Below are 57,671 nucleotides of genomic sequence, written 5' to 3'. Positions count from 1 at the left end.
GCGATCAGAAATTTCTCGATTTCGATGCCCTCTGCGAAGAAGTTTCCCTTGAGATGGAATTGCTCGAACATGAAGAAACCGTCATGCGAAAACTGAGCGACAAAATTGATGCACTTTATGTGGATATCCACCCTCCCGCAATTTAGAAACCATTCCAGGCATCGGCAAGACATTAGCTCCGGTCTTTGTTGCCAGCATCCTGAATCCCGAGCGTTTTGCCACCCTGGAGGCGTTTCGCGGATTTACCGGTATGATTCCAGGCAAGAGTGAGTCTGGCTTAACAGAGGGCAAGGGCGGCAAGATGACGAAAGCGGGGCCAACCAGTCTTAGGCGCGCTTTGTATATTGCCGCCGATGTTTCGCGGCAGTGGGATCCGCAGATGGCAAAGTTCTACTATGATCACATGGTTCACAAAGGCAATCAACACATCAAAGCGACTTGCGCCGTAGCCACTAAAATGGCTTCCCGCATTCTTCAAGTTCTCAAAGAAGATCGTCCTTACGAAATCCGCGACACAGACGGCACTGTAGTCTCCAAGCAAAAAGCCAGAGAAATCATTTTGGAAAAGTGGCGTGTCACCGATGACGTAAGAAAGCGCCTGCGGCGAAAAAAATAGAATCCTGATCGGTTCGCAAGAGGCAGCAACAGCTCCTCATCCTGATCGGGATTCTTTCCTATTTTAGCATGCAACCTTGATTTTTTAAATCTCCATTGCCACATTTGAAGGCATGGCTACTTATGTGAAAACAATCACCTAATCCCGTGTATAAATATTCATAAAAAAACACTTGCTTCGACTTAGGAAATCTCGAACCTCCACGGGGGGGTTAGCCCACACGGACCTGAATCTTGCTCGGAAAAGGGAACCAAGCGGAAATCATGTCCCTTTAGCGGAACCAAAAAACCGAAAAAAGCCTATGAAATCAAGGGATTTCGGCGTTTCATGCCGCCTTTCCCTAGTGCCGCAAGGCATCACGGGAATTCATCAAAAAGTGTCCGAAAATGCACGTTTGAGAGAACTCGGAGAGAACGACACTCAACTCAGCCCTGCTCCACTACCATCGACAAATTTTAGCGGGAGCCTAGAAAATGTATTTTTGAATCCCAATCGGTCATAAAACCATCGGAAGCACCCATAATAATACGGCTCTGTCCGAATATCCGGATCGTTCCTCATTTTTTCGTTACCACTTTACTTACTAAAAATGTTAAGTTTTACAATGTTCTGGTGGAGTGTCGATGGTTTTGTTTGTTGTACCTCCACGGGGTTGAACTACTAACCACTTATAGCTTGTAATAAATAATTGGTCAAATAAAGTTAAATGCCTTTGCAAAAGCATTAAGGTCATCAATGATAAACAAATCACTTCTATAATTACCTGGCCAAACAGCATACAACGTTGTGGTTTTATTCATAACCCTTTTATAGGCTTCCAGAACATTTGGTCTATCCGACTTATTCTTATGATAAACTTGTGATACGTCACCATTTTTATCCACTTCAAAATAACAAACTATACTTGAGCAATATGGAAAGTTATCAGCCTCTTTAGCGCTTCTCATTAATACCACTCCTTGTAGTTACTCTACCATAGAATCCTACATCACCATACGATTGATATAATCTGGAATAAAAAACATAAACCTCTTACATATTTCCCCGAACCGAGTGTGCCAACCAGCACCATTGCCCCAGAGCGGTTCAGTTCCTTGGACATCGGACGTTTCAAGTCGAGCAGCACCGGAATGCGGTGAAGCGTCCTGCCGATATAGTCGCCATCGGGGTCGCCAATTTCCCGCGATCCATGCAGGACGCTGGCGGCGAGAAACTTCGGGTCCATCGGAATCCGATTTTCCTTGTCCATCGACGAGCCGGGTAAAAATAGCTGAAATGCCTTGGCTTGATCGGCTGGTGAGCGGACAATACGGATTTGCTTGGTCGCATAGAGCTGATGAAGCTGTGCGGATCGCTCCTCCAACTCCTTCCGTGAGGAAGCCGATACGTTCAGCCAAGTCGTAGACCATACGAGCGGCATCCCTTTTTGCAGCTTGTTCTCAAGCACTCGTCCTCGTTTGCCCGCCCATTCAAGGGTAATGGGCGCTTCCTCCGATGCGTCCTTGTACTCCCGCTTCTGATCCTTCAGCACCTTGCGGTTTCGCTGCAAGCCGCCCGCCGCTTCATGCGGCGTCTGCACTTGAAAGTGAATGCTGACTTCAGCAGGAAACGGCAAGTCCTCCAGTGCATACAGCCATTCGTCCCCAACCGTATCGATTTCCTCGGGCACATCGACAACGGAGAAAAAAGCCTGATAGCTTTTCCGGCCATCTTCCTCCAAATCATCATGATGGACGATCCACGTTTTCATTTTTTCTTCCGAGGCCAGATCAGAGGCGAGCAGCACTTGAAGCGACTTTTTCGGACGAAGGAATACTTTCTCGCCTTTCACCCGTACTTCCCGCATCTTCTCCGGCTGGAGCATAAGCTCCGGCTCTAGCTCCAATCCTCGGAAAAAGCCACGCTTCATCAACCACTCGATTTCCCACGAGAAGCACCGCTCCCCATGCAGATGATGGTTGACTTGACTAAACTGCAAGCTCTCAGCGGACTTGGCAATTTGAACTCGCGTCATCTCCAGTTCCCCGCGCTGACGATACCAAAACTGCTCTTGTACACTGCGTCCTACAACGTTAGCCCACTCCTTGAGCGTTTCGCCCGTTTTGCGCCAACCGGATAAATCCACTTCGGGAAATTGCCTTTGCACTGCAGATAGCTGAAGCACCACATACAAGGATCGCTGCCACGGTCTGCGGTCGGTAAAGTGCTGCATGACGGCTTTGACGTACCGTTCGTATTCCGCACCTTGTCCCATTCGTTTTTTGCGCCATTGCTCGGCATCCATCATTCGTGTTACGGAGAGCAACTGACCATTCCCTTGATACCCGTGCAAAAACTGCTGCATCGTGGTAACGGTACCGCGCTTTTTCTCGATGGATTGATACGCATATGGCTTTAGCGGAATTCGGTATACCGCCCACGGACGCAGAAGCACGTCAAACAATACATTTCCTTCCCAATACAACACAGGAAACTTCATGATGGAACAGCCGGAACGTGCTTTTCGATACGGTAAATCTCGGTCGCATGGAGATGTGCGCCACGACCGACGAATGTAAATTCGTCATGTTCGGCAGATACCGTTTCGCTGGTGCCGCTGAAATGATGATCGTTGACTAGCCTGAAAACAACCGTGTCGCAGGCGCGAATATCCTTTAGCTCTGTAGGGTTGATCGACTCATGTAATGGCCTCAATAGGACTCACTCCTTTTCTCGAATTGACGATGATGCCGCCCTTGCACCTTCCATATCTCCGTTTTCGTTTCTTTGTCTCTATAAATGTTTGCTTGGACAGGCTGTGAGGAAATCCAATGGATTGTCCGCTTACCCTCCACAGAAGCTGGAGGGACGATAGCCTTCTTGTGGCTCCGCTTCGTCCTTTCGATACTCAACCGCTCCGAACAACGATGCCAGCGCACACGTACCGATGCGGGGATGAAGAGCGATTGTAAACCGACTACTTTCCCTCGCAGCATTCCTACGCTTCCGTGCCACTCTTCCTCGCCACTGGGTAGCGTCATGATATCGTAAGGTCTGACAGTTCCCGCAAAATGGAGCTTTCTTCTTCCTTCAGGCCCGCGAATCGCCTGCCAGCGAACAAACCACTTCGGCCGCACGAGAAAATGAATGATGTCCCGCAAATAACGCGGCACCGTTTTTCCAGCCGGATCGAGCTTCACCGTATAATAGGCAGCGGCAATCGGACCCACGATCATTGTCACTGTACGGTCGAGTGGAACGATCCAAGAAAGCACCGGAAACACATAACAGAGAATGAAGAACAAAAAAAGATATACGAACCAGAGTACGATCCCATCCTGACGAATCGGCACCCATAGGCGTATATCTCCAACATGATAAATAAGCGGCCGCACCCGATATAGCGCTCGGTACGACTCCGTTTTGTCTTGCTCCATCGGCTCAGCCTCCCGTCGTATCGCTTAGTCCATCGACGGAAATGCCGAGCTTTTTCAGCACGTACAGCGCTAAATATTTTGCGATCCCTGGGAAAAAAACAAATATACCGAGAATAATCGATAACACCACATGCGACCAAAGCCGGTTGTTTTCTCCGTTTGCGTACATCTTAACTCCTCGATAAATGGCAATCGTCAAAAAGATCGCTTGAAGCAACCGTTTAATGACAAGCAGCCCCGTGTCGACAAAATCGCCGTTCACGCTCCCACCTCCTCGTATAGTGAGTTTAATGATTTTTTGGGTCTAGCATTTCCTCTAATTTTTTCCTTGCCTCACGTAATGTCATCCGTGGATACCCTTCGTTTTTGCTTTGTTCATCTGTCCATACCCCATGTCGGTCCAGCTTTTGAAGCTGAGAAATAATGGCTTGTCTTTCTTCTTCTCTTTGCTGCTTTGACATCGCTTTACGGCCTCCTGCATGCTTGATTTACTGCATTGAAGCAACCGCGCTGACAAAAAACTTCTGATTTTCTTCCGTCACCTTCAGCTCCCAGCTCTGCAAAAAGCTCATACCCGTTGCAGCGTCTTGCACGGTAAACGTTGCCCTTGCCGTAAACGGCCCGATTCCAGTTGCCTCCAATTGATCGAGCGAGAGAAACCGAATACGTCCTGCTAACGGCTCAAGCTTTGAGCCTGTACTAATGTAATTCAGCAGGCTCTCGGTGTCTTTGCCTTCGCACATCGCTTTCAGAAAACTTTCAATGGCAGGCTGCATGCGTTGCTTCACTTCGCTCGAAACAACCGACTCAGATAGCTTTGGTTCTGCCAGCGCAGCCAGTTCTTGCAACGGGCGAATTACCGGCGAAGCCGTAACGGCAGCTTGCTTTCCACCCTGAACCGTTACCGGAACCTCTACCTCCCAAATTGTTCGTGCCGGATTCAGCACTACGACTCGAACGCGAACCGAATAGGCATGCACCCTTCGGATTGAAAGAGATTCAAATTCTACGGAGAACACGTTTTGACGACTCGTTTTTTGCTCAGCTTTCAATTGACCGATACGCCCCATCGCTGTGGGATTCACATACGGCTTCAGCCTGTTCAGCCGATCGCCCGGCAACTCCTCCCCGCTCCATGTCATCCATTCGCGTACAAAGCTCGTCACTGTACTTACCGCCATTTGTTGCTCAACCGTTGCTTGATGGATAATAGCCGATTGATCCGTTGCAGGTTTGATGAGGGATGAAGCTGTTCCTAAACAGGAAAGGATGAGCATCATCCATAAAAGCAGCTTTGGAATCCATTGCATCTACTCGCTCACCTCTTCTGCCTCGGGGATAGCTCCCTTTTCTGCTTGCCGAGAATCGGCAAATTAGGTTCTAGGGGGAGCGGTAAAAGCGACATATCTTTTAAACGTAATCGTTGTCCGTCTTCCCCCCACCAAAGCGACTCGATGCCGTTCTGATTCCATTCTCTCTCCGATATGGCCCATACCTTTGGAGCGGGCTTATCTGAAAGCGGACCGTCTCGCAGGTTGGATCATAGCTCCAGCAGCCGCTTCGGGCGAGCTTCGATTTGAGTTACAAAGCACACATGAACCGACTCCACGGCGTTCCAAACCGAAGGAAGCACCCGTCCGTACATCCACAATTTGTCCTGCAATTTCCACTGATTTTCACTGCCGGTATCGTACTCGACATGAAGCACAAGCTTGCCGCGATCCGGCAATAAATAAGAACCAATGCCGTCTGGCCTGAGAAGCATCGACTTTTGACCGGATTCTTTAAAGTGAGCATACTGCTCTGCCGCTTCACGAGTGGATTGCCACTCCAGCAAGCCTTCGCCAGAATGGGGGAGACTTTGCCGAATGAGCGAAATGAAAAAGGCATTTGTACCGTAATAATGCTCCAGTTGTACCGGCTCCTTCTCCCAATCCTTTGCCCGAAACACTTCTTCCTCTCCAGACAAGCTGGCGGCTGCTTTTGCACCGTAGCCGGTCAAAATATAACCGACGTGATTTTTCCGAAGAAAAGGGAGCGGAATGCTTCGAACTAGTCCTTGTTCCTTTAACTCACAAATGATTCCATAGATCGTTGGTACTTGATAATGCATCACAATGGCTAACTGACGTGCAGTCAGCATCGTGTATCGGTAAAGCAAAATCAGGATTTCTTTTTTTGCTGAGTAGTACATGTTGCTTCTTCTCCTTCCCTCTCGTTCCTTCGGGGCGCATATGAGTATTAGTCTGGATTTGGGCAGCGCCCGTTTTGCGCGCCGTGTCGCGGTTTTCTTCGCTTTTTTCGACTTCTATCCTTATGTCAGTCTTTGTGTCAGTTTCTATGCGAGTCTCTATGTCAGTCTTTATGCGGAACGTTATTGCTTGCCTCGCGAAAATCCATTCAAAGGGGAGCGTGGACTTTCGCCGGCATCCATCTCTTTTTCGATCACTTCAATCGGCCTTCCATCCTGCTCATCCGAATGCGCCCATGCTGCTTGAATCCACTCCTCGTTGCGAACGGGGACGATCTCGTTTTTGACCGTAAACAGCTCCAAACGCCCCTCGTGACCTTTCGTCCGCACGATGGCGTGCAGCTCGGATAAATTCATTAAATCAAGGTTCGTCACTTGCGGCTTTAGCCAGCGTGACAGCTTGTCCGCATCGGGTCCGCCGAGCTGGAGCAGCATGAGCGTGCCAACGTTGCCGAGGATCGCCTCAAGCACCTTGTCCGAAAGCTGCGATAAATACTGCGTCGCCAAAAACAGCGACAAACCAAACTTACGGTCCTCGGCCAGTATTTTCGTTAAAATGTCCGTTGCAAACAGATGAATTTCATCGGCAAAAAAGAAATGCGCCCGCGATTTATGCTGCGGACGCTTCCGACACGTAAAGTGATAATCGATGAAAAACAGGCTGGCCAATATTTTCAGCAAATCCGGCACACAGCCAGAGCCATCGATCAGAACGATATGCCCTTCGTCCATCATCTGGCGCGTATTCACACTGCTCTGAAGCTGGCCGAGCATGCGCCGCGAGGTCGGATAAGTCGTGAGCGCACCGAGCTTGTTCAGTATCGGGCCCAAATGCTCCCCGACATTTTTGATTTGCGAAAACTCATCGCTCCAAAAATGACGTAAATGCACAGCCAAATGCGGCAATATTTTTCTGCGGTACGATTCATTGAAAAAAATGTCCACGATGCCAAGCACGGTTTGCGGTGGGACGGACAAAAGGCTAAGCACTCCATTCCTCAAATAATGCTCTGCTCGTGGTCGTGAACCCGGAAAAAGCTGCTGCAGTGTGTTGACAAATTCGCCGGTTAATGCTTCGGCCACATCGGCATGCGCCGTCTGAAACAAATTAAAGCCTCGCGGCCGATCCGTGTACCCTAGCGGAATGATGTGCAGCTTCGGATACAAGCTTTTCGGGATGTAGCTGAGCAGCGTTTCAATCGCTCCGCCGTGCGGATCGAGAAACGTAAAGCCTGGCGCTTTGTCAGGCGATACGATCAGATCGTCAACCATTCGCGTCATGACAGACAGCAGCGTCGACGTTTTTCCCGATCCCGTAGTCCCCGCAAGAAACGTATGCTTCAGCATTTGATTGACCGGCATACGGATCTCTTTGTCTACACCGGGGACATTGCTCTTCCCGATAAAGATGCCTTCCTTCAAGCCTTCCGGCGCGTCGATGATCTTCGCATGCATCGTTTGCATGTGAGCAGCACCCTGCTGGCCGAATGTAGGAAATCGCAGCCAGTGACCAAGCTCTCCTGAAGTAAACAGTAGCTTTTTCATTGGTGTTCCCTCTAGCAAAAGCTTCCCGATTTTCTTGGTTCGAATCGGTTTTAAGATAAGTCCATTACCGTTACGCATCGTTAAGAGCGTGTCGTTCATCGTTTGCAGCCGCGCTTTCGAAGAATACGAACGAAGGAAAACTCGAAAGCTCGTCCACAACCCGATTTCTTCATCCCCATGCTTCATTTGCAACAAACGCATCATTTTTTGCTGATGATCGGTCAGTTCCCGATGCTTCGGACGTGCTTTGGCATCCGTCGTCATTTCCCGACAAATGCTTTTGAGCGAAACCGGCTCATTGGCCGGAGAGCGCAGCCATTTTTCCGCTTTGCGGATGCGACGCTGCAATTCCCTTTTGGATGCTGGCGCAAAGGAAAGCTCAAGCCACACTTCCTCGCCCGCCTCCAGCTCCCCCGCTCCCATCGCTACAATCATTTCACTAATCGGATCTTTTCCTTCCGGATGAAACGGAGCAATGGAAAGCGTACCTTTATAGAGCGGAAATCCTTCAGCAGCGATAACGTTAGCTTTTTGACCAACAGCAAAAACAGGCTCCGATACGGAAATCAAATAAACACCGGACACCTGTGTTTGGAACGCCGTATTAAAGCCCATGAGACGAATATCCGGGACAGAAAAGAAAAGCCGAACTTGTCCAGAAGGTCCACTGCACTGGATCAAGAATCGAAAAAACAACTGCCCGTAACGTATCCGCTCTTTCAACGGCAATCCCAAATGGCTGATATGCTTGGCTAAACGCGCTGCTTCAGATAATCCAATAGGCGAGGCATCCAAGGAAGGAGTGACCTCGAACCACTTCATCTGCGCGACCGGACCATAACCCGGCTTGCACCAGCGTGGAGGAAATAAAATCGGTAGCATACTGCTCCCTCCTTTTTCACTTGCTTGGTCTTAAAGGTATTCATCACTTCCTTTCGTGAAATGAAAAAGGAACAGCTTGCCCGATGCTTCGGGGGCTGTTCCCTTTTTCTTCTACAATACCATCTTAGCAGGAAAAACTACGGTTGTACTCCCAACTTTCTCGCATGTTTCTCCCTTGAAACTTGCAAGCAAGTTGGGTTTTCTTACATTTGTCTGTTCCCTAGCTTTCATCAAACTTCGATGCAACTCTCATCAAACTTTCATTGAACTTTCATCGCGCATGCGGAAAATGGCGTAATTACGGGCTTTTCTCGGAATTTAAGCAGCCGTTAACGCCTGTAACTTTAGGTCTAAATTTATACCTGAATTTATGCTCAGCTTTATTTTTTTGAAAAAATGCCCATAAAAAAAGGATGACCCGATATGCTGCCGGTCATCCTGTTACATTGCTATGCATCCTGCTTTTGCCATGTGAGCCATAGTACCGATTTCTCACCCCCCGCTTCTACATAAAGCTGCTGCAGAATGTCTTGTCTTTTCCGATAAAGCATGCTGGGTGACAAATGAAACCGATCCATCAGATCATCATTACTTAGCCGCTGTATGTACTTCAATTCGACAAAATGCTGATCTTCAGGAAGAAGCACCTTGATTGCACTTTCAATGACGTCTACACGAATGATCCAAAACGGCAATTCCTCTTCACGGAGCTGCAGTCGTTTTATAACCTCATTTAGCACGCTTTCATTTTTTTGACCTTGCCCGTGAATGGCAACCTCCTCTAGACGTGCTGTAAGCCCCGGTATATATGGGAAAGCTGCGACTTGATCGTTTCAATTCGCTGCTTCCATCTTGGATATTCCTCCAGCCATCTTTCTATCTCATTAAATGGTACTACATTCTGGATCACATATTCATGAGCTGCTTCTCTAACTACATGCCTCCTCTGCTTCGGTTGTATGTTTTCTCGGCCTCGCTGTTTTTTTATCTTTTTCGCTCCTTCATTCATTTCTTGATTTCCGGCTTCCGTCATCACTGCTCCCTCCTTAGTTAAAAAGTCCTCTGTTTTTTCGCTCCAATCTTCCAAAATACTACATTTCTAGGTCTGGAAGATTATTATATCAAACATACGTTCGTATTTAAAATCAAAACTATCTATTATCAAATGATGCTGTTAAAATAGTCAGCACGTTTATGTATGGATGCAAGTGCCCCCTCAGGAGACTACCATGACATGCTGTTACAAAACCAGGACACAAACAGCATATAATCACCACAAAACAAATGAGTTCTGACATAAATGAAAACTTTTTTGTCACTCCATAATTTACAAACGACATTCACTCTGATACAATAATGACAAATACAAGATCAATAAAGTCAAAAAAATAATAAAATATCTTAAATCAAAATGTCCGTGACAAAAACTGAGGAGCGTGTGTCAAAGTGATTATTTCCCTTAAGACGGATGATGGCTTGTTACTTGAGGTTCGTGGAAAAGAGCGTGGACGAGTTCGACTAAAGCTACGTGGAGATTACAATCGCGCAAAATTTATAGTTTACTGTCTAGAGTTCATTAGTGCAAATCCTGAGTACCAGCAATTTTATGTTGAGGGCGACAATTTTTCTCGTGATCAACTCATTAATGCACTTAAAACAGAATTTAAAACAAACGATAGTGCATTACTTGAAGATGTATTGCAGGTCGCCGAAAAGGTGCTTGTCCGACTTCAGGAACACGAAGAGATGGAAGAGCAGACCGATGTGGCCAGTTTAATTCCCATTTCAAGCGAAGCGCTGCGCACGGTATTGCTCGGAAGATTTGGTGTTGGTAAATCCACACTGATTAAAGCTTGTACTAACTTCTCTGAAAACATTGACTTTCCCGTAACAGATACAGCTAGAACAACGACTTATACAACTGAGTATGTGTTCAAAGATCCTTTCACAGTTTCAAAATTTGCATTTGCCGTAGCATTCAAGCCCGAGAGTGAATTGAAATTGAAATTGGAAGAAGCTAGTACCCGCGCCTTGCGTAAAGCAGTTCAGTTAGCACTGAAACCAAATGAAGTTATTGATTCAACAATCGAAGAAGAAGTACTAAAGGCGTTTGTTACCGATCCCGAGCGGTTATTTAAGAATGAATATATTTTCGGTAAATATTACGGGAAGAATCATCCAAAAAGGTACGATGACACAAAAAAAGAGCAGATAGTATGGTGGGAGCATCTATACAATCAAATCGATCAATTAATGAGGCTTATGTTTATCGAAGAGGGCATTTCCTTGGAAAGCGAAGAAAATTGGTCAAGGATTGAAGGGATAGAAGAAAAACTCTTAGAGCTATCTAAGCGCTCGGAAACCCAATCTGCGTCGAAGCTCCAGAACATTATTGATAATCTAATGAACACCATTCGACAGAGAGCCGAACTGTTGTGTTCCGAACTTGAAGCTGATGATTTAGGCAAAGCATTTAGAAATTCCACCGGCTCAATCACCGGCTTTTTCACTCGTGAATACGATGAGTCGAATGTAGAACGTGTCATTACTTTATTTACTTCGACACAGGCGAAACATTTCAGTCGGTTGTTAACCCCCATTGTCGACCACATCCGCATAGAGGTTCCTTATAATGAGCGTTTTCCAGAGGAGCTGCGCAAACAGCAAATTATTATAACCGATACAGTCGGCATTGAACATGCAAAAACGACCGATACAAGAAGCATTGAAGGAAGTACAAAGTATTTCTTTGAACAATACAACTGTATTACTGTTGTAGACGATGCTTCGAAATCAATGGATTCGACAACGACCAATATTCTGCGTAGTTTGTTCGGTTCCGCAGCAAAGGGGAAAATTTTTCTAACTTATACGTTCTACGATAAATTTGATAAAAAAGACTTTGAGGATGAGGCAGATAAGGACTTTGAGTTACTCGGCTTGCAGGATGCGGCTCTTCGGAAAATTGCAGATGAATTGTCATATGACAATACGAACTGGATGATTGAGGATTTAAAAGAAAGAACCATCTTTCTAAAAGACCTAGTCCCCGGAACTAGACAAATTGAATCTATAATCAAATACTTTCAGAAGATGGTTGCACACAAGGCAGAAATGAATGACTTCAAACAAATTCAGCCGCTTAACAAAAACAAACCTATCCTTGGCTACAACTATAAGAAACTGGCGTTAGTATTTGCCCAAACTCAACAAGAGTTTCTCGAACAGCAACGACAGATTTATTTCCAGGAATATCTCCATTGGAAGACAGCAGAAGCTCTAACTTGGCGCTTGTACTCTGGTTCAACTTACTTTATTGGCAGCTATAAAACGTTAAGACCAGTTGACGACTTCTGTGACTTGTTACTACACAAATTGCACCATTTTCTTTCTAATCCTGCAGAGGAAAACTTCGTCCACAAAAATGACCGTATTGAGAATCTATCGGAAAAGGTGAAAGATTGGCTCAAGGAGCTCGTTGGGGATAGTGTGAAAAAAATGTCCAACAAAGAATTCGTCGGTCGCTATCATGAATTTTGGAGAATCGCATATAACGAGCATGGATTTGGCTCAGACCTACGAAGAAGAAAAATTATTATGGAAGTGTTTAATAAAGTACTTCCCCCACTACAAATGGATGCCAGCAATAATGCTGATATTTGGATCGATGCCCTTGAGAATATGATTGAGGAGGCGATTGAGAAGATGGGAGGTGTGAAACAAACACTAGAACTGAAACGGAAGTATGATCAAAACCCATTATACCGAATTAAACGATCTATCGAACGAGAAATCTACGAATCTAATGATATTCTTTCCGCAGATAAACCATCAACGGACGAGTGGACAGTTAAAAATTGTAAAGGTGAGTGGAGTGAAATCCGATTTGGGACTCTCGCAGAACACCCACAATTCTTTGATTTTGTCGAAGAAGGTGCTGCTAAACTTGAGGCGAGCAGTGGATATAGCCGCGTCATAATGGTCTTTGCCAACCCACTAAAAGTTGAAAGAAAATATAACATTCAAAAATTAGGTAAGGTTACAGTAATAATTGTCAATGAAAATGAGATCGACAACTTCTCCATATTGAAGTATGTGCTATAAATCCCGGATTCCCGAGCTTACATAACGAGGATTGGGCGAAAACCCCATAGAATCAAGGGATTTCAGTCTTTCGAACTCCAAGATTTCATCGTTACGAGTAAAACCTCATACCGAGCCGACTTTCCTTTATTTATGCGGGTTTACGGCTCCTCGTTATGTGTTTTTCGGGAATCCAGGATAAATGTAAAAATACTTTTATTCAGCATCAACACCAATGTCCTTGTTGAGATAGTTGACTTTGCTTAATATGGAACTGGCTCACATTCATTTTTTCGATGCCGATATAACCCCTCCCCCCTTCAAATAAATAAGCTAGCCTCTTGGAATTAAGAATCCCGCATTGACTCTGGCCTTTCGGCCAGGGTCTTTTATTGTTTCACCCCCAAAACGGGAGAGCGAACAAATTTTCCTCTCGACTTTTTCAGAACACTTCCATAATCGCCGAGAAGGCATTTTTTACAGCCTATCACTTAGAAAATTGGGTGATTGTGAATATTTCGATGCCATAGAGCCATTGAGTTAATGAGTGAGAGCCACTCTGTTAATGAGTCATGTTATAATTCCTTTATTAGTTCCCAGAAGGCTTTGTCCCTTATTAATACAGGTTGATTGCCTTCAAGGTTAACAATGCTATAATGCTTTTCTAATTTTTTAATTTTATTTATAATGTTGTCTTCTTCAGCTTTTGATTTTGTATTAAAAATAAACTTAACATCTTTATTACCAATATCTGAGACATTATGAACTATCCATGTATAGATGTAATTAGCAAACTCGTTGTCGGCCGTAGAGAAATGACTAAGGAGCTGTGTGGATAAAATAGTTCCGACTCCGTATTCTCTTCCTTCTTTCATAATTTTTTTGATTGATTTAAAATCTTTACCCAGAAAATTGTCTGCTTCATCAACTAGTATCATTTTAGTAATTTCGCGAAGATTACCTTGAATCGAACTGTGACCTGCCATTTGCATTTGATTATAAAAAATATCTAGGGTTATCGCTACCACGAGGTTTTGAATTCCTTCATCATATCCTGAAAGATTAATAACTGTAACGCCAGTGAGCATCTCAAAAAGAGGTTTTGTTTTATTAGGATCTGGTTCGAAAATTTCAAAATCTACCAAGTTGGTTAAAGCTGCATATAAACTATCTTCCTTAATTGATTCTTTTTTAACATAAATGTTATAAACATCATTAAGAGTTGGTGCTAAAATACTCCAAGTACTTGAGTCAGTCCTACTAATTCCTTTATTTTCGTAAGCTTCTAATATAATATCTTTCAAAATTGCTTCTTGTTTAAAACCAAGATTAAATGCAGTTGAAATAGTTTCTTTTAGGTTATTTGCCGTATGCAACGGTAATAAAGGTTTATTCGAGTTTGTAATATACATTGACAATGGATTGTAAGGAAGATGGTACAGCTCAAGCACTTTGGCATTAGTCGCCGTAGTAAAATCTTCTTTGATATAATCTCCTTTATAATCAAAAACTAAGATACCTATTTCTGTTCCATTTACATTAGCTAATGAACTTTTAGACAATTGGGTAATAAGAGATTTAGTAAATTGTGTTTTACCAGTTCCCATCGTTCCTATAATACCTGTGTTCGTATGCATTAGCTTATCAGTTGAAGTTGGATACCAACGGATCGGTAACCCTGTCTCTACGTTATTACCAAAAACTATCTTCATAACGTTGTTCTCAGAATCCGGCATAATGTCTTCATGTCCAATCATTGATGACTCTTTTTCCTCAAATTCTTGAACACGAACTTGAGGTTGATTTTCTTGCTCAATGACGTGTGATTGAATATTCTCATGAAAACTTTCATTACATGCAGAATACTTATAGAACAATAAATCCGATTTTTGGAAATCACTTTGACCAGTGAGAAACTTATCTTTTATAATTTCTATTTCTTGGGTTATATAATTATATCCATCTTGTTCCGGAAATTCTAAAACTAATACCTCATTCTGAATGTATGAATTCTTGAAGTGAATATCTTTTTTAAAAGAAATGACAGCACCTTTTCCAACAAATTCATCTAGATCGTTACTGATTTCATAGTTATCACTTAATAGTTGTGTACGCAAGTCACTGTCTATAATCTGATCCCAATTTTGATTTGGCCAAACATCATAAAGCTTCATTTTTTCTGCACTAACGATTGCTAATTGAATTAAGAAATTTCTATACACTTTTTTTGTAAACACATTAGCATTTTTTTCTACTGAGCTATTATCTTCTTTTAAGTTCTCCTCGATTAACTTTCTTGTCTTGTAAGCCTGCTCCAAAGCTTTATTAATTGTTCCAGAATCGTTATTCCCTATTTTCACTTCAATTGGATAGTAATGTACTTTAATTACATGGTTACATTTTTCAATACCGATCAATAACAGATCATCACTATACGAACCTTGCTTTTCCCCGAGAATTTTCGATGAAAAAAGGCCTTCGCTTTTTTTGAGTCCCGCCCCACCAGATACCCTTAAAACTTCTTCTAAGGATATAGGAATCCAAATAATATCCTTATGATGGAAATACGATAGCGCAATTTTCAAAGCAGATAGTACGCTCAATTTCTCACGTGGAAATTGTCCATTATGTGCAATCAGTCTTAATAACCAATCTCCATTTACTGCATTAAAAAAATTGATAATTCTTGGTGAATATTCTTTTGCCCCGTGTACATTTTTTTCTCGGAGAAACTCTTCAATAATAACTTGATATTGTTTTGACCTTCTTGTGACAGTTATAGCATCATAGCCGCTGGATGATGTATATTGATCACTATAATGAATTATTAATAAGTCTCTAGCGTGTATATCATTTTTAAAGAAATTTAAATTCACTTTGGGTTCAATAAAAGTAATCCAATGAGAACTATCATATATTTTATCAAAAGATTTCTTATATTTCTCAGAAACAGCAGTGATAATACATTCTTCTGGCTTAAAATGATCTGAACTTCTCGCGGCTTTTGCTAACGCATTTATTTTTATAGCTAAATCTAACAGTACACTTCCATTTTCATTTAAATGCTTGCTACCAAACCCTGTCCTGTAAGAGTCCCCAATGTAAACAGATGGGACCCCTGACATTAACCCATCTAAAGAAACTCCTGTATTTAAACTTCTCATTTCACTAGAGGTTATTTCGAAAAGTGAATCCATTTGACATAAAGTTACATGACAATACTGATAACCATCTATACTGGCATCTTTCATATAAAACTGCACTTTTTCTCTAAAAACATTCAATATGTCTTCTTCGCTATAATGTTCAGAATCTAATCTGACATCAAAAGTGTTTTTAATTACTTGGGGATTTTCATAAAAAGATATTTCTTCAAATGCATTAGGTGCATCTTCTTCTCCATAAATACATAGCTCAATCGGACGTAATTCTTCTATTTTGGGATTTTTCCTAAGTTCTTTAACATAATACTCAAAAAGCCCCTGTAATACTTCTCTGCAGTCCCCCAAATTAATCAAATTAATTTTCATTGGTGCGCTCGATGCAGAAGAAAACAAATAAGAAAAGTGTTCAATAAATTCATCTATTTTCTCACTAACTAACTTAGAAACAAAATCACGAGAGCCATTGTATCTTTGAATTTTACTATTTAGATAATACGTCCATTCTGGGGAATGATTTTGTTCTATCGGTTTGTATATTTCTTTTTCATCATTATAAATGTAAGGTAGTAAATTTATTGGACTTAGTCGCTTTAATATCTCTTCATGAATGACCTCATCTTTAATTGCATTGTTCATTATTATTTGATATGCAATGTTTAATGGGTGTAGTGGTGTGAAAATAATTTCACGATCCCCATTCAGGTTTTCTATAGTTCCAAGTTTCATTAGATTTCTTTGTCTGGTAGATAATAGCGCACCATCATTTATTTCTTCAATACAATTAATAAATTGAAGAATGTACTTATTAGCTAGCTCTGCTATCTCATCGTTAAAATAAGACAAGCTTGGCAGAAGATTATTTACTTTACAATATGCTATTAGATTTTTATAGCATTGTTTTAAGTCAGGATCTATATCAAGATCTTCAATTTGTAACCCCTCTGAGGTTTCTGTAAAAAACAAACCACTCGCTTTAATAATTTCCTTTTCTCTTTCTATGTTTTCTCTAAATTCTTCACGCGCATAAAATTCCTTGGTGCCATGAATTAATTTATTATTACCCTTGTAAATGAAGTGTTCTTTATTCTCTCTTTTAAGTTTCCATAACGAAACTCCCGTTATCACTTTTGGTTTATCGATCTCTTCTTTGAGAGTAATTGGAATTATTGTATCCATATATTTTAACTCGAGTTTTATTAGCTCTGATTCATCATCAAAATTTTCCACACTATTAATAATCTCTAGCCTTTGATCTACATCGAAAATCTCTACTGTATTTTCAACTTTAATCAAAGTTTCTTTAACTTCATCAGTTCCATTTGGATTAATAATTAAATTTTGCTCGCCACAGTTTGCAACAATATATTTCCCTTTAGTGCTAATAAGTATAGAGTAATTCGTTTTTATTGCTTCTAGTACGTTCTCATCACATTCTACAACTGCAATTCTAAATTCAAACTTGGTGTTTTCAACAGCATATATAATTTTACTAAATCCCGTTTTACCGGCAATATTCCTAATTTTAAGTTTAATTTTTTTGCCGCCTGGTTCCGCGACGATTTCTGAGTTTTTATCAACTTTTAAAAACTCTTTTTTAATAAAATCATCAAAACTTAACTCAAGATTAATTTCCTCAAGCTTATCAATATTAAAAACAATAATATTTCTAATCCTTGACTTTATTTTGGTATCGCCTTCTGATTTTTCCCAATAAACAACATTCTCTTCGGAATATTTTTTATTACTTTCAATATATTCCAGAGTTTTATTTCTGTTTTTATTATATGCGGAGTTCCTTACATCTTTATACTCAACTTCATTCCAATCCTTATTAGTGAGTAACTCAATACCTTTTTCATCAAAGTACTTCTCCAGCTCTTGATCCGGATTGCCAAACTTATGTATTGAATCAACTTTTGAAAAATACTCAACGTTTTCTTTTATTCTTTCTTTGATATCTTTAGTAGATAATTCATGTAGATTTGAATCATAAAACATACCAAAGCTTCTGTACTGCTCTCTTGCCAATCCACTAGTGCTCATAACCTCAAGTAACTCCTCATATTCAAATAAGGAGGAATTATCGACAAAGACGTCTTTATTTTTCTTTTCTAAAGCATATTCAACAATAATTCTTTCAACCCTCGATAAGTTCGAGGATTTCAACATATTTTTAATATCCTTTACTATCGTTTTGATATGAAAAGGCATTCCTTCTTTTTGAAAACTTTCAGTGCCTTTAACAAGGCTATCAAGTGACGTATTATGAATAAACAATATTGCTGTATTACTAAATTGAATATCGTCAGTAGTAACAACTTTGTTTCGTAAAAAAGTTAAAAAATCCGGTTTTATTTGGTCAATTGTCGCAGATACAATCAACCGCACATGATTAAAAACGAAATAATATGTTTCGTAATATGTTTTTTCAGAAACATAAAGAAACGGCTGAACATTCATATGGTTTTTCAATACGTCATATAATGTTTGAACCTGTTCATCTTGTTCAAACATTATATGATACTTATCACCCGGTTGCGGTGGCTTCACTTCGAAAAAATTAATGATTTTTGAGGATATGTACTTATAAAATAAATTTGACATACTGCGCATCACCACTATCACTTTTTTTCTCTAACAAATTTAACTTTTGAAATAGTTGTACTATCTTTTCCTTTGAATCTCTATCAAAGAAAACTCCTCTTTGTTCCAGTTTGTAAAAAAGTGATTTCAACCGTATCTTTTTTTCATTATTTATACAAAGCTTTGTTAAAAAAATTAGATATTCTTGTGATAAATTTAAGGTAAGGCCTAAAGGCCCCCTCGGCTTTAAAAAATTAGATTTACAAAAGTCTGTAAACCGTTTACTATAATTCTCATTGGCTGATTTTCTTCCACTACTTTGTTCTGTAAACTGATAATTTATCACTTTTAACAATTTATGAATAGCATCATATAAACTTTGATTTTCGGCGACTTTTTTATAAGAAAAAGCACTCCAATCAACATCACCAATATGATCTTTATACTCGGATATTAATCTTTCTATGTCATAATAAAGTGACATCTTGTCGTTTTCGTTCATCATTTCAATTCTACTTTTAATGTCTACATAAGATAACGCTCTTGGGTTTTCATCATTTGAATGATTTAATAATTCCAAACAATTTGCGTGAGAAAATAAATTAGGAATACTACGACATAGCTTGGACCACCCTTCATCATAACTCATTCTTTTTCGTGAGGTAATTTCCCAATCAAGATTAAAATAGAGCGGCTCCGAAGACTCTAAATCCGCATTAAACACCCCATCTAATTTCATTGCTACTTGAGACACATAAAAGAAGTAATAATACTTTATTAACTTTTCAAAGTTTTCTACGAAAAACTCGCTTTTAGACAATATAAAATTGAGATCTTCAATAAACACTTCAGAAACAAAATGAATATATCTCATGTATTCTTCTTTTATTTCACTTGTCTCTTCTAACTTAGGTAAAGAATCAAATAATAATTTTAATAAAACATTCCTAGGCTCACTTTTATACATTTTTAATAGCTGATTTTTGATATCATTATTACATAGTACACTATGCAAAAAACTTGCTATTCTTTTATGTTCGCTAGTCCCTACTTGAATATAATTAAATAAAGCAGGATGAAATATTATAATTTCTTTATTCTCATCAATAAAAAGTTTCTGTAAGATGCTTTTAAGCTTAACCTTCTCATCTGTCCCGCTCATCTCGATATCTGCAAGTACATTCTCTATTATTGACTCAACCTCAAATTCTTCCTTTAACATGCTGTCCGTAATAATACGCGAATATTCTCCTAGAATATTTTTAAAGATCAAAATATTACTACTATATTTAGCAGTGTAGGGAAAAATCTTTATTTTATTTCCTGTATTATGTTTCAGTCTTACTTTCTTGCTAGGATCACTTACAAAACGATAACTTTTGAAAATGTCATTGAAGTTCAATCTATATGTCATATTCTGATCACCACGAATCTATATTGTTCGAACTCTTTGTCATATTCTAATTTATATCTTTGAATATTACCGCCATTCTTTTCCTCAAAAATCAATTCTTTATCTTGGTTTCCTAAAATCAAAATTTTATTGATAAAATCAACAAAATTAATGAAGTTATTTTTATCCTGCTTATTAGGTCTATACCCATTTTTAATTCGCATTAAAAGCTCATATAAAGAAAAATCAATTGAAATTTCAACAACTGCTTCTTCCCCTTTTGTCTTATACGCCATAATTAAGTATGGAGTAAATCTATCCAACTTAATCAGGCTTTGTTCTTTCAAGTCAATTACATGTGGAGCCAAATCTAATTTCTGACTTATTTTATATTCAAGTTGATTTTTACCAATGAATAAATTGATATATTCAGAAATACTCTTTCCATTCCATTTATAAATGGCATCACTAACATCTTTATATAATTTAATTAGTTGCTTTTTATTTTGTATATTCCAATAAAAGAGATTTTGCATATATTCATGATACAAAGAGTCATTTATATTTAACACTTCTTTTTTGGGACTAAATTTATAATATCTGAAAAACAACTTTACCAACTTATATCTTAGATTGATGTTTTCTTCAGTTAAAAGAGTCTTCAACATTAACTCATTGTTTAATATGTTGGTTATACATTCGTTATCAATCATATCAATGTATTCATAAAAAATAGATGAAATATTTTCTTTAGTATTTAGTGAAATTAGCAGATTATCCATTTCTTCCGACCTACTATGAACAGGATCCATTTTTGATAATACTTCAAAAATATTAGACCTATCCTTATGTTCAAACAGCAAATTGGGTAGAAACCACTCTATGTATTCAGAAAAGGAAGCCTTCATTATTGTTTCCTTGATTTCATCTCTAGGTAACTGATCAATAAAATTCGAAACGCAAATATCGTAAACAAAATTAAATAATGCACGTGTTGAAATGATTAATTTGTACTTAACAATTCCCTCAATAAGAATCTGAATTAGCTGTTCTTGAACCCTCGAACTCATTAAAAATTCATAGTTAAATTTTACTGGACACTTACTTGAACAAATGCAGTTCTCCAAGCAATTCTTCTGATAAGAGGTATAAAACGGATTTTTTTCATCCTCACTTGAAATCTTGAAGAGAATCTCATTAATGTACTCAGAACTTGCTCCTTTACTCGTTAAAGTAAACATATGATAATCACTGAAATTGATAAATTGAAAAGAATTCTCTGAATCAAAAAAACTATCAGAGACTCTAGCCTCCAATATTTTCTTTGTGATAACAAACTCTTTTAAATGTTGATAACGATCCTGATATTCTGAATCGACAAAGTTATTTAAAGCACCTAAATTAATTGCAAGAATCAGTTTTTTAGATCCATTTATATTTAATTTTCCATCTGAAAAATCATCCAAAACATCATTCAACGTATCTATAGATGTTTTTCTTGGTTCGAAGCTTTCTGTCGCATCGTTGTGCAACTGAAAATTTGTCAATAGGTCTTGATGTTTGTTCTTTAAGTAAGAAATTAAATGAGATTTCCCATCACCGACTCCACCACAAACTAAAATTAATTGAGATTTGTTCGATTCTTTTGCTCTCAACAATAAATCTAGCAATTCTGATTCTACACTTCTTTTTATGTGCATGTAATCTTTAAAATCGCTAAAAGAATCCAAATTATCTACGGCTTCTTTGGATGATTCTTTTAGTTTTCTGAGTTCATCAATTAGACAACTTCCGATTTCCCCCAACGCCTTCACCTTCTTTTTTTGTTGAAACTATCCTTCATAAGAAGACGATCTTTATCTATTGATAATTAAAACATATCTAATCTCACAATTCACTTGGATCTATTTCAGGAAATTCCTTCCTAGCAGGAATATTCGACAGTTACTTCAAAATACCTCTTAAGAACTATATGAATTTAAAATTTAAGTTTCTTGTTCTGACTGAAATAATTCAGGTGTTGATCAGAAGGCTTTCCAAGCGTGGCAACTGTCACCTAAAGCGTCAAGATTTAATTCTCTAATACTTGTGGATCCATGAGTGTTTGATAGAGGCAAATACCATCGCTATTATTGAAAAACTCAAGTGCAATTGTTTGACATTCTCTTGGGATAAAATCAACAGACATCTATTTAGAAGCGGCCACTTCTGGTAATACGAATATCTAAACGTCCGCTTTGTATCAACCAGCACAGGTTAGCTACGTTATACTCAAGGCGGTTTTTATAAAAATCATCATAAAGCAACATAAGGTGTTCTTGCAGCCACTTATGTTCTTCGTACCCTTCTCGAATTCTTTCAATATCTTGAGGAGTTAATTTTGCACTAGTAATGAGACGAATCTTTCCCTCACGTCGAATAAACGGTTTCAACCCTTCTTTAACTCAATGATAAATCATCGAGTTAAAGAAGACGGCTGCTCTATCGTATGTAAAGGAGCGAGTGAGACAAGGAATATAAAACTCTTCTAAAAGATCATTTTCGCCAGTAACATACTGTTCTTTTAATTGTAACTCCTGTAAACTCAACTGCCTCCTACTACTACTAACTCTTAATCACTCGAAATTTCTCATACACTTTTTCAATCGCTTTTACTGAATTTCTAATGTCATTCACTTCAGTATATTTACCGAAAGACACACGAATAGTGCTTCGAATTTCGTCTTTATTCAGCCCTATAGCTGAAAGTACATGGGATGGCTTTGTCGCCGAGCAAGCAGAGCCAGCAGATACTGCTACATCACTGGCTAATGCTTTGATAATTAGCTCGTTGCTTACTCCGTATAAAGTCAGGCTTACAATGCCAAACAAACGATCTGATCCAAAATTATTAACTTTGAAACTAATGCTCGATTTCTGTAACTCTTCTATCAGAAATCGATAAAGCTTCTCTATATGTTTTATCGTAACAGAAAGGTCTTTATCAGCTATTTCAGCTGCTTTACCCATGCCTACTATGTTTGCGACAGCGCTTGTACCACCGCGTAGTCCCATCTCTTGCTCTCCTCCATGAATTAACGGGGTGATCTTAGGTAAAATACCATCTTTATCCCTCTTAATAACTGCCCCCCCAACTCCTTTAGGGCCATAAAACTTGTGGGCTGAGAACGATAACGCATCAACATTGACCTTGGAAAAGTTGATCGGGACTTTCCCTACTGCTTGTGTGGCATCAGTATGAAAAAAAATTTGACTTGAAACATTTTTGATTAAATTTCCAATTGCTTGAATATCCACTAATGTACCAATTTCATTGTTGCCCCAACCGATTGATACCAACGTAGTCTCTTCAGTAAGTGCGTTGCGAAGATCATCCAATTCGATCTGACCATTATCGTCTACCGATAGATACGTTACTTTGCAGCCTCGCTTCTCTAAAAATTTGCAAGTTGCTAATATTGAACTATGTTCAATCTGTGTTGTAACGATATGTGGATTCGTTTGTTCTGAAGCATCGACGATACCTTTAATAATAAAGTTGTTCGCCTCCGACGCTCCCGAAGTGATAATTAACTCATCCATCTGACATTTCAAGAACTTAGCTACCCGTTCTCTTGCATTATCAACAGCATTTTTTGTTTCTATAGCCTGTGTGTAGTATTTACCGTTTGGGTTCCCATACTGTTGTAATAAATAAGACTTCATATCTTCGTATACTTGCGGATCTATTGGTGTCGTTGCAGCATAATCTAAATAAATCATCCTATCACCCCAACTGTGCAAGTTGTGTAATCAATTTTTCAACATTACCTGCATACCGATAATGCTCAGACAACATAGGTATTCCCCTCTCCAAATGAGCCTTAAAATAGCTAGGAAAGTACTCATCATCAGATAGAGGATGCCCTGTATGTTCAATAATCATTGCCTTAAACAAAGCATCGAACTCCCCTGTAATTGTTGAGCGGTTAAACTCCAGTCCCGAATTGTCTCTATAGTTTTCAACGAGGATTCGTTCATCCGACCTTAAAGAGAGTGCCACTGCTAAGCGAACCAAAATATATGGCTGCAAATTTAACAGTTGCTGTAACGATTTGATTTCATTTTCAATCTTTCTCGATGTCCTAAGTCTAAAATTCATTTACTATGCTCCTCTTTGCTTCACTTCCGTTTTTCCTGTTTCATCGAGAAAATAAATGTCATATACTTTGGATACAACTGGCTTTAATTGCTGAATATCTTCCTTGGAGAACTCCGAATCAGTTGCAAGAACAATGGTCTGAAAAGGAGTTTGTGCCAAGAATCTGGATATAATAGCATTTCGATGATTCAAGTCCAACCTTCCCATTAATGTATCCAGAACTAGCGGCATTTGTCTTCCTGAGGTTGTGATAAATGCCTGGATAATTGCAAGAAGAAGTAATTGACGCTCTCCTGCTGACATGTACTGAGGTGGAATTTCTATACCCTGACTGCCAAATAACTTCAATTCGAAATTAGTTGGATTAATATCGACTTTATGAACATATTCTTTCTTCTGGATAAGGTTAGTGAATCGCCTGGTTATTTCTTCAGACAATTTTTGCACTTGTAATCGAAGTGACTGGGATTCGAAGTCCTTCATCAAGATTCTAATTTTTTCAGCTAAATTAACTACACTTTCATCGCGTTGACTTTCATTTAATTTCGCAGATATCTTTTCAAGTTGAAGTTCCAATTCAGCAATTTTGTCAGCATGTACACTTGCTTCTTCTAGTAGCTTTCTGCATAAAAAACTTTTTTCTGCTATTAATTCATTTGTTTTCTCAATTTCATTCCACTTATCTCGTAAAGCTGATTCTGCAATGCTTTTCTCTAGCTTTTTTCGATAAGACTGAATTTGACTGGTGTGCTGCGATATTGTCTTAAAATATTTCCTATAGATATCAGGATCACTGTTCAAGATTTCGTCTCTTTTTGTCAACAACTTTCTCAACTCTGTCTCTGAAACGTCATGCCAAAATTCATCTTGATCTTTCTCTGTTAAAGAATCGATCATATATGAAAGAAAACTCTCTGTTGAATCCTTCGCATTCAAATTGTTATATTTCCTACTCCATTCCTCGAGGAGATCTCTTCCTTTTGTTGCGATAATGTCATATGCCGCGTTCATCGTTCGGGCATATTTTTCTTTTTCAAGCCGCGCAACTGTTTTTCCTAGTACTGATGACGCGATTTGGAATGGCAGATGTTCAGCAATTTTTTCTTTGATAGTCTCATTCATTTTTGATCTACGCATTTCATTTTCTTTGATCTTTGCTTCAAGATTTCGCTGTTCTTCTGCCGATAATCCGCCATGCACTCTAAACTCATCAATTAAATTTTCTTTTAATTGCTTGATGATTTCAGTCTCTTGCTCTAGTATAGTAACTTGACCCAATAGATCATCATACTTCATTTTTACTTGCTCTAACTCATGTCTTGTTTCAATCTGAAGATGCTCATCAGAGAATATATTCTTCTGGTACGCATCTTTGTTAAACGAATTCTGTAGATCCACTTGCAACCGACTCACAATATCTAGTCCGAACATGTTAATCGCACCTTCTCGGAGAACGGTTGAAAAATCATTATTTCTCAAGATAGAATCGATACGTTCTCCATCAAAAAGGAAAAATTCCATTAAGGAAGGTGGAATAATCGACCGGATTCGTTCTTCTACTTCGAACGCTTCGGCTTTATCTAATAAAACTTTATTTCGGGTAATTAATTGATCTTCGTTAAGCTTTCCATTGATACTAATCCACCAACGCCGCTCGAGTTGAATAAGATCCAACGTTCTACCTGTTTTCCACTGAAAATAAACGGATATACCGAATTCTCCTTCAGGCGCTTCACTTCTGGCTATTCTATTAAATTTTTGCTTCACCATTTCTTGGTATTTTACATTCATGTTCTTAAGACCCCAAACAAAAGAACCATATAACCCTAGCTGTATTGCTTCTAATAGAGTCGTTTTGCCAGCACCATTATGCCCCATAATGATTGATACTGTCCGTTCCTTTTCTGGATCCAATTCAAACTCGTGTGTTCCTTTATATGGACCGAAATTATTTAGTACAATTTTTTTAATAATCATTCCAACACTTCCTCTGCGTTATCCACATGTAACCATTGTTCCCGAAGCATGGATGTTAACTCTTTCGTCATTCCGTGACGGTAAGAGTATCCAAGGTTCTTCCACTCTAAGTAAAGTAAGCGTTGAACAATCTCACTGGGAACTTCATATTGCTCACATAACGACCGCAATAAATCAGTTTGCTCTGGAGTCATGATTTCCCTCTCAGATCCATACCAGGTCAACTCTTGATTAAATATGTCTCGGTAAATTTTAAAAACACTATTTTCCCAATCGCCCGAGGTCGTCCACATCTCCTGAATCTTATATAATTCGTCCCGAGAAATAAGCTCATACGGCTGCCCTTCTGGAGTACGGATGTTTTTTTGTCTCTTCAATAATTCAGAAAGAATCTCTTTTCTCATTGCTAAGGTGAAAGGACCTAAGCCAACCCGACCTGGAGCAGGTGAATACACAGTTCCGTTTATTCTCTTTGTTTCTCGATGAGCTGGCACATCACGAATTTCAACTAGCCAGTTCCTAAAGTTGAGTAAGGGCCGGAGCCATTCTTCACCATTTTGAATAAAACCCTTGAGCGCTTTGTCCTCGGTAACTACAGTACAAACCCAGCAACCAAAACGGCTGTTTCCACATGAGGCTGTTGTTTTATCAACTACAAGCGGACACTCCGCATTAGAGTTCTGGTACAGGGCCATTAATTCATGATTGTCACTCCCCCAAGGAGAAGGAACTTGTAGTAAATAGGTCCAAACATCATCGGTTGTAAAATCACGTATAGGCGCATAGACGTACGCATTCGTCATTGTGGAATGCCTACTAAGGAGTCTGCCTTTCATTGTGTGCCGATTCATAACTTGAGCCCTTGTGGCGCTTTCCGACGATCGGACCCCGAGCAGAAGAATTACTTCACCATGTTCCGATACTTTCTCCATAATAAACCGATTTGCTGGTTCTATTTTCAGCCTATCGGTACACCAACGAAATTTTTGACGAGGACTTGGATACCCTTTTCCTATGAGGTTTACCCAGAACGTATTCTCTGGTAAAGGTTTAACTTTATCCGTTATTATTGGTAGCCCTTGTTTGTTAGCCTCATCTTCGATTTGCTTCAAAGTTTTACTTATATAATCGATAATAAGTGGTGTTTCAACCAGCGTATCCGATGAAATGATATATACTTTCTTTTGGATCGGCTGGTCTTTAGAAAGGCTACGCAATGCATTAAATACTAATTGGACAACGGCCGTTGAATCTTTGCCACCGCTGTAACCAATTACCCAAGGCCGTTCATCCTCAAGATATAACTCTTGTATTTCACGGGTTACTTCATCCAAATTGGACAAACTAAATAGATCCATTCTCTACACCTCTACTAGCTAAGTTTACTTTCATACTTTTGATCATCTTCGTTTAAAGGAATATTTAACTGCATCTTGATTTTGTTTGAGGTCAATCGAACAGACTCCAGACTGTTAGAAACCCTACCTGCATTCGATAAAGCTCGTCCTACCCATTGAGGGTTTGACTTTGTCCAGTCTATGCCGGAAAGTCCATCCAATTTAGAGAACGACGTATCTTTATGATCAAAATATAGTGACGCGGCGATTAAGCCAACAGCTTCTAAAAAAACACTAAATCCTGTAATATACGTGCTTCTTAGTTTTGCTGCGGCAAGTTCTTTCGCAGCAATCATTCTCCATTCTGGAATGGTCTGATAGAGTTTATCCCAGAAAGTTAGAGCCACCTCTACTTCCTCGACACTAACTGTCTGAGACTTCGTTTTCCGTAACAGGTTTTTCATCGTACTATAGATACTGCTTAACGTATATAATTTGGGTGATAATTGTGCTAATGTAGGTGATTCAGCGTCAACGAACTGCCTCAAAAAATGATTCTTGTGAACGATCTCTTTGGTTGCAAGAGCTAACGGATCCCTAAAATCATAGAGTATCCCAATCGAACGCGTAGTATTGACGGCATGTTTATTCAAGTCAGCAAACATCTGCTGGCTTCTTTGGAGTTTAGCATCCTTGAAGAAAACAACGGAAATCGTTTCGTCCCCGAACTCAGCTCGTTGCTTCAATGCTTCTTCAATAGCAGCTCTACGGTGCTGTCCATCATTAATCAAAAACCGTGCATCCATAGATACGATCAACTGCCCAATTTGGCTAGTGGGTCGGTCATCAAATGGAACAAATTTAATTTCTCCATCAATAGAAGCCGTCAACGAAGAGAAGACATACTCATCGGGATTCTCAATCATATACTGCGCTATGCTTGGAATACGAGACTTGTTTATTACCCGCTGAGACCGATACTCTGGCGGTACTTCTTCTTCGTCAAACATAAAAATTTTAGGAATCAATTTAAGTCTGCACATTGCTATGTAGTATTCTCTTCCAGCTTGGATACCTCGAACCGCTGGAAAAGAATACGTAAAGTCTAGGCTAGTATCTAACATAGTCCCTCCAACTACGTACGTAATTAATTTATATTACGTACATTATATCGCTTGGAGGCTATTTTGGAAAGCGTTGTCGAAAAATAGCCTTATACGCCGCAAACTCCATCACACTCATTTTCAAAACTGCTATTATCTTTGAGAAATTCTCCAAAATCAATAGTATCTATCGGCTGTAAACTTCGGTGTAAATACAATTCTCCTCTTATTTTAGAAAATCCATTTCTAATTTTTCGATCTAACTCTACTATTTGATCCCATTCACTTGGCAATTGTTCTTTGATTCGTCTCCAAGTCTTATCACTATGATATGGGCAAAAAAAACAGGACGACTTCGGCGGTAAAGGATATCCTCGATCCTTTAACCATGCCAGACAGTCGTCCCTGGTCATTTCTTTTTCAATTAATGGGTACTGGTTCGTTATCCATGAATGCCGCGATGATTTAACCCGTGTGATCTCATCAGTTGATATTCCAAACCACTGAGTTACTCTCACATTTTTAGGAACTCGCTGCTTGTAACGAAGTCCTATCAATTCTTCTCGGATTGCTTTGATAATCACATCGATCTTGTAATCTTGAGTACAGTACCTTCTTAAGATCGAAGGAGCTCCATGATCCGTCTTGACATAGAACGGTGGATTAGCAAATCTGGTAGTCTTTCCTTGGATAGTATTCAACAAGTCATCTTGCAAATTACCGTTATTGCATCTTAAGATCGGAAAGTCATACTTCTTGGCCTCAAGCTCTAGCCAATTAAGATACTGGTAGACTTCACGCGGCTCACATCCAGTATCTGCAAAAATTGCACATTGAGGCTTTTCAATAAACTCTCCATGCAAAGCCATCAATAACATTGTGGAGCTTTGAACTCCCGCCCCTAAACTAAGTACAGTAATTTGTTTAAATTGATTCCCTTGAAAGTTGCCCTCTTCCATTGTGATACACCCCGCCTCTCAAACTAATGACTTTGAGTCGTGTCGAGTGTACCGTCGATTTTCCCTGTCAGCAAGCTTAATTTCTTGCATTTAGCTCATTAATCATCTGTGAAAATCTTATTAAAAATGTTTCGATTGTATGAGGCTTATCACCTAAGTATTCTTTAAGTACCCCGATACCTCCATTGACGTATCTGTTCATTTCCTTTTGTCCTTCTTCATTTATTAGTCCTGAAAGTGAGTCGGAGTCAATATATTTAGACGAAATGAAATTTAAGTCATCATCAACACACAGTCATGCTTACATTGGAGATAGAATTTTTTCGCAAATAGCGTAAAATATAAACATCACATTCACAAACTCAGTTTTAAATTAAATTATCGCATCTTATGCTAGGTTGGCAGCCACCCATGTTGGTAGCCATTAACAACTACATACTTATGTAATTCTTTTAGCTTCTCAGCAGTATATGTTTTCATTTCTTCATCAAAGTTGTAATCATTCTCAATAAGTAATTGATTTCGGTCAATAATCTTTTCAAGGTATAGAGTATCCGCTATCTTATTGCTTTTAGAATTATTACAAGTTCTACATGCTAGAACCAGATTCCATAATTGATCGTTATGTATGAAGCTCCATGGTATAAAATGATCAACTTCAACAACTGTATTTGGTGTAAATTGCTTATTACAATAGAAACAATGATGACTGCCGTATTGCACTAGCATCTGACGATATATATTTAATAAAGATCTCAGTGAGATATTTTCAACATTCTTAATTAGATTTGCACATGAATCAGAACTGTTATTGCGCTGCAAAAATTTTATCAGCTCATAATTCGTTAAGCGAAATAAGACCTGCTGATGTGTCTGCATGAACGTTAAAACAACTGGATTGAATTGCATATACTCCTTATTCTTGTCGAAACCAAAGAATTGGCCTTCCGTATCACCGTAAACTGCCCCAACAACATAACGTGTACCCGCCGCTTTTGCCTTTTTATAAGCTTCTTGTTGTACATGTAATGGTAATGCATCGAAAGAAATGCCATCTGGAATTTTATTTTTGTCTTTTATCGTAACCAAGACTTTTTCTATTAATGATTGACTATGACTGTTATCTGTCTGCTTCAAAGCAAATCTAACAACAAGATTCCAGTAAATACGTGTAAATGAACCGTAAATCTGGTCAAAATCAAGATACATATCAGAATCTGTATTATATAAATTCTCCAACAAAGACCTGATAAACCCATATTTATAGCTGGTTTGGTTTTTGGACTTTGAAGAAAACAAAACATTAAAGTACCGCCATATCTCATTCTCGGTCAGCGAGGTGATTTTTAATTCTCCTTTGTTTAACTTCCATCCCTCCATAAGCTAGCCTCCTACAGTTTAATTTTCACTCCACTCATCACAGTATACATGTCAAACAAAAAATAAACCCCTCGAATTTAATCGAAGGGCATCACTTTAGGTATGGTGCGGTCAAGAGGACTCGAACCTCCACAGGTGATTAGCCTATACGGACCTGAACCGTACGCGTCTGCCAATTCCGCCATGACCGCATATAAAATTGTGACTTGACTCTGTTCCCCGGTCGAGCTAATGTCGACACAAGAGCCGCGCTAAACTTTTTCCGCGCAAATCCTTTGGTAAAGCGAGCGCGTTAAACTTTGGCTCAAAATCAAGTGTTTGGTGCGCCGCGCATGAGTTTGACGCGGTGCGTTGAAAAGGAAAACGCAGTAACCGTGCGGCTTTATCGCCACTTGGCGCGTAAGACTCGAACCGCGCTAAAACCTGAAGCCAGCGCGTCTGCCAATTCCGCCATGACCGCATATTTCGATCGGATCGTTAACCGATCAGAATCATAATATAACACCTCATAGCACCATATGTCAACAACATATTATAATTTTTTTACGATGCAAGAAATGACAGCCGAGGCTCCAAACATTAGAGTTACGCTATATAGGCGGGAGTTAGATTTCTTGCGAATTTCACTTCATTCTTTTAATCCCGATAATGCCAGCGATAAGACCGGAGAAACCAACTACGGAGAAGATGATTTTCAGCCACATCTGGGGCATAGCGATAGAGAAGCCTAGGCATAACAATCCGATTACAAGATACATCACGGGAGCATTGGAACGATTATTCAATGGAAGTACTCCTTTTCATTCTTCGGCAAACCAGGCCATGTCTGCGCAAGTGTTGTTTGCATTCATTATATCATTTCCATCACATTTAGAATCAAAAATTATGAGGTAAGCGTTCGATTCGCATGCACGAAGACGACTCCGCTTCTCGGTCAACTCGCTGCCTAAGAGATTGACTGCAATGGAACGGATTTGAGCTTTCGAACAAACGGAAGGAAATCTAATACAAAATATGCTATTCTAGCAAGTAAGAGTGCGAACCTTAAGCGCACATGATTTTCCTGGTAGATTCGCACTCCTTGTCCCGCTTGGAATTTCAGGTTTTCAAGGGTTTAGGCGATCTCTCTTTTGGCATATAGAAATGGGGTTCGCACTTTTGACCTCCGAATCCCTTGCTGTGTAAGGCCTTTAGAGGGCCGCTGTCGCCCCTAGTGTAGGAGTGTGGATTGAAGCTATTGATTCCTGCTCGGCATATTCCCTCCGAACGTCGCCCCTAGTGTAGGAGTGTGGATTGAAGCTTTCTTGGCGCTAAAGGCACGACGTTGTGGATACGTCGCTCCTAGTGTAGGAGTGTGGATTGAAGCCGCCTGCAATTCCTGGAGCGCCAGCGAATTTTTCGTCGCTCCTAGTGTAGGAGTGTGGATTGAAGCTTACAGGACCTTTGCAGCAAAGAGGGCTTAGCCCGTCGCTCCTCGTGTAGGAGTGTGGATTGAAGCCGCAACCGTTCCATTTCAGTTTTATGCTCATCGCGGTCGCTCCTCGTGTAGGAGTGTGGATTGAAGCTTGAAGCTACTGGATTCGTCAATGACGACCATATGTCGCTCCTCGTGTAGGAGTGTGGATTGAAGCCTTAAGACGGCCCACGAATACGGCGCCCCGCAGGTCGCTCCTCGTGTAGGAGTGTGGATTGAAGCCTCAACCTCATTTTTCTTTCTGTTCACCATTGCAACAGTTTATAATAGAGATAATTCATCCCTTTAGTGCAAACCCCAAGCTCACACGATTTTCCTAAGGGATTCGCACCTCTTGCTGTACAAGGGTTCGCGGCCTTTCATAGAATTTGCCTGTTTCCCTATGTCAAAAAAATCGTTTCGCACTTTTGTACCTCAAAGCCCTTGTCTGGCAAGGGCTCACAATGTTCGCTGTCGCTCCCTACGCGGGAGCGTGGATTGAAACAAGCTTATCAACGTCATCAAACGATCCTGATCGGCGCCGCTCCTTCCGCAGAAGCCTAGACTGAAACTACCCATAGGTATCAGCCTAGGAGTTTTTATCCAACCGCTCGAAGCGCGTCAATCAAACCTTCCTCTCCCGTCCCCAGTGACGAGCCTGACTTGTCCTTTCGCTCCCCTTGAATCAACCCATATAAGCCAAATATGCCGTTTAACCTCCCCCTAAGTTGGTTCAATTCCTTTCCGCAACAATGATGCCGAAACTTGTCGTACAATGGGGGATTTTGGATAGACGTACAGCTGGAACCTTGGTATGTTTAATAGGAATTTCATTATTTGGAAGAGGTGGATTCTCTTGAAACGCAGTTTAATCACCGTACTTATTTTAAGCATAGTCATCGCGGCCGGATGGGTTCCTGCAGCCGGAGTCGCATCCGCGCAAGCCACGGGCCAAGCTCCCCGTATCCTTTCCGTCTTAAGCAATGGTGCGCTGCTGGCGGATGACGGCACGGTCTGGTTGACGGACTCCTTTGGCAAATTAACCATGCAGACCCGCTCGCTGGGGATTCAAGCAATCTCAGGCTCCACGTACCAGGGCATCGGCGTTCTTCCCGACGGCTCGCTGACAGCCTGGACGGATAAAGCAGATTACGGCAAGATCGCGAGCGCATCAGATGTTAAGCAAGTGTCGGGGAGTCATTGGCTCAAGCCGGACGGCTCCGTGTGGACTTACAGCTTACAGACCGGGAAGCCCGAACAGGTACAGGGCTTATCCGATGTCTCCCTGATGGCGGTCGGCAACCGCTATGCAGGCTTAGTGAAATCGAATGGCGATATCGTGTATAAGAGTGATAGAGGAACTCCCGTCGTATGGGGAAAGGTTTCGAACGCGGGCGATGTGGCCGATGTTCAGGTTTCCGAATCGGTCATCGCAACTTTGCTGCGTGACGGGCAGGTCGTATTTTACAACCTCAACTACTTCGAAATGAACGACGGCCCGAATTACCTGAAGCCTATACCTGTTACCGTCGCTACCGATGCGAAGAACATCGCCCTCGTCAGCGACAAAGCTTTGCTTATCGTACGTAAAGACGGCTCCGTTGCGCTCAACAACCCTTTCGAATCGCGAAATGGCAAAATGGCGACCTCCGAGCTCGCAGGGGTACGGGGAGTTGATCGGGTCGTATCGGCCGACAACGAATATCTGTTCTACGCTCGACTGGATAACGGCGATTGGATCGCATACGACCGGGACGGCACGACGGACACGCTGTCGCTTCCGTATCCGCAAGAGCTCGCGGTGTCGCTGGATCGTACGAAGGTGCAGGTGGGCGAAAGCCTGAAGCCGCAGCTCGTGTTGAAATACAACACCGGCACTAAGAAGAGCCTGGGCGGTAAAGACGTGCAAGTCTCCATCGATAAGCCGCATCTGCTGAAGCAGCAAGGGGACGGAACGTGGAAGGCGCTCGCCGTAGGAGAAACGACTGTTACGATAACTGCCGCCGGATTGTCGAAGACTCTGACTGTCGTTGCTTCTCAGAGCAAAGCCCTGCAAGGCGGCAAAACGATCTCCGGCGTAACCATGCTGCCGATGAAGTCCGTCTTTCAGACGCTGGGCGGCACGATTGCCAGCGACGCGGCGACCAAGAGCCATACCATTACGGTCGGTAAAACCCAGATCAAGCTGAAAGCAGGCAGCAAGGCCGCGACCGTGAACGGCAAGAACGTAACCCTGAAGGCCGCGGTGCGAAGCGAAAACGGCCAAACCTACTTTCCGGCGGATTTGCTGAGCGCCGCGCTGGGAGCCAAGCTGACCTGGAAGCCGGCTACGCAAACGCTGACCATCGCCTTCGGTCAGGCTTCGATGAGCGTAAGCACCTATCAGTCCGGACAAACAACCAAGACAGCCAGCGGACTTTATGCCGTCGCCGGCACAGGCAAATACGCCGGCTATAAGCTGCTGAAGGGGCACCCTTACGAAAGCACGACAGCGATCTACTTCAAGCAAAGCGGAACGATAACCTCATCCATTCTCGTCGACGTACGCAAGGTTGATCTCAATCGCAAGATTACTTGGGTCGACCCTTACGGCATCAAGCACACCAACACGGTTGGCGAGCTTCGGAAACTCTTCGCCGACGTCAGCAATCAATATACGAGCGACTGGCTGCTGGCCACATTCGGCAGCGTCTACACGGATTATTTCCCCGAGAACGTGCCGTCCGATCAATTGATCGAACAATACCTGCGGGAAACCGGACAAATCCAGTAATAATCGTAGATCAGTAACGGCTCATCTAGAGATGCAGGGTTATCCTTGCATCTCTATTGCGTTGCTAAGAGACTTTATAGATCAGGAAACACCGCTCTGCCATGCGTTCGGCAAATCACCCTTTCGGAGCTCCCACAAGCGATTGCTTCCAGCACCGATTTCACCTATGATAGGATAATCCTTGTCATCCAAAGAAAACCGGCTCCTTGTTCATGCTTAAGGAATGTTAATCGGAAAAGGAGAACGATCTATGCCGGAACAACAAGAGCGATATCCTCAAAACCATGAGCAGCAGGCCGATACGCTGTTTCGCCTGCTGGATGCCCATGCCTTCTTTATATACATTGAGCCCGAAGCTACAAAACAGTTTTCCGAATGCTGGACACTTCTTCTTATTCATAGCGGCGAAGGGGTATTGGAGACAGATGGATGCCTGCTCCCTCTCCATCGCGGACAATCGGTTCTGCTGAAGAGCGGCCAGTTGTTCAAGCTGAACGCCTTGCCAGGCAAGGCGCTTGCGGTTGCACGTATCCGCTTCGAACGACTTCGATACTCGGGCCATCGTGGACAGGATCGGTTCTTTGTGCAAGAGCGGGAGTGCGAATGGCTTCCTATCGGCAAGCTTTCTGGAACTTTCTATTACAAAGCGCGTCCGCTCGTCGAACGGCTCTGCTCGTTGTCGGAAGCGAGATCGCCGCTGAATGAGCTTGAATGCCATCTGGCGTTTCATCAGTTGCTCGCCATGCTTCCCGCGGACCGACATGCCGAAGATTCGGCCAATCAGAAGGAAGCTATCCGAAGGACGATGAGATACATGACCGAGCACTATCATCAGCCTGTATCCCGTGATCGGCTTGCAGCGGTAGCAGGCATGAGCCTGTGGCATTTTTCTCGCAAATTCAAGGAAGCAACCGGGGTGAGTCCCTCCGAGATGCTGAAGCGAATACGTATAGACAAAGCCAAGGAATTGCTGCTTCTGCAAGGGAAAAGCTCCATCCGGGAGATTGCGGTCCTTTCCGGCTTTCAAGATGAAGCCTACTTCCGAAGCCGATTCAAGGAGACGGTCGGCGTTCCTCCCGCCGATTATCAGACGCGCAAGCGCGAGAAGGCCGCAGTGCTGAGCTATCATTATGCCGCACACATGCTGGCTTTGGGAATTACCCCGTTTGCCGCCTACGTGGATCCTCGTCGCGATGGTTCCAGGACGCGGTTCCATGAAAGCATAAGCTGCCATCTCAGAAAAGAGCAGCATCCCGATCCTTCAAGCTGGCAGCAAAACCTGCAATTACTTGCTCGCGCCGAGCCCGAAGTCATCTTGTGCGATGAACTGATCGACGAAGCGGTACTGGAGCGCTTACGGGAGATCGCCCCCTTAAAATGCATTCCATGGATGCAGTTGGAATGGAGACAGCATTTTATGGAGATCGCCGAGTTCATGAACAACCGAAAAAAAGCCGAACACTGGCTTCGCGTCTATGAACGACGGGCCAAGGAGGTTCGCATGTCCGTTCAGCGCAGGCAAGGTTGTCCGCGGACGGCGCTGCTGCATATAAATGAAGGAAAGCTACTGGTGTACGGACGCCGCAACGGCGGCGCGGTTCTGTTCGAAGATTTGCGGCTCCCCCCGGCATTTGAGGTTCATCCTTCAAGAGTGTGCAGAGAGATCGGCTTGCAAGAACTGATCGAGGGCGAAGCCGAACTTATGCTCGTCGCAATCGACAAGTCCGCAGTTTCTGAACGACTCTGGAGAAGATTGCAGACTGAGCCACAATGGAACCGCATACCGGCCGTCAACAAGGAATCCCTGTACATCGTGCCGGAAATTCCTTGGTTGGAATACGCTTCAGTCAGCCATCTGACACAGCTGGAATGGGCATCCGCAAGCTTGAGTTAGTCTGCTGTCCGCGCACAATTGCCTAAATTGAGTACGCACAATACTCTATAGTGACGCCGATGTTTCTCGTGGTATGATTCAAATGAGAATGATAATCAACATCGGAGGAATACCATGACCAGATTTAGAAACATCTTGTTGTCCGTCCTTACACTATCCGTATTCGGTTTGCTTGCGGCAGCCTGCAACAATGCCTCAACTGGAGAGCCGTCTGTGCAGCCTAGCGTCGAAATTTCCCAATCCGCAGAATCAAAAGAAAGTGCTGCTCCATCCGCCGAACAGACAAGAACCGTCCATGATGCCGTCGGCGATGTCGTCATTCCCGCCAACCCCGAGCGTATCGTCGCTCCTTATGTGGAGGATGCGTTGGTATCCCTGGGCATTACGCCGACCATGCAATGGTCGCTAGGCAGCTATGTTCAAGACTATCTTCAGCCTTACCTAAAGGATGTCCCCTTCCTGGACTTTACGGATGGTCCCAATCTGGAGGCATTGCTTGCCGCAGACCCGGACCTCATCGTGCTCTATACGACCAATCTTGCCAAAGACGGAGGTTATGAGCAATTCAGTAAAATTGCGCCAACCTATGCTTTTGAAGACGCTACGGTCAGTTGGAAAGACACCTTGAATACGCTTGGCGACATCGTAGGAAAGCAAAAGGAAGCCGATGCTGCTATTCAGGCATACGAGGACAAGCTTACGGAAGCCAAAGCCGCTTTGAAGCCGTATACCGAGGGCAAAACGTTCGCCGTTATCCGCATCAAGCCCAAAGAGTTTTTGCTAATGGACGGCACCTACTACAGCGGCCCCGTGTTATACCAGGATCTGGGGTTGAAGCCGCATCCTCTCATTAAAGAACTGAGCTGGGACTACAACTATCCATTTTCTCTTGAGCTCCTGCCCGATCTGGATGCGGACTATATTTTCCTCCTCGTACAAGGGGAAACCGCAAGAGATAAGGCGAACGAGCTGCAGAACAGCTCCCTCTGGCAGGATCTGCCCGCTGTGAAGAACAATCATGTGTTTGAAGTAGACATCAGCTACTGGATGGCAGCCGGTGCGATTGCCCACAGCAAAAAAGTCGACGACGTAGTCAGGCTGATTACACAGCAATAACGATCGGTTCGACACTCGATTGGCTATAGAAGAGCATAATTAGAACAAGGGTCCGCCATAGGGCCCTTGTTTTTTCTTGCAGATATCCAGTGCGCAATCAGAACGGTCGTCCCCACATGATCCATAGCGACGAGGCATATCGGACGACCGCTGCCGAATAGGCTCCAATGATCAGAAGCTTTCGCGCAAGGAGGCGATTTCAGATGCATCCTGCTATCGCATATGCGGCCAACGCGGATGCGTACACGTTCCAGACGTTTCGCGCGCTCGTCGATGCGATTGTGCCTTATACGCCCGCTATGGCCGTGCTGGGAGCGGAGCAGCCGATCGGCGCCGTCCAGCTCACCGTTCACGAGTATATGATCTGGGAGCTGGATCATAGCCTGACGCTTGTGCTCGGCGCTTATCCGGAAGCCGTGCCACTGGCCGCTCCCACCGCCGGATTGCTGAATGCCGGGGCGGTTCAGCTTGCGGCCTCCGGACAGGTCAAGTATGCGGCGCCGGGCACAGTCCCGTTCGCCTCCTTCTCTCCCGAAGATCGCATCCGCACGCTGGCCGGGCTCGAAAACCTGCAGATCGATCTCGGGACGCTGCCGCCCCCATACCGCAATGACGGCGGACTCGTCAAATACGCCGTCGATTTTCTCAATCGCCAAACGATGTTCGGAAATTACTCGGAGTGGCCTGCATACGGAGCAACCCGGCTGGCCGCGCCGACCGAACGAAGGCTGGCGTATTTTCCGATAGGCTGGTTGCAGGCCGGTTATCCGGGGGTATCCAAAGGCTATCGCGCATTTCGGGGATACGAGCTGACAATTGTACGGGAAGGAGGCGGATGCTGCATTGTATGATGCGGATGTCATTGTCGTCGGGTCCGGCGGCGGAGGCGCGGTCGCGGCCAAGGAGCTCGGAGAGGCCGGGCTGAAGGTGCTCGTGCTGGAAGCCGGCCCTTTCTATGGAAACAAGCAGTGGCAAGAGCCCAATCGCGAGCGCGGCGGAGAATGGAGCTCCAGCTACGACGATCTGGATGTGGGCATCTACAAACGGGTCTTTAACATGTACGAAAATAATATGAACGATGTCGTATCCGGCGTGTTCCGCTTCGGTCCAGCGGACCGGCGACGCTCCCCATGGCATCGGGTGATGCGCCAGAAGGGCGACATATGGCAGGCGGCTGGGGTCGGAGGAACGACGCAGCACTACTGGGCGCAGTCGCCGCGCGCCTTCCCCTCTGCGGTCGACGGCGTCTGGCCGATCGGATATAACGAGCTGATTCCGTATTACGAGAAGGTCGAAGCCACGCTTCCCGTCCAGTTCTCGCCGACAACGCCTAAAGAGGAGCTGTTCTATTACGGCGTCCGTAAAGCCGGATGGGAGCTGATCCCGACGCTGAACGTGACAACGCCGGGCTATCGGCCGAACCCCAACGCCATCCTTCCGGTCAACCCTCGCCTGATGGATGAGCGCTATTCGATGGAACAATTGTGGAATATGGAAGGCTGTACCCTGCAAGGCCACTGCGTCAACGGCTGCACCGCAGGTCCGTCGGTGGACAGGATCGCCAAGCGCAGCACCTTGGTCAGCTATGTCCCGTTGGCGCTCAAAACGGGTAACGTAGCGATCCGGCCCAACTCCTTCGCTGTAGGCCTGTTGACGGAGCAGCATCCGCAGGAAGGCTTGCGCGCAACCGGCGTTCGATTCAGAGATACGTGGACCGGGGAATTTCACGAGTTGACGGCAAGAACGGTTGTGCTCGCCGGCGGCTGCATAGAGACCCCGCGGCTATGGCTCAACTCCGGTCTGCCTTATAATGCCTGGGTTGGCCGAGGACTTACAAATCATTGCTTCGATTGGGTCGGCGGCGTATTCGACGAGCAGGAGCTGATGCGCATTCTGGGACAGCCTGCCGTATTTCCGTATGTCGGCCATACGTCCGGCGCCCGGGTCGACATACCGGGCACGGGCATTTTCCAGGTTTCCTGTCTCAGTCCGGGCTTGATGTCCTTCCTGACCTATGGCTTTAGCGAAGCGGGCTACGATGCTCTGCGCGCGCCCGAGCCGGGAGAGCCGTGGGACATTCGGGGTCGCGTGGTTGGCCCCGCGCTGAAAGAGTTGATGCGGAACTATGCCCGCACCATGACCTACCTTCTCCTGACGGACGACGAGACATTGCATCGCAACCGGGTGGAGGTCGATCCGGTGCTGAAGGACGAGAACGGACCGATTCCGGTCGTCCATTACACGCCAAGTCCGAAAACGCTGCAACGGCGCGATCGGCTCGCCCGCTATGCATGCGAATCGCTCAAGGCGGCCGGGGCCAGAACGATCATCCGTTCCGATACGCCCTTCAGCTTTATGCTTCATATGGAAAGCACGATGAGAATGGGTTACGTAGTCGACACCAATTGCGAGGCTTATCAGGTCAAGCGCCTGTTCATCGCCGATAACAGCGTTCACTTCAACGGAATCGGCGGCCCGAACCCGACGCTGACGACGCAGGCGCTCGCGACGAGAATGTCGGAAAAGCTCGCCTGTCTCTATTTTTCTTAAGTGTCCTCTCCTATCGCCGGGCCAAATTCTATAATTTGCAGGGGTAATCCCCTTACTTTCATAGGTTTCAAGCGTTTTGTCTCTTTGATAAAATTAATGAGGCGTTTTCATGAACCCTACAAAAGGAGCCCCAGAGATGACAAAACCCAACGAGCCGCTCGTCACCCACATCTATACCGCCGACCCTTCCGCCCACGTGTTCGAAGGCAAGCTTTACATTTACCCTTCCCACGATCTGGATCACGAGATGATCTCGAACGATAACGGCGATCAATACGATATGGAGGATTATCACGTCCTGTCCATGGACGACGTTTCCTCTGCCTGCATCGATCACGGAGAAGCCCTTCATCTCAGGGATATCCCCTGGGCAACAAAGCAATTGTGGGCGCCGGACGCTGCATACCGGAACGGCACCTATTATTTGTTTTTCCCGGCCCGGGACAAAGACGATATTTTCCGAATCGGCATCGCCACCTCGGCTTCTCCTTCCGGTCCCTTCAAAGCCGAAGCGGACTATATCCCGGGAAGCTTCAGCATCGATCCGGCGGTGTTCGTCGATGAAGACGGCAGAGCGTACGTCTACTTCGGCGGATTATGGGGCGGTCAGCTGGAGAAATGGCAAAGCGGCACCTTCGACCCCGATGCGGAAGGTCCGTCGGCGACAGAGCCCGCGCTTGGCCCGCAAGTCGCGGAATTAAGCGACGATCTGCTCTCTTTCAAAGAGCCGCCGCGGGAAATTCGCATCGTCGATGACGAGGGGCAGCCTCTGCTTGTCGGCGACGAGGACAGAAGATATTTCGAAGGTCCTTGGATGCACCGCTGCAACGGAATCTACTATCTCTCCTACTCGACCGGTACGACGCATCGGATCGTGTACGCTACGAGCGACAACCCACTCGGGCCATTCGTCTACAGAGGAACGATACTGACGCCGGTCCTCGGCTGGACGACGCATCATTCCATCGTGCAATTTCAGGACAGATGGTATCTGTTCTACCATGACAGCTCCTTGTCCGGCGGAGCCGACAACAAGCGCAGCGTGAAGTACGCCGAGCTCTTCTACAACGAGGACGGTACGATTCGAACGATCGATCCGTACCCGGATCAAGAGTAGCGCAATCCGCCCTATAGATGAAATACCCGATTCGGCTGGAAGAAGCTTAAGCCGAATCGGGTATTTCGCGTGAATGCCTAGAGAGGCAAATAAATCTCGATCTCGCTTTCCGCTTGCTCAAGCGAGTCCGTCTTAGGCCAATACTCAAAGTCGAACGGCCGACAATCGCACAGCCCCTGCTCCCGAATGGAGTCGTAGGTCAGGTCGATTTCGGACTCGGGTCCTTGATGCGTAACCTTCACATAAGCTCCGGCCGGCAGCGTATGCCGAACGAATTCTTCGGGAACCGAAGCGAAATCGCTCACGGCGATCCCGACGATGCTGTCGAAAGGAACCTCGGGCGTCCACTCCTCCGCCGGGTACACCTGGACCAGATACATGCCTTCCGTCTCCCCGGGATGGCCCATCTCGCGCAGCCTGTCCCGGAGCTTTCCCCGTAGCGCTCCGATGATTCCCGTTGCCAGATCTTGATTCAACGAAGCCGTGACCGAATACCCGATCAGCCTCGTCTCCGCTCTGTCCACGGTTTGCGGTTTATTGCTCATTACGGCACAGCTCCTCTGCCGGGATACTTTCCCGAATGCTCTCAGTTCGCGGCGTTCGCCTCGCGCCAGGCGATTCGCCGCCGTTCCCGCTCCGACTCCTTCAAGCGGGGACAGGAGAAGCAATAATCCCCGTCCTCCCACTTGTAATACAGGCAGCATGCGCTTTTGAGCGGAATCATCTTGCCAGGCTCGCGCGCGTCCTCCGTCAGAATCGGGTCTCTGCGATAAGGGTTAACCTTCATCCCGAACGCCGACGGGTCAAGCTCTTCCCGAAGATACCGGTAATTCTCCTCCAGCGCATGACGCAAACAGTCCGAGGAGGCTCGCTCCGACCAGACCCGCATATAGTAGCGCAGGCCGGTCGACAATTGCCCCCACAGCTCCCGGATAGGAATGGCGGCTACCCGGCTGGCCGTCTCCAGTATAGGGAGTAACGTGCGGGAGTAGGTCTCGTGCAGAGCCTCTTGGCGCCAGCCGTCTCTGGCCAAGCCGGGTGCCGGCGCAATCCGTTCCCCCCATCGCTTTAACGTATAACCTACGGCGGTATACCCGTTTTTCATGAACACATGCACGTCAACGTTGTCCAGGGACAAATCGATGGCGCAGTCGTAAGCGGACAGGGCATATTGCTGAGCGTACGCCAGATAGCCCAACCCGGAAGCAACCGACACTGCGGAAGCCTCGGGTGCGCTCGTCTTGATCGTCTTCATCTGGATATGTATGAGGAACAGCATCTTCTCGTCCAGAAGCAGTTCCGTCAACGGCAAGCTGAACATGGGATTCTCCGCCGCCGTTAATCCGATGTTGAACATATTCGCCAGTTCCTCGAAGCGGCAGCTTTTCGATGTGTCGACGCTTTCCATAGGTAACATCAGCCTCCCAAGTAAAAACGGCTTCGCCATCCTTTAGTAAGGCGGCAGACGTTTTGTATCGCGCTATCAGATGAGTATAAAGGAGGTCTGCTTCTAATACTTTCCGATAGTTGAAGCAAAGGGCAGGCCTTGCTTGACCTGCAATCAGTGATAATCAATCTCATTATAGAGGGCCGACAAGAAGTCGGTCAATGCGTAAGCCCGGATAGGAGCGAAAAACGGCAATAAAGCGTTAAGCGGCAGCCCTCGTCAAAGTTTGAAAAAAATCAAACAAAATCGTAAGTTTGCGGCATCGCGAACAACCCGTTGCAATCGTAACATAGAAAGCGGGAATCCAATTCGTCCACAGCCGTGCACAAAGGAGAGATTGTCCATGTCGCCTGCCGAAACCTATGAAAGCGCATTAGCTTACGTCAACCCCTATTCCAACCCATCGCAGCTCAAAATAACCGACATCCGATTCGCGGATATCGTCGGAGCGCCTTTTCACAGCAGCCTGATCAAGGTGTATACGAACCAAGGCCTGGTCGGCTTCGGAGAAGTGCGCGACAACGCCGATAAGTATTACGCGCTGATGCTGAAGAGCCGGCTGATCGGAGAAAATCCCTGCAACATCGACAAGCTGTTCCGCCGAATCAAGCAATTTGGCCATCATGCCCGGCAAGGCGGAGGCGTCAGCGGCATTGAGATCGCGCTCTGGGATCTCGCGGGCAAGGCTTACGGCATTCCGATCTATCAGATGCTGGGAGGGAAATTCCGCGACCGGATACGGATGTATTGCGATACCGACGTTCACGGCAAGGATACCGGCTTAGCCATGGGCGAGGCGCTGAAGCGCAAGATGGAGAAAGGCTTTACGTTCCTGAAAATGGACTTGGGCATCAGTCAGATTATCCATGAGCCCGATACGCTGAGCGCGCCAATCGGCTGGTTAAACGAGCTGAAGGACATCAGCCGGCAATGGTACGGACGAAGCCGCGAGCTATCCGAAGACGATACCCGTCAGCTTCGCAGCCGGCATTACGATCTGTACAATATCGCCCATCCGTTCACGGGCATCCACGTCACGGAGAAAGGGCTTGATCTGCTGGAGCAATATGTTGCGGAGGTTCGTTCGGTGATCGGCTCCGAGGTGCCGCTGGCCATCGATCACTTCGGCCATATCGGCGTCGAGGATTGCATCAAGCTGGGCAGAAGAGTGGAGAAATTCAATCTGGCCTGGATGGAGGATATGATCCCCTGGACTTATACCGAGCAATACGCCCGGCTGGCGCGCGCGGTGGCGACGCCGATCTGCACGGGAGAGGATATCTACCTGAAAGAAAACTTCAAGCCGCTGCTGGAGGCCGGAGGGGTATCGGTCGTACATCCGGACGTGCTTACGACGGGAGGCATCCTGGAAACGAAAAAAATCGGGGATATGGCGCAGGATTACGGCGCGGCCATGGCGATCCATATGGCGGAGAGTCCGATCGCCTGCCTGGCTGCGGTGCATGTGGCCGCCGCTACGGAAAATTTCCTGGCGCTGGAATACCATTCCGACGGAATCGATTGGTGGGACGATCTGATCGTCAGCGGTTATCTTCCGAAGCCGCTTGTCCAGAACGGTTTTATTGCCGTGCCGAACGCGCCGGGCCTCGGCATCGAAGAGCTGAACGACGAGATCATCGCCCAGCACCTGCATCCCGAAATTCCCGGCGTATGGGAGCCGACAGACTCATGGAACCAATATTGGAATCACGACAGATTATGGAGCTGATTCTCCCGGGAGCGTGAGACGCAATGCCGTCCGGCCAAGGGAACGCGCTATTCGCTGTCCTGCCCTTTGTCGGACGAGCCCTGCTCCCGGTATTCGCTCGGGGTCTTCCCCGTATGCTTCTTGAACATCTGGCCGAAGTACTTCACATCTTCATATCCGACCATCGCAGCAATGTCGGCAATCTTGGCCGGCGAGGTGGTCAGAATTCGCGCCGCCCGTTCCATCTTTCTCTGCGTAACGTAATCGACGAATTTCATCCCGAGCTCTTTCTTGAACAGCTCGCTTAGATGATTCGGATGCAGGCGAACATGCTCGGCTACCTGCTGCAAGCCGAAATCCCGGCCGAGGCTCTCTTCAATGTACGCGATTGCCCGCTGCACATGCGCGGTTTTACCTTCCGCGAAGCGGTGGTGATACAGCTTCATCACGGCATGCAAATGCTGAAACAAGCTGTCAAAGGGGCGAGTATCCGGCTTATACTGATAAGGCTCGATGACGCCTGCCGCCTCCCGCTCCCTTCCGATCGCGACCAGCACCCGATCCAGCCAGCGATGCGCGGCGATCGCCACGGATTGAACAGCCGCCTCGAACGATTCGGGCGTCGCTTCCGTATCGTCCAGAAGCTGCTGGATATAGCGCTGAACCCAGGTTTTGAGCCCGATAAGATCATTGTCCAGTAGCCGGCACGACAGCTCCTTCTCCTCCTCGGAGGTACAGACCGCTTTCCCGCCCTTGCGATGCTCAATATCCGAATAATCCCAATGCTTGTGCGGAAGCAGCGCTTCGTACCTGCTGGCCTCCAGCACGGTTGCATAAGACTCATGCCATTGCTCGGGGCTGGTGACGGGCTTTCCGGTAATGACGGTCAGCTGGCATTTCAGCAGCCTCTCCATTTTGTCCATTGTCATTCGCAGCTGCCGCTTGTCTCCGAAGCCCCCTTCCCGCGTCGTAACCATAATGACCTTGTTCTTGTGAACGAAGCGGATGCAGGACAACAGGTCCGCGAGCAGATTGTCTACGGAGAACAGCAGCAAGGACTGCTCCGTCTGCAAGCCGCCCCAGCCTGCCGCCGAGACGGACGAGACGATCGCCTGCTTGCCGGGGCCGACAAGGCCCGCCGCTTCGGCTATGGACGACAGCTCGCTTTCCGCTTCCGCGCTCAGCTTCTCGCCGTCAACGATGCACCGCTTCAGCAAGCCGTTGCGGTGCTCCCGGCTGTACGCCAGCTCCCGGCTTTGGGACGTTCTCCGTTCCTCTACGCGCTGCTTGACCTTCAATACGGTTTTAATGATTTCTTCCGGTCGGCTGGTCTTCAGCAGATAGTCGCTGACGTTCTGCCGGATCGCTTGCTGCGCATAGATAAAGTCATCGTAGCCGGACAGGATAATGACCTCCAGATTCGGCAAGGTCAGCCGGGCCTCTTCGGCCAGTTGCAGCCCGTTCTTGCCGTTCATCTGGATGTCGGTCAACAAAATATCGGGACGCTCGCTCTCGATTCTCTCCAGCGCTTCCTCCGCCGACGCTGCGGGAGCGAGCAGTTCGATCCCCATTTCACTCCAGTTAATGACGCTTGCCAATCCTGTCCGGATAATGACCTCGTCATCCGCGATCATGATTCTCATAGGATTCCTCCCGCAATGGAATTGAGAAGGTGATTCTCGTGCCGATCTGGTGCTTACTCTCTATGCGCAGCCGGGACTGGGGACCGTAATGAAGACTGAGCCGCTCGTTGACGTTCCGCAGGCCGTAGCTTGAATGTGGCGCGTATGCATCGCCGCCCGAATGAAGCTGGGCGCGAACGGCTTCCAGCCGCTCCTCCGTCATGCCGATTCCGTCATCGATGACAAGGACGTTCATGCGATTGCCCTCCCGCTCCAGATAGACTCCGATCGTGCCCTTGCCCGGCTTCTTCTGAATTCCGTGAATCATGGCGTTCTCCAGCAGGGGCTGCAGCAGAAGCTTCAACATCATGCGCTCCTCCAGCGAAGGATCGACGGTGCAATCGACCTCGAATTTGTCGGGATAGCGGATCGATTGAATCTGGGCGTAGTTGCGTATGTGCGCAACCTCCTGATGGACGGGGCAGTAATCGCTGCCCTTGTTCAGGCTGAATTGCAGGAAATCGCTCAAAGCGCCTACCATCTCGGCTATTCTTTTCTCCTGCGTCATTAAAGCCATCCAGTGAATGGAGGACAACGTATTGTACAGAAAGTGAGGGTTGATCTGGGCCTGCAAGGCGCGAATGTCGGCTTCCTTCTTGCGGGTCTCGTCGCGGATCAGCTGCGCCTTCAACTGCTCGATGTGCTTGCCGAGCAGGTTGTAGCTTTCGCCCAGACGGCCGATCTCGTCCTTCGCCGTCGAATGATAGACCGGCATCGGGCCGTCGGGATTCACCTTCGTGAGAAGCCGCGTCAGCACGCGCAGTGGATTCGTCACGCGCTGGATGACGAACAGGACCAAGCCGACATTGATGGCAATCGTAATCAAGACGGCAACCGCGGTCAGCAGCAAAATATATCGGTTCTGCGAGCTGTACAGCTCATACGGTATCGAGCCGACGAATGTCCATCCGGTCGTCGGCTGCCGATAGTACAAGATCGTCTTTTTATCTTTATTTTCCCCGTATACGGTCTCGCCATGGTCGCCGCTGTGCAGCCTGCTCCATAATTTAGGAAACAGCTTGTCGTACGGTTGCGACAGCCACTGCTTCTCCGTGGAGGAAAGAACGATGCCCTGTTCATTGAGCAGCGCAAGCTGTCCCTGCCCGTCCCCCAGGTTGGGCTCGGACCAATACTCCGAGATTACCGATTCGTCCAGGCTGATCACAAGCCACCCGATGTTCTCGTAATTATAGATGCTTCTAAGCGGGCGGATAAAGGAAAGCACCTCATGCCTGCCGGAAAAGTTGGACACTGTGTAGATACCCGTCCACATTTTGCTTTTGACCTGATAGAGGTTGACTTGCTCATCCAGATTGGACGCGTAGATCGTGGAGTTGGACAAGGCGGAGGTCGCGTTGTTCGGGTAGATGGTAATGTTCAGAATGTACTTCTTGGAGCTGGACAGATTCAGCATCAGGTTCAGAATGCGAGACTTGAGCTGCTCGTCCTCCTCCGCTTCGATCAAGTATCGCTGAATGTCGTAATGTCCGATCAGGAACATCGAGATATTCTCCACGTCGTCGATCAGGAATCTCAGCTTCCCTTCCATCTGACGCAGCGTGTCGATGCCGGATTGCTTCGTCTTCTCCTCCGTCACTTTCGAGGAAATGATATACGTAAAGGCTCCCAAGGAAAGCAAGGGAACCAATGTGGAAATCATAATAATTATGGATAATTTGCGTCTTAGCGAGAGGTTCATCCAATTCCTCATTCGCGTTCCTCCCAGCCTTATCCTCTAGTTGCCCATCGTGCCGGCATACGCCTCCTGTATTTTGCGGGCAACCTCCTCGGGATCCTCGCCGAGAAGCAGCTCTTGCAGACCGCTGTTCATCGCCTCTACCGGAACGGCGCTCAGCTTGACGTCGTATACCGGGCTCACTTCCACGCTTTGCATCAATTCGTTCAGTTCCACGAACATCGGATTGGCCGTGCTCTTGTCCAGCTCCAGCTTGTAGCTGATCAAGGTGTTGCTGTCCAGCGTCGCCCGCTGGCCGTCCGGCCCGGAGAGCGCATAGAACAGCTTCATCGCCGCCGCTTTTTTGTCTCCCGTCAGCTTCTTGTTGACGCCCAGCCCCGTGCCGACAACCCCCGACGTGGAATGCGGATTGCCCCTCCCGCCTTCAACGGCGGGCAGTATGGTGACGTGCGTATGATCGAGCACTTCCTTCGGCGCATTCTGAACGATACCGGATGCCGCCCACCCGCCGTTGATCACCATCGCCGCCTGTCCTGTAAAATAAAGCTGCATCATCTGATTGTCGTCGATGCCGTTAAAGCCCGGCTGGAAGGCGTTCAGCTTGCCGAAGTCCTGCAGCAGCCTCAGAGCCTCGATAAACTCGGGGTCCGTAAACGAGGCTCCGTCTTGGGCGACTGCCCGAAGAAACCAATCGGTCCCGGTAACCCGGTCGGCGAGCGTGCTGAAGATCGTCGACTGGACAAACCAGTTGGATTTGTTGCCGAGCGCGATCGGGATAAGGTGATGGCGATTGAAGGCTTCCACCGCGTCGATCAATTCCTGCCAGGTTGTCGGTACCTTTACGTTATACCTGTCGAAGAGCGCTTTGTTGTAATAGATAAGCGAGGTGGGCGCCCGATTCATCGGAACGCTGTAGATTTTCCCGCCAACCGTGTAGCCGTCGAACGCGTTCGGAATAAAGTTGTCCCGCCATTCGGGCTCCTCGTTCAGAAAGTCGTCGATCGGCTGCAGCAAATCCCCGCGTACGAAATCACGGGTCATCGCATCCGGCCACATTACGAACAAATCGGGCATCTCGTCCGCCGCAGCCAGCGTGCGAAGCCGCGCCTTCAAGCCGTCCGTGGACAATCCTTCCTCCTCGACCTCGATGAGAGGATGCTCCGCCCGAAAGCGCTCCATCACCTCTCGCATCGCTTTGGCTTTACCGTCCTCGACGGTCCAGTTATGCATAATCGTAATTTTGATTTTGTCTTGAGTCGGCTCCGCCCTCTGCCGGGGACCGAGCAGGCTGCAGCCGGCAAGAAGAAGGACGGCGGCGAACAGAGCCGCCAGCGTCGGTATTCGAATGCTCATCGCCAATCCCTCCTTATGCGCTCCGGCTTCTTATTTGATCCGCGCCGCTTCCATCAGGCCTTTCATGTAGCCGACGCCGAACAAGCGACCGAGCAACTCGTAGCCGGGGTTGGCATTGGCCTCTCCCTCCATCGTCGGCACATGGTCCGGTCTCATCGGACCGTCGAAGCCTACGTCGTAATACGCTTTCATCGCTTCCAGCATATCCGTTTTCCCGTCGTCATGGAAGGTCTCCTCGAATTTCTCCGGGGTCCCCCGAACGTCGCGGAAGTGAGCGAAGAAGATTTTGCCCTGTTTACCGAATCGGCGGATGACCGCCGGAATATCCTCCCCGGCCGTCGCCAGCGTGCCCTGGCACAGCGTTACGCCGCTGTATTCGCTCGGCACCAGATCAATCGCCTGCTGCAGCGCATCCGCGCTGCGCAGAATGCGGGATACGCCGCGAATCGGCGTAATCGGCGGATCGTCGGGATGCAGCGCCAGCTTAACGCCGGCTTTCTCCGCGACCGGGACAATCTCTTTCAGATAATATTTCAAATTTTCCCATAGTTGATCCTCCGTGACAATCCCCGCTTCCGTAAGCGGCGCTTCCGTCATGAGAGAATGATCGTAGCTGGACACCAGCGCTCCTCCGCGCGTGCGTGTCGTCGTCGACGTACGGAACCAATTAAACTGAGCCATGAAATTGTAGCAAAGCACCGGAATGCCGGCAACTCCCATATGCGCGATCAATTGCTTCACATAGCCGATTTCCTCGTCTCTCCCCGCTGCGCCCAGCTTGATGCGGTTCGTAGGCGGCGCGGATTCGATCACGACGAGGGATAAACCGGCATCCTCGAATCGCTGCTTCATGCGGATCATCGGCATAAGGTCCCACGGCTGTTCCGTTGTCTCTTCCCAGGGCAATGGTCCGACGGCGTGGCCGATGCCCATCTGCCTGGCGAGCTGCCACAGCCGGTCCGGCTGCGAGGTGAAAAATTCTGCGAGTTGCATGGATGAGCCTCCCCATAAGTCCTTTGATATGTCAGGTGCTGCCGATGGAATAACAGAGGCCGTCTGTCGATTTCGCGAATGCGATCAGACGGCCCGTGCAGGGCAAGGCTTAAGCGAGCCTTGCGTTATTTCGTTCTGGCGGCGATTTCCTGTCCCAGCTTGTTCAGCTTCTCGTAGGCGTCTTCAATGCTCATCTTGTTGAACATGACGACTTCCATCGTCGCTTTATACGTATCCACCCATTCGGTGTAGCCCGAAGCGATCGGGTAGAACGGCAGCGCTTTTTCCAGCGCGACGTCGTAGATCTTTTTGCCGAGCTTGTCTTTCGGCTGCAGCGTCGGCTCCAGCGCCTTGTAGATTTCCGGATTGATCGGGATGCCGCGCGTCAGTCCCAGCGCTTGGCCGGCTTCGGGGTCTGTAATGAACCATTTTACGAACGCCTTCGCTTGTTCCTTGTTGCTCGAGCCTGCGCTGACCGACAGGAAGATCGTCGATTGCGCCCAGCCGCCGCCCGCCGAGCCGGTCGGCATGTTCACGACGTCGACCTTGCCCGGAAGCAGCTGCTCCAGCGCGCTGACCGAGCCGGTTGTCGCTCCGCGGGTCATAATCGCTCCCGATCCCATCGGATCGGCCGTGGGATCGTTCTCCAGGAAGGCCAGCACTTTGTCGGCCGGAGGCACGATCTTATCCTTGCGCAGCTCCGCGAACGTGTTCTGATACTTCATGAACAGCTCCTTGTCCAGCGTAAACGTCTTGCCTCCGTCCGACATGAGCGGCTTGCCTCCGTTAGCCGTTTGGTACCATTGATACCAATCCCACAGATTGGACGTGTCCGAGATGCCGTATTTGCCTTCCGGCAGCTTCTCCTTCGCCGTCCGGGCGAACGCGAAGTAATCGTCCCAGGTCCAGTTCTGCTGCGGCAGCTCGATGCCCGCCGCTTCAAGCTCCGGCTTGTTGAAGGCGATGCCTTGCGCATTCTGGCTCAGCGGCACCCCGTAAAGCTTGCCGTCGATCTTCAGGTTCTCGATAACGGAAGGATCTACGATGCCGTTCAGATCGAGATCGGACAAGTCCTCCAGCGTGTTCTTCTTCGCGTATTCCTGAATATACGCCGCATCCATCTGCAGCACATCCGTCATCGTCTTCGAGGCGGCCAGTGTCGGTAGCTTGGCCCAGAATGCGTCCCAAGCGACATATTCCGGCTTGAACTTAACGTTAGGATTCTGCTTCGTGTAGATATCCAGCGCTTTTAGCGTCGCTTCGTGCCGGGCGTCCGGTCCCCACCACATAATGCTTAGTTCTACCGGCTTGCCGCTGTCCGACGGCTTGGCCGAGGCGGCTCCCGAGGACGCCGGAGCGCTTGACTTGCTTCCTTCGCTGCCGCTGTTGCCTCCGTCCTTGCCGCAAGCGGCCACAAAGAGCATTACGGCTGTCATAAGCACTGCCAAGACCAGATTGAATTTGCGTTTCATTTGGTTTACCCCTCTCGATTTGTGATCTTCAGCCTTTAATGCCGGTTGTTGCAATCCCCTCGACAAAATGTTTCTGAGCGAGGAAAAATATAATCGCGGAGGGAATGACCGATACCAACGCCATGGCCAGCATCGGACCCCACTGGATTTCGAATTGATCGATGTACATCCGCAAGGCCAGACCCACCGTGAACTTATCGACCGAGGTCAAATAAAGCACCTGCGAGAAAAAGTCGTCCCAGCTCCAGATGAAGGTGAAGATGCCGACCGTCACCAGTGCCGGTTTAATCAGCGGAAAGACGATCTTCAGGAAGATGCCGTAGACGGAAGCTCCGTCGATCTTCGCTGCTTCGTCCAGATCCCGGGGAAGTCCCCGGATAAACTGCACGAGGAGGAAGATGAAGAACGCTCCCCCGCCGAAGAAGTGCGGCAGAATCAACGGAATGTAGCTGTCCACCCACCCCAGGCTGTTGAACAGAATATACTGCGGCACCACCGTGACCTGAGCCGGAAGCATCATCGTCATTAGCAAGATGGCGAACCAGAAGCCCTTCAGCCGGAAGTTCAGCCGGGCAAAGCCGTAAGCGACGATGGCCGCCGTAATGACGCCTCCGACGACGTTCCAGAGCTCCATCAGCAGCGTATTTCCGAAAAAGTGCGCGAACGTGTATTCCGCCGGCGAGAAATTCCATCCGCTGATATAGTTGTCCCATACCGGAGACTCGGGCCAGATGCCGGGAAGGCGCATCTCCTGAATCGTCTTGAGCGAGGCTCCCGCCCACCAGATGACGGGGTATATCATGAGCAGCGAGAACAAGATCAGGAACAAATGATTGGATACGGCCGAGCGCCAAGCTCTCATTTGCCTCCCCTCCCATCCGATTCGTAGAATACCCAGTAGCGCGAAGCCGCGAAGTTAAGCGCCGTAATGACCGCTACAATGACCAGCAGAATCCACGCCAGCGCCGAAGCGTACCCCATCTGGAAATGCTTGAACGCTTTCTCGTACAGAAACATGGCGTACATGTAGGTGGAGTGCATCGGACCGCCTTTCGTAATGATCAGCGCGGCGGTGAACATCTGGAAGGAGCCGATAATGCCGAGAATCAGGTTGAAGAACATGACCGGGGACAGCATCGGAAGCGTAATATGGAAAAACTTCCTGAGCTTCGTCGCGCCGTCGACGGAGGCCGATTCGTACAGCTCCTGAGGAATTTGCTTCAGCCCCGCCAGGAAGATGACCATCGTCGAGCCGAACTGCCAAATGTTCAGAAGAATAAGCGTGCTCAGCGCCGTGTCGGGATTCGAGATCCAGCCCGTTCCTTGAATGCCGAACCAGGACAGCACCTCGTTCACGTACCCGTCCACCCCGAACATATTCCGCCATAGCAGGGAAACCGCAATGCTTCCGCCGATCAGGGACGGAAAATAGATGGCTGTCCGATAGAAGTGCATGCCCTTCAGCTTCTTGTTGAGCAGCATCGCGACCAGCAGCGAAAAGATCAGCTTGAGCGGCAACGAAATCAGGACGAACGTGAAGGTAACCGTCAACGACTGAACGAAGTCGTCATCGTTCGTAAAGATTTTCTTGTAGTTGGCGAGCCCGCTCCACACCGGATCGGACAATAAGGGATAGTCCGTAAAAGATAAATAGAATGATTGCCCGATCGGCCAAAGCGTCAGCAGCAGAAATCCGATCAACCACGGCGAGATGAATACATATCCGGCCCAATTGTTCATCTCCATGTTCTTGCGTTTTCTTGTTTGCTCCATCTCTTCTCCCCTCGCTCTCACTGTCTCTGGAGTTCTTGTGCTTCACTTTAAAGGAAGCGCTTTCGAGTGAACAGGTGAAAAAATCAATGCCGATAGGTGAAAAAAACAAGGGAATCCCGAGCGGTGGTCGACAATCTTACGATGGCCGCAAAACTTCTTAAAAAACTCGCATCGACAGTGCCGAAGGGGTCTTGAATAATGAAGGAGTGAGCGCCTGACCCACCTCTATCACAGGGAAGGAAGAGTGACGATGAAATTCAATCATACCGAGGAAATCGCGCAATACACCCCTCATTGGCAAGGGGAGCGCTTCGCAAACGGCAGACCGAAGGTGCCGTCGGACATTCTGCGCCGAATGAAAAAGATTACGATCGAAGAGGCTTGGGGCCCGCTGTGGAACAGAGGCTACACGTTTCAATTCGAGGGAGATTTCAAGATCATTCATCCTCAGCAAGTCATGGTAGGGCGAGCGGTAACGGCCGTCATGGTGCCGAAGCGCCCGGATCTGCATGACGCTCTGCTGCGCTACGGCCATGAGCAAGAGGGACGCAAGGGCTTTTTCAACCAATGGGTCATTGACGAGTTGGAGGAGGACGACGTGGTCGTCGTCGATCTGTTCGATAAAATCTTCAAGGGCACGTATGTCGGAGGGAACCTGTCCACGGCGATCTCGACGCGGACGAAGCGCGGAGGCGCGGTCATCTGGGGCGGTATTCGCGACAATCAGCAGATCGTCGAGATCGACAACATTAACGTGTTCTACCGAGGAAGCGATCCGACCGCAATCGAGGATGTGACGATGGTCGGGATGAATACGCCAACGCGAATCGGCAGGGCAATCTGCCTGCCGGGAGACGTCGTGCTGGCGACGCCATCCGGGGTCATCTTCATTCCCCCGCACCTAGCCGAGCTGGTCGTCGTCCAGGCGGAGAAATCGCAAGTGCGCGATATCTTCGGGTTCGTGCGGCTGCGGGACTTGACCTATTCGACCGCGCAGATCGACTCGGCTTGGCCCGTGGCGCTGTGGGAGGACTTCCTGCACTGGTTCGGAAGCGCCGCCGAGGCGCAAGAGTATCACCACTTGAATTGGGACGAGGAATTGGCGGAGGCGCGCAGACTGGGAGATCAAGGCTCGCAAGCCGGCGTTCGGCTATAGCGGATAAGCGCAGGAGGATCGGCAGACGCAAGAACAGCGGCGCAGGGAGTTAGCTCCCTGCGCCGCTATTTTATAAGCACGCGCCCCTATCGTTCTTGCAGCTCCCGATACTGAGAGGGGGACAGACCGACCCGCTTCTTGAACAGCTGGCTGAAATATCTCGAATCCTGATAGCCAACCTGCTCCGCCACCTCGTAGTTTCTCATGCAGGTGTTTTTCAGCATGTCCTTGGCTTTATCGATACGAATATCCGTCAGCTGCTCGATGAACGTCTTGCCGGTATTGACCTTGAACAGCATGCTCAAGTAAGAGGGCGTCATGTAGACCTTGCGGGCCATTTTGTCCAGAGAGGCGTCCCGGCACTCCTGCTCCATATAGGAAAGCGTCCGCTTGATGACGCTTCTGACGCTTTCTCCTTCCGCCCCCGCCATCCACTCCTTCAGCTCCACGCAATAGCGCACGACGAAACGCATCAGCTCCTGCAGCGTCTCCGACTTGAGAACGGACATGATCTCGTGACGCAGGCTCGCGCGGGCTTCCCCCGAATCGCTGACGATTTTCTTCTCAGTGCCCGCCAGCAGCCGGAGCGTCATTTCTTGAATCTGGCAGATCTCGACGGGCCCGTTTCTTAACAGGAAGCGGTAATATTCCGCAACCTCCCGCTCGATCTCCGCCGGGCTTCTGGCAAGCTTGATCCGATTAAGCAGCTCCTTCTCCCTGGCCAGGGGATACTCCTCCAGCTCCTCATAAGCTTCTAGCTCTGAGAACAAGATGATCTGGCCCGCTCCCCGGTAGAACTTCGCCTTCAGGGCTCCCTCCGCCTGCGCGTAAGAAAGCTGGATGTCCTCCAGGCGAGGGCAAGGCGCACCGATGCCGATGCTGACCGCTCCGGCGCAGTTCTCGCTCATCTGCGCGCGCAGCGAACGGACTTCGCCGACAAGCGACCATGGAAACAGCAGTCCGGTACGGCGTTCGCCGTCCCTGTAGACGACGCAACGGGGAAGCCCCTTGCGCAGGACGTCCCGAATCCGCTCGTTCTCGCGCTCCCGCTCATCCTCGGCAACCATCTCCGACTCGAACAGGGCAATCGCCGGACGACCGCAATCGGCTTGAACGTTGAGAACGGAAAACTTGCGTCGAATATGCTGCTTTTCCCTATCGCTGTTGGAGATCAAATCTCGCAATACGCTGTCTCTCATCCAATCCAGCACGGCTGGATCGTCAAGCATCGGCAACGCGTTTCGCATGCTTCATTTCCCCCCCGGGGCAAGGTGTGAAGACACTGGACCGTTATTTCCACTCGATGATCTTGTAAGCGTGCATATGCTCGATGAATTGACGCTCGGCCTCTTCCTCGTCTCCTGTCCGCAGCGCCTCGACCAGAAGGCGATGCCAGGCCACCAGCTTGTCGGTGGAATAGTGTCGGTTGGAGATCGCCATAAAGCGCATAATCTTCGACTTCATCCGGCTCCACAATTCCATTACCGCTCCGTTATCGCATTTCATGTAGAAGTAGCCGTGGAACTCCAGATCCTTCTCCAGAATGGCAATGCTGTCACTGGCGTTCACCGCTTCCTCCAGTTGCGTCAGCAGCTCCTCCAGCCGTTCGTAGTCCTCTTCCCGCAACGACTTCATCGACTGCTTGACGGCATAGCCCTCGATCATTTCCCGCAGGACGAAAATATCTCTGATTTCCTTGGCGGAAATCTCGGAGACGACCGAGCCCTTATTCGCTTGCCCGACGATAAGTCCTTCCTGCTTCAGCCTCTCCAGCGCTTCACGCACGGGCGCTTGACTAATGGCATACCTTCCGGCGATATCGAGCACGACCAGCCGGGCTCCAGGCTGCAAGGCGCCCTCCATAATGTCCTTCTTAAGCGCCAGATATACATTATCGCTGATCGATTGAACAGCAAACGGTTGGGAAGGGTTCGGCAATCTCGATGTCCTCCTATACGGATTATCGATTATCGATAATTTTAATTTTGAGCTCATTATAGGTTGATTTGCGTTCCGCTGTCAATCCATGTCCGGCTAATTCCTGCAACGGTAGCAATTGATTAACCAGTAAATATCCCCGCCCCGACTGAGTGATGAGGCAAAGGTCGCGGATGCTGAGCGGACTGAAGCGGGTGCCGAATCGGACATCAGAGGCCTTATATCAGCAAAAATACGTCCCCATCGCGAACGAGCGGACACTCTGGCGCTTATTTGTGTTTGTCACTTGCTTGCGTACCTATACGTCTCCTTACCACACTCTATTGTCGCGTTTTGCGACTGTAAGTGGGCACCCTCGGCTTCTCCCTCCACCATCGTTGCATTTTGCGACCAATATGCGGGGTTACTCATCTTGCCCACACTCTACTGCCGCGTTTTGCGACTGTAAGCGGGCTCCCCCGGCCTCTCCCTCCACCATCGTCGCATTTTGCGACCAATATGCGGGGTTACTCATCTTGCCCACACTCTACTGCCGCGTTTTGCGACTGTAAGCGGGCTCCCCCGGCCTCTCCCTTCACCATCGTTGCATTTTGCGACCAACATGCGGGGTTACTCGCCTTGCCCACACTCTATTGTCGCGTTTTGCGACTGTGAGCGGGCTCCCCCGGCTTCTCCCTCCAACATTGTTGCATTTTGCGACCAATATGCGGGGTTACTCGC

42 protein-coding genes, 1 tRNA gene and 1 CRISPR repeat array (1 of these 44 only partly in view) are annotated in these 57,671 nt (G+C 46.8%); of the genes, 11 read left to right on the top strand and 32 right to left on the bottom strand.

Annotated features, from left to right (window positions below):
* A protein-coding gene (locus ACFO1S_RS23490) for an IS110 family transposase (RefSeq protein ID WP_378127675.1) crosses the window boundary here: on the top strand, positions 1-146 show its 3' portion. The gene continues 514 nt to the left of window position 1, outside the view; 146 of the gene's 660 nt are visible here — the last part of the coding sequence; the start codon falls outside the window, past its left edge; it ends in the stop codon at positions 144-146.
* Positions 147-151: 5 nt separating this feature from the next.
* Entirely contained in the window at positions 152-616 is a 465-nt protein-coding gene (locus ACFO1S_RS23485; protein ID WP_204605117.1) for a transposase, read from the top strand.
* Positions 617-1,308: 692 nt separating this feature from the next.
* Here the strand turns inward: ACFO1S_RS23485 and ACFO1S_RS23480 are convergent.
* The 10 genes from ACFO1S_RS23480 to ACFO1S_RS23435 form a co-directional block, all read right to left on the bottom strand.
* On the bottom strand, positions 1,309-1,563 hold the full coding sequence (locus ACFO1S_RS23480) for a hypothetical protein (RefSeq protein WP_204605081.1): 255 nt from the start codon (positions 1,561-1,563) through the stop codon (positions 1,309-1,311).
* A 41-nt stretch (positions 1,564-1,604) separates the two neighbouring features.
* Positions 1,605-3,059: a hypothetical protein gene (locus ACFO1S_RS23475; protein WP_378127672.1), complete on the bottom strand. Its 1,455-nt coding sequence runs from the start codon at positions 3,057-3,059 to the stop codon at positions 1,605-1,607.
* 32 nt (positions 3,060-3,091) lie between these two features.
* On the bottom strand, positions 3,092-3,310 hold the full coding sequence (locus ACFO1S_RS23470) for a hypothetical protein (protein ID WP_204605080.1): 219 nt from the start codon (positions 3,308-3,310) through the stop codon (positions 3,092-3,094).
* The gene (locus ACFO1S_RS23465) at positions 3,307-4,032 is read right to left on the bottom strand and encodes a TcpE family conjugal transfer membrane protein (RefSeq protein WP_204605079.1); all 726 of its coding nucleotides are present in this window, start codon (positions 4,030-4,032) and stop codon (positions 3,307-3,309) included. Before ACFO1S_RS23465 ends, ACFO1S_RS23470 begins: the two co-directional genes overlap by 4 nt.
* Positions 4,033-4,036: 4 nt before the next feature.
* Positions 4,037-4,294 (bottom strand): hypothetical protein, encoded by a 258-nt coding sequence (locus tag ACFO1S_RS23460; protein WP_204605078.1) that lies wholly within the window; start codon positions 4,292-4,294, stop codon positions 4,037-4,039.
* 25 nt (positions 4,295-4,319) lie between these two features.
* A complete protein-coding gene (locus tag ACFO1S_RS23455) occupies positions 4,320-4,493 on the bottom strand; it encodes a hypothetical protein (protein ID WP_204605077.1) in 174 nt (57 codons plus the stop codon).
* Positions 4,494-4,520: 27 nt separating this feature from the next.
* The gene (locus ACFO1S_RS23450; RefSeq protein WP_204605076.1) at positions 4,521-5,342 is read right to left on the bottom strand and encodes a conjugal transfer protein; all 822 of its coding nucleotides are present in this window, start codon (positions 5,340-5,342) and stop codon (positions 4,521-4,523) included.
* A 230-nt stretch (positions 5,343-5,572) separates the two neighbouring features.
* On the bottom strand, positions 5,573-6,226 hold the full coding sequence (locus tag ACFO1S_RS23445) for a replication-relaxation family protein (protein ID WP_378127671.1): 654 nt from the start codon (positions 6,224-6,226) through the stop codon (positions 5,573-5,575).
* Positions 6,227-6,406: 180 nt separating this feature from the next.
* The gene (locus ACFO1S_RS23440) at positions 6,407-8,710 is read right to left on the bottom strand and encodes a type IV secretory system conjugative DNA transfer family protein (protein WP_204605075.1); all 2,304 of its coding nucleotides are present in this window, start codon (positions 8,708-8,710) and stop codon (positions 6,407-6,409) included.
* 781 nt (positions 8,711-9,491) lie between these two features.
* Positions 9,492-9,743: a hypothetical protein gene (locus ACFO1S_RS23435; RefSeq protein WP_204605073.1), complete on the bottom strand. Its 252-nt coding sequence runs from the start codon at positions 9,741-9,743 to the stop codon at positions 9,492-9,494.
* 413 nt (positions 9,744-10,156) lie between these two features.
* On the opposite strand from ACFO1S_RS23435, the gene ACFO1S_RS23430 reads away from it, so the two are divergent.
* Positions 10,157-12,814 (top strand): hypothetical protein, encoded by a 2,658-nt coding sequence (locus tag ACFO1S_RS23430; RefSeq protein WP_204605072.1) that lies wholly within the window; start codon positions 10,157-10,159, stop codon positions 12,812-12,814.
* 554 nt (positions 12,815-13,368) lie between these two features.
* On the opposite strand, the gene dptH is transcribed toward ACFO1S_RS23430, so the two are convergent.
* The 11 genes from dptH to ACFO1S_RS23375 all read right to left on the bottom strand — a co-directional run bounded on the left by dptH (position 13,369) and on the right by ACFO1S_RS23375 (position 31,021).
* Positions 13,369-18,561, bottom strand: coding sequence for a DNA phosphorothioation-dependent restriction protein DptH (gene dptH / locus ACFO1S_RS23425; RefSeq protein ID WP_204605071.1), 5,193 nt, complete (start codon positions 18,559-18,561; stop codon positions 13,369-13,371).
* Positions 18,542-19,954: a DNA phosphorothioation-dependent restriction protein DptG gene (dptG, locus tag ACFO1S_RS23420; RefSeq protein WP_204605070.1), complete on the bottom strand. Its 1,413-nt coding sequence runs from the start codon at positions 19,952-19,954 to the stop codon at positions 18,542-18,544. Before dptG ends, dptH begins: the two co-directional genes overlap by 20 nt.
* Entirely contained in the window at positions 19,951-21,738 is a 1,788-nt protein-coding gene (gene dptF / locus ACFO1S_RS23415; RefSeq protein ID WP_204605069.1) for a DNA phosphorothioation-dependent restriction protein DptF, read from the bottom strand. Before dptF ends, dptG begins: the two co-directional genes overlap by 4 nt.
* 799 nt (positions 21,739-22,537) lie before the next feature.
* Positions 22,538-23,695, bottom strand: coding sequence for a cysteine desulfurase family protein (locus ACFO1S_RS23410; protein ID WP_204605067.1), 1,158 nt, complete (start codon positions 23,693-23,695; stop codon positions 22,538-22,540).
* A 4-nt stretch (positions 23,696-23,699) separates the two neighbouring features.
* The gene (locus tag ACFO1S_RS23405) at positions 23,700-24,074 is read right to left on the bottom strand and encodes a DndE family protein (protein WP_204605066.1); all 375 of its coding nucleotides are present in this window, start codon (positions 24,072-24,074) and stop codon (positions 23,700-23,702) included.
* A 3-nt stretch (positions 24,075-24,077) separates the two neighbouring features.
* Complete coding sequence (gene dndD, locus ACFO1S_RS23400) at positions 24,078-26,051, bottom strand: DNA sulfur modification protein DndD (protein WP_204605065.1); 1,974 nt, start codon at positions 26,049-26,051, stop codon at positions 24,078-24,080.
* On the bottom strand, positions 26,048-27,409 hold the full coding sequence (gene dndC / locus ACFO1S_RS23395; protein WP_204605064.1) for a DNA phosphorothioation system sulfurtransferase DndC: 1,362 nt from the start codon (positions 27,407-27,409) through the stop codon (positions 26,048-26,050). Before dndC ends, dndD begins: the two co-directional genes overlap by 4 nt.
* A gap of 14 nt (positions 27,410-27,423) precedes the next feature.
* On the bottom strand, positions 27,424-28,512 hold the full coding sequence (gene dndB, locus ACFO1S_RS23390; RefSeq protein ID WP_204605063.1) for a DNA sulfur modification protein DndB: 1,089 nt from the start codon (positions 28,510-28,512) through the stop codon (positions 27,424-27,426).
* A gap of 89 nt (positions 28,513-28,601) precedes the next feature.
* Positions 28,602-29,450, bottom strand: coding sequence for an adenine nucleotide alpha hydrolase family protein (locus ACFO1S_RS23385; RefSeq protein WP_204605062.1), 849 nt, complete (start codon positions 29,448-29,450; stop codon positions 28,602-28,604).
* A 393-nt stretch (positions 29,451-29,843) separates the two neighbouring features.
* Positions 29,844-30,830 carry an HNH endonuclease gene (locus ACFO1S_RS23380; protein WP_204605061.1) on the bottom strand — a complete coding sequence of 329 codons (987 nt, stop codon included), beginning with the start codon at positions 30,828-30,830 and terminating at the stop codon, positions 29,844-29,846.
* Between the two features lie 103 nt (positions 30,831-30,933).
* A tRNA-Leu gene (locus ACFO1S_RS23375) sits at positions 30,934-31,021 on the bottom strand.
* Positions 31,022-32,033: 1,012 nt separating this feature from the next.
* Positions 32,034-32,526: a CRISPR direct-repeat array (repeat unit 32 nt; unit sequence GTCGCTCCTCGTGTAGGAGTGTGGATTGAAGC).
* Between the two features lie 613 nt (positions 32,527-33,139).
* On the opposite strand from ACFO1S_RS23375, the gene ACFO1S_RS23370 reads away from it, so the two are divergent.
* The 6 genes from ACFO1S_RS23370 (at position 33,140) to ACFO1S_RS23345 (ending at position 41,733) form a co-directional block, all read left to right on the top strand.
* A complete protein-coding gene (locus ACFO1S_RS23370; protein WP_204605060.1) occupies positions 33,140-35,056 on the top strand; it encodes a stalk domain-containing protein in 1,917 nt (638 codons plus the stop codon).
* Positions 35,057-35,306: 250 nt separating this feature from the next.
* Positions 35,307-36,950, top strand: a complete 1,644-nt coding sequence (locus ACFO1S_RS23365; RefSeq protein WP_204605059.1) for a helix-turn-helix domain-containing protein — start codon at positions 35,307-35,309, stop codon at positions 36,948-36,950.
* Positions 36,951-37,064: 114 nt separating this feature from the next.
* A complete protein-coding gene (locus ACFO1S_RS23360; protein ID WP_204605058.1) occupies positions 37,065-38,066 on the top strand; it encodes an ABC transporter substrate-binding protein in 1,002 nt (333 codons plus the stop codon).
* Positions 38,067-38,269: 203 nt separating this feature from the next.
* Complete coding sequence (locus ACFO1S_RS23355; RefSeq protein WP_204605057.1) at positions 38,270-38,917, top strand: hypothetical protein; 648 nt, start codon at positions 38,270-38,272, stop codon at positions 38,915-38,917.
* On the top strand, positions 38,910-40,616 hold the full coding sequence (locus ACFO1S_RS23350; RefSeq protein WP_204605116.1) for a GMC family oxidoreductase N-terminal domain-containing protein: 1,707 nt from the start codon (positions 38,910-38,912) through the stop codon (positions 40,614-40,616). The genes ACFO1S_RS23355 and ACFO1S_RS23350 overlap by 8 nt, the downstream gene beginning before the upstream one ends.
* Positions 40,617-40,752: 136 nt before the next feature.
* The gene (locus ACFO1S_RS23345; RefSeq protein ID WP_204605056.1) at positions 40,753-41,733 is read left to right on the top strand and encodes a glycoside hydrolase family 43 protein; all 981 of its coding nucleotides are present in this window, start codon (positions 40,753-40,755) and stop codon (positions 41,731-41,733) included.
* Between the two features lie 77 nt (positions 41,734-41,810).
* Here the strand turns inward: ACFO1S_RS23345 and ACFO1S_RS23340 are convergent, their stop codons facing one another.
* Positions 41,811-42,278, bottom strand: coding sequence for a GyrI-like domain-containing protein (locus tag ACFO1S_RS23340; protein ID WP_204605055.1), 468 nt, complete (start codon positions 42,276-42,278; stop codon positions 41,811-41,813).
* 41 nt (positions 42,279-42,319) lie between these two features.
* Entirely contained in the window at positions 42,320-43,141 is an 822-nt protein-coding gene (locus ACFO1S_RS23335; RefSeq protein ID WP_204605054.1) for a (2Fe-2S)-binding protein, read from the bottom strand.
* Between the two features lie 382 nt (positions 43,142-43,523).
* On the opposite strand from ACFO1S_RS23335, the gene ACFO1S_RS23330 reads away from it, so the two are divergent.
* Positions 43,524-44,909, top strand: coding sequence for a mandelate racemase/muconate lactonizing enzyme family protein (locus ACFO1S_RS23330; RefSeq protein ID WP_204605053.1), 1,386 nt, complete (start codon positions 43,524-43,526; stop codon positions 44,907-44,909).
* Positions 44,910-44,956: 47 nt separating this feature from the next.
* On the opposite strand, the gene ACFO1S_RS23325 is transcribed toward ACFO1S_RS23330, so the two are convergent.
* The 7 genes from ACFO1S_RS23325 to ACFO1S_RS23295 all read right to left on the bottom strand — a co-directional run bounded on the left by ACFO1S_RS23325 (position 44,957) and on the right by ACFO1S_RS23295 (position 53,857).
* Positions 44,957-46,531, bottom strand: a complete 1,575-nt coding sequence (locus tag ACFO1S_RS23325; protein WP_204605052.1) for a response regulator transcription factor — start codon at positions 46,529-46,531, stop codon at positions 44,957-44,959.
* On the bottom strand, positions 46,509-48,281 hold the full coding sequence (locus tag ACFO1S_RS23320; protein WP_204605051.1) for a sensor histidine kinase: 1,773 nt from the start codon (positions 48,279-48,281) through the stop codon (positions 46,509-46,511). Before ACFO1S_RS23320 ends, ACFO1S_RS23325 begins: the two co-directional genes overlap by 23 nt.
* A 24-nt stretch (positions 48,282-48,305) precedes the next feature.
* The gene (locus ACFO1S_RS23315; protein ID WP_204605050.1) at positions 48,306-49,619 is read right to left on the bottom strand and encodes an extracellular solute-binding protein; all 1,314 of its coding nucleotides are present in this window, start codon (positions 49,617-49,619) and stop codon (positions 48,306-48,308) included.
* A gap of 30 nt (positions 49,620-49,649) precedes the next feature.
* The gene (locus ACFO1S_RS23310) at positions 49,650-50,612 is read right to left on the bottom strand and encodes a mannonate dehydratase (RefSeq protein WP_204605049.1); all 963 of its coding nucleotides are present in this window, start codon (positions 50,610-50,612) and stop codon (positions 49,650-49,652) included.
* 125 nt (positions 50,613-50,737) lie between these two features.
* Positions 50,738-52,084, bottom strand: a complete 1,347-nt coding sequence (locus tag ACFO1S_RS23305; RefSeq protein WP_204605048.1) for an ABC transporter substrate-binding protein — start codon at positions 52,082-52,084, stop codon at positions 50,738-50,740.
* A 28-nt stretch (positions 52,085-52,112) separates the two neighbouring features.
* A complete protein-coding gene (locus tag ACFO1S_RS23300; protein ID WP_204605047.1) occupies positions 52,113-52,946 on the bottom strand; it encodes a carbohydrate ABC transporter permease in 834 nt (277 codons plus the stop codon).
* Positions 52,943-53,857, bottom strand: a complete 915-nt coding sequence (locus ACFO1S_RS23295) for a carbohydrate ABC transporter permease (protein WP_204605046.1) — start codon at positions 53,855-53,857, stop codon at positions 52,943-52,945. Before ACFO1S_RS23295 ends, ACFO1S_RS23300 begins: the two co-directional genes overlap by 4 nt.
* Before the next feature lie 250 nt (positions 53,858-54,107).
* Between ACFO1S_RS23295 and ACFO1S_RS23290 the strand changes: the two genes are divergently transcribed.
* On the top strand, positions 54,108-55,013 hold the full coding sequence (locus ACFO1S_RS23290) for an RraA family protein (protein ID WP_204605045.1): 906 nt from the start codon (positions 54,108-54,110) through the stop codon (positions 55,011-55,013).
* Positions 55,014-55,099: 86 nt separating this feature from the next.
* On the opposite strand, the gene ACFO1S_RS23285 is transcribed toward ACFO1S_RS23290, so the two are convergent.
* Positions 55,100-56,260, bottom strand: a complete 1,161-nt coding sequence (locus ACFO1S_RS23285; protein WP_204605044.1) for a helix-turn-helix domain-containing protein — start codon at positions 56,258-56,260, stop codon at positions 55,100-55,102.
* A 43-nt stretch (positions 56,261-56,303) separates the two neighbouring features.
* Complete coding sequence (locus tag ACFO1S_RS23280; RefSeq protein WP_378127662.1) at positions 56,304-56,951, bottom strand: GntR family transcriptional regulator; 648 nt, start codon at positions 56,949-56,951, stop codon at positions 56,304-56,306.
* Positions 56,952-57,671 lie beyond the last annotated feature (720 nt).

This window comes from Cohnella boryungensis (assembly GCF_042651945.1).
Taxonomy (GTDB): domain Bacteria; phylum Bacillota; class Bacilli; order Paenibacillales; family Paenibacillaceae; genus Cohnella; species Cohnella boryungensis.
Note: the sequence above shows the minus strand (reverse complement) of the source record. Positions and strands in the feature narration are given on the sequence as shown.

Excerpts from the sequence above, each read along its gene's own strand:
- ACFO1S_RS23480 (WP_204605081.1), bottom strand. The coding sequence starts at position 1,563 with ATGAGAAGCGCTAAAGAGGCTGATAACTTTCCATATTGCTCAAGTATA.
- ACFO1S_RS23465 (WP_204605079.1), bottom strand. The coding sequence starts at position 4,032 with ATGGAGCAAGACAAAACGGAGTCGTACCGAGCGCTATATCGGGTGCGG.
- ACFO1S_RS23455 (WP_204605077.1), bottom strand. The coding sequence starts at position 4,493 with ATGTCAAAGCAGCAAAGAGAAGAAGAAAGACAAGCCATTATTTCTCAG.
- ACFO1S_RS23450 (WP_204605076.1), bottom strand. The coding sequence starts at position 5,342 with ATGCAATGGATTCCAAAGCTGCTTTTATGGATGATGCTCATCCTTTCC.
- ACFO1S_RS23445 (WP_378127671.1), bottom strand. The coding sequence starts at position 6,226 with ATGTACTACTCAGCAAAAAAAGAAATCCTGATTTTGCTTTACCGATAC.
- ACFO1S_RS23440 (WP_204605075.1), bottom strand. The coding sequence starts at position 8,710 with ATGCTACCGATTTTATTTCCTCCACGCTGGTGCAAGCCGGGTTATGGT.
- ACFO1S_RS23435 (WP_204605073.1), bottom strand. The coding sequence starts at position 9,743 with ATGACGGAAGCCGGAAATCAAGAAATGAATGAAGGAGCGAAAAAGATA.
- dptH (WP_204605071.1), bottom strand. The coding sequence starts at position 18,561 with ATGTCAAATTTATTTTATAAGTACATATCCTCAAAAATCATTAATTTT.
- dptG (WP_204605070.1), bottom strand. The coding sequence starts at position 19,954 with ATGACATATAGATTGAACTTCAATGACATTTTCAAAAGTTATCGTTTT.
- ACFO1S_RS23410 (WP_204605067.1), bottom strand. The coding sequence starts at position 23,695 with ATGATTTATTTAGATTATGCTGCAACGACACCAATAGATCCGCAAGTA.
- ACFO1S_RS23405 (WP_204605066.1), bottom strand. The coding sequence starts at position 24,074 with ATGAATTTTAGACTTAGGACATCGAGAAAGATTGAAAATGAAATCAAA.
- dndD (WP_204605065.1), bottom strand. The coding sequence starts at position 26,051 with ATGATTATTAAAAAAATTGTACTAAATAATTTCGGTCCATATAAAGGA.
- dndC (WP_204605064.1), bottom strand. The coding sequence starts at position 27,409 with ATGGATCTATTTAGTTTGTCCAATTTGGATGAAGTAACCCGTGAAATA.
- dndB (WP_204605063.1), bottom strand. The coding sequence starts at position 28,512 with ATGTTAGATACTAGCCTAGACTTTACGTATTCTTTTCCAGCGGTTCGA.
- ACFO1S_RS23385 (WP_204605062.1), bottom strand. The coding sequence starts at position 29,450 with ATGGAAGAGGGCAACTTTCAAGGGAATCAATTTAAACAAATTACTGTA.
- ACFO1S_RS23380 (WP_204605061.1), bottom strand. The coding sequence starts at position 30,830 with ATGGAGGGATGGAAGTTAAACAAAGGAGAATTAAAAATCACCTCGCTG.
- ACFO1S_RS23365 (WP_204605059.1), top strand. The coding sequence starts at position 35,307 with ATGCCGGAACAACAAGAGCGATATCCTCAAAACCATGAGCAGCAGGCC.
- ACFO1S_RS23360 (WP_204605058.1), top strand. The coding sequence starts at position 37,065 with ATGACCAGATTTAGAAACATCTTGTTGTCCGTCCTTACACTATCCGTA.
- ACFO1S_RS23355 (WP_204605057.1), top strand. The coding sequence starts at position 38,270 with ATGCATCCTGCTATCGCATATGCGGCCAACGCGGATGCGTACACGTTC.
- ACFO1S_RS23345 (WP_204605056.1), top strand. The coding sequence starts at position 40,753 with ATGACAAAACCCAACGAGCCGCTCGTCACCCACATCTATACCGCCGAC.
- ACFO1S_RS23340 (WP_204605055.1), bottom strand. The coding sequence starts at position 42,278 with ATGAGCAATAAACCGCAAACCGTGGACAGAGCGGAGACGAGGCTGATC.
- ACFO1S_RS23335 (WP_204605054.1), bottom strand. The coding sequence starts at position 43,141 with ATGGAAAGCGTCGACACATCGAAAAGCTGCCGCTTCGAGGAACTGGCG.
- ACFO1S_RS23330 (WP_204605053.1), top strand. The coding sequence starts at position 43,524 with ATGTCGCCTGCCGAAACCTATGAAAGCGCATTAGCTTACGTCAACCCC.
- ACFO1S_RS23325 (WP_204605052.1), bottom strand. The coding sequence starts at position 46,531 with ATGAGAATCATGATCGCGGATGACGAGGTCATTATCCGGACAGGATTG.
- ACFO1S_RS23320 (WP_204605051.1), bottom strand. The coding sequence starts at position 48,281 with ATGAGGAATTGGATGAACCTCTCGCTAAGACGCAAATTATCCATAATT.
- ACFO1S_RS23315 (WP_204605050.1), bottom strand. The coding sequence starts at position 49,619 with ATGAGCATTCGAATACCGACGCTGGCGGCTCTGTTCGCCGCCGTCCTT.
- ACFO1S_RS23310 (WP_204605049.1), bottom strand. The coding sequence starts at position 50,612 with ATGCAACTCGCAGAATTTTTCACCTCGCAGCCGGACCGGCTGTGGCAG.
- ACFO1S_RS23305 (WP_204605048.1), bottom strand. The coding sequence starts at position 52,084 with ATGAAACGCAAATTCAATCTGGTCTTGGCAGTGCTTATGACAGCCGTA.
- ACFO1S_RS23300 (WP_204605047.1), bottom strand. The coding sequence starts at position 52,946 with ATGAGAGCTTGGCGCTCGGCCGTATCCAATCATTTGTTCCTGATCTTG.
- ACFO1S_RS23295 (WP_204605046.1), bottom strand. The coding sequence starts at position 53,857 with ATGGAGCAAACAAGAAAACGCAAGAACATGGAGATGAACAATTGGGCC.
- ACFO1S_RS23290 (WP_204605045.1), top strand. The coding sequence starts at position 54,108 with ATGAAATTCAATCATACCGAGGAAATCGCGCAATACACCCCTCATTGG.
- ACFO1S_RS23285 (WP_204605044.1), bottom strand. The coding sequence starts at position 56,260 with ATGCGAAACGCGTTGCCGATGCTTGACGATCCAGCCGTGCTGGATTGG.